General features: G+C 65.2%; 47 protein-coding genes (2 of these 47 only partly in view). 23 read left to right on the forward strand and 24 right to left on the reverse strand.

Features of this window, described 5'->3' with window-relative positions:
• The 5 genes from C6W88_RS16245 to sucD all read left to right on the forward strand — a co-directional run.
• Positions 1 to 827 carry the 3' end of a 2-oxoglutarate dehydrogenase E1 component gene (locus C6W88_RS16245; protein ID WP_108133235.1) on the forward strand. The gene continues 2,011 nt to the left of window position 1, outside the view, so 827 of the gene's 2,838 nt are visible here — the last part of the coding sequence; its start codon lies beyond the left edge, outside the window; it ends in the stop codon at positions 825 to 827.
• Positions 828 to 866: 39 nt separating this feature from the next.
• Complete coding sequence (odhB, locus tag C6W88_RS16250; RefSeq protein WP_108133236.1) at positions 867 to 2,453, forward strand: 2-oxoglutarate dehydrogenase complex dihydrolipoyllysine-residue succinyltransferase; 1,587 nt, start codon at positions 867 to 869, stop codon at positions 2,451 to 2,453.
• 66 nt (positions 2,454 to 2,519) lie between these two features.
• The gene (gene lpdA, locus C6W88_RS16255) at positions 2,520 to 3,956 is read left to right on the forward strand and encodes a dihydrolipoyl dehydrogenase (RefSeq protein ID WP_045992946.1); all 1,437 of its coding nucleotides are present in this window, start codon (positions 2,520 to 2,522) and stop codon (positions 3,954 to 3,956) included.
• A 185-nt stretch (positions 3,957 to 4,141) separates the two neighbouring features.
• Positions 4,142 to 5,308, forward strand: a complete 1,167-nt coding sequence (sucC, locus tag C6W88_RS16260) for an ADP-forming succinate--CoA ligase subunit beta (protein WP_045992945.1) — start codon at positions 4,142 to 4,144, stop codon at positions 5,306 to 5,308.
• Entirely contained in the window at positions 5,308 to 6,180 is an 873-nt protein-coding gene (gene sucD, locus C6W88_RS16265) for a succinate--CoA ligase subunit alpha (protein WP_045992944.1), read from the forward strand. Before sucC ends, sucD begins: the two co-directional genes overlap by 1 nt.
• Before the next feature lie 121 nt (positions 6,181 to 6,301).
• Here the strand turns inward: sucD and C6W88_RS16270 are convergent, their stop codons facing one another.
• The 3 genes from C6W88_RS16270 to C6W88_RS16280 all read right to left on the reverse strand — a co-directional run bounded on the left by C6W88_RS16270 (position 6,302) and on the right by C6W88_RS16280 (position 10,601).
• Complete coding sequence (locus tag C6W88_RS16270) at positions 6,302 to 7,363, reverse strand: glucosaminyl phosphatidylglycerol flippase (protein WP_231498677.1); 1,062 nt, start codon at positions 7,361 to 7,363, stop codon at positions 6,302 to 6,304.
• On the reverse strand, positions 7,356 to 8,471 hold the full coding sequence (locus C6W88_RS16275) for an N-acetylglucosaminyl phosphatidylglycerol synthase (protein ID WP_108133238.1): 1,116 nt from the start codon (positions 8,469 to 8,471) through the stop codon (positions 7,356 to 7,358). Before C6W88_RS16275 ends, C6W88_RS16270 begins: the two co-directional genes overlap by 8 nt.
• Positions 8,472 to 8,660: 189 nt before the next feature.
• Complete coding sequence (locus C6W88_RS16280) at positions 8,661 to 10,601, reverse strand: exoribonuclease II (protein WP_108133239.1); 1,941 nt, start codon at positions 10,599 to 10,601, stop codon at positions 8,661 to 8,663.
• A 318-nt stretch (positions 10,602 to 10,919) separates the two neighbouring features.
• On the opposite strand from C6W88_RS16280, the gene C6W88_RS22000 reads away from it, so the two are divergent.
• The 7 genes from C6W88_RS22000 (at position 10,920) to C6W88_RS16315 (ending at position 20,542) form a co-directional block, all read left to right on the forward strand.
• Positions 10,920 to 11,654 carry a GntR family transcriptional regulator gene (locus tag C6W88_RS22000; RefSeq protein ID WP_108133240.1) on the forward strand — a complete coding sequence of 245 codons (735 nt, stop codon included), beginning with the start codon at positions 10,920 to 10,922 and terminating at the stop codon, positions 11,652 to 11,654.
• A 9-nt stretch (positions 11,655 to 11,663) separates the two neighbouring features.
• Positions 11,664 to 12,800, forward strand: coding sequence for an N-acetylglucosamine-6-phosphate deacetylase (gene nagA, locus C6W88_RS16290; protein ID WP_045992940.1), 1,137 nt, complete (start codon positions 11,664 to 11,666; stop codon positions 12,798 to 12,800).
• Positions 12,784 to 13,803: an SIS domain-containing protein gene (locus C6W88_RS16295; protein WP_108133241.1), complete on the forward strand. Its 1,020-nt coding sequence runs from the start codon at positions 12,784 to 12,786 to the stop codon at positions 13,801 to 13,803. Before nagA ends, C6W88_RS16295 begins: the two co-directional genes overlap by 17 nt.
• Before the next feature lie 28 nt (positions 13,804 to 13,831).
• On the forward strand, positions 13,832 to 16,405 hold the full coding sequence (ptsP, locus tag C6W88_RS16300) for a phosphoenolpyruvate--protein phosphotransferase (RefSeq protein ID WP_108133242.1): 2,574 nt from the start codon (positions 13,832 to 13,834) through the stop codon (positions 16,403 to 16,405).
• Positions 16,402 to 18,114 (forward strand): N-acetylglucosamine-specific PTS transporter subunit IIBC, encoded by a 1,713-nt coding sequence (nagE, locus tag C6W88_RS16305; protein WP_108133243.1) that lies wholly within the window; start codon positions 16,402 to 16,404, stop codon positions 18,112 to 18,114. The genes ptsP and nagE overlap by 4 nt, the downstream gene beginning before the upstream one ends.
• A gap of 166 nt (positions 18,115 to 18,280) precedes the next feature.
• Positions 18,281 to 19,084: a Cof-type HAD-IIB family hydrolase gene (locus C6W88_RS16310; RefSeq protein WP_108133244.1), complete on the forward strand. Its 804-nt coding sequence runs from the start codon at positions 18,281 to 18,283 to the stop codon at positions 19,082 to 19,084.
• A 276-nt stretch (positions 19,085 to 19,360) separates the two neighbouring features.
• Complete coding sequence (locus C6W88_RS16315) at positions 19,361 to 20,542, forward strand: AGE family epimerase/isomerase (RefSeq protein WP_108133245.1); 1,182 nt, start codon at positions 19,361 to 19,363, stop codon at positions 20,540 to 20,542.
• 63 nt (positions 20,543 to 20,605) lie between these two features.
• Here the strand turns inward: C6W88_RS16315 and C6W88_RS16320 are convergent, their stop codons facing one another.
• The 6 genes from C6W88_RS16320 to C6W88_RS16345 form a co-directional block, all read right to left on the reverse strand.
• Positions 20,606 to 21,676: a YcjF family protein gene (locus C6W88_RS16320; protein WP_052704360.1), complete on the reverse strand. Its 1,071-nt coding sequence runs from the start codon at positions 21,674 to 21,676 to the stop codon at positions 20,606 to 20,608.
• Positions 21,673 to 23,064: a YcjX family GTP-binding protein gene (locus C6W88_RS16325; RefSeq protein ID WP_108133246.1), complete on the reverse strand. Its 1,392-nt coding sequence runs from the start codon at positions 23,062 to 23,064 to the stop codon at positions 21,673 to 21,675. Before C6W88_RS16325 ends, C6W88_RS16320 begins: the two co-directional genes overlap by 4 nt.
• Before the next feature lie 20 nt (positions 23,065 to 23,084).
• The gene (locus tag C6W88_RS16330) at positions 23,085 to 24,287 is read right to left on the reverse strand and encodes an MFS transporter (RefSeq protein ID WP_108133247.1); all 1,203 of its coding nucleotides are present in this window, start codon (positions 24,285 to 24,287) and stop codon (positions 23,085 to 23,087) included.
• Between the two features lie 52 nt (positions 24,288 to 24,339).
• Positions 24,340 to 25,359: a GlxA family transcriptional regulator gene (locus C6W88_RS16335; protein WP_231498678.1), complete on the reverse strand. Its 1,020-nt coding sequence runs from the start codon at positions 25,357 to 25,359 to the stop codon at positions 24,340 to 24,342.
• Between the two features lie 218 nt (positions 25,360 to 25,577).
• On the reverse strand, positions 25,578 to 27,173 hold the full coding sequence (locus C6W88_RS16340; RefSeq protein ID WP_108133248.1) for a solute:sodium symporter family transporter: 1,596 nt from the start codon (positions 27,171 to 27,173) through the stop codon (positions 25,578 to 25,580).
• Between the two features lie 379 nt (positions 27,174 to 27,552).
• Positions 27,553 to 27,771, reverse strand: coding sequence for a hypothetical protein (locus tag C6W88_RS16345; RefSeq protein WP_045992932.1), 219 nt, complete (start codon positions 27,769 to 27,771; stop codon positions 27,553 to 27,555).
• 102 nt (positions 27,772 to 27,873) lie between these two features.
• Between C6W88_RS16345 and C6W88_RS16350 the strand changes: the two genes are divergently transcribed.
• Complete coding sequence (locus C6W88_RS16350; protein WP_108133249.1) at positions 27,874 to 28,428, forward strand: DUF924 family protein; 555 nt, start codon at positions 27,874 to 27,876, stop codon at positions 28,426 to 28,428.
• A 244-nt stretch (positions 28,429 to 28,672) separates the two neighbouring features.
• Positions 28,673 to 28,912 carry a GlsB/YeaQ/YmgE family stress response membrane protein gene (locus C6W88_RS16355; protein WP_045992930.1) on the forward strand — a complete coding sequence of 80 codons (240 nt, stop codon included), beginning with the start codon at positions 28,673 to 28,675 and terminating at the stop codon, positions 28,910 to 28,912.
• A gap of 112 nt (positions 28,913 to 29,024) precedes the next feature.
• Here the strand turns inward: C6W88_RS16355 and C6W88_RS16360 are convergent, their stop codons facing one another.
• The 3 genes from C6W88_RS16360 to C6W88_RS16370 form a co-directional block, all read right to left on the reverse strand.
• Positions 29,025 to 30,443 carry an amidase gene (locus tag C6W88_RS16360; RefSeq protein WP_108133250.1) on the reverse strand — a complete coding sequence of 473 codons (1,419 nt, stop codon included), beginning with the start codon at positions 30,441 to 30,443 and terminating at the stop codon, positions 29,025 to 29,027.
• Positions 30,444 to 30,583: 140 nt separating this feature from the next.
• Complete coding sequence (gene gabT, locus C6W88_RS16365; protein WP_108133251.1) at positions 30,584 to 31,876, reverse strand: 4-aminobutyrate--2-oxoglutarate transaminase; 1,293 nt, start codon at positions 31,874 to 31,876, stop codon at positions 30,584 to 30,586.
• A gap of 89 nt (positions 31,877 to 31,965) precedes the next feature.
• A complete protein-coding gene (locus tag C6W88_RS16370) occupies positions 31,966 to 33,405 on the reverse strand; it encodes an NAD-dependent succinate-semialdehyde dehydrogenase (RefSeq protein WP_045992927.1) in 1,440 nt (479 codons plus the stop codon).
• Between the two features lie 310 nt (positions 33,406 to 33,715).
• Here C6W88_RS16370 and C6W88_RS16375 point away from each other — a divergent pair, with 310 nt between their 5' ends.
• Positions 33,716 to 36,172 carry a DUF1266 domain-containing protein gene (locus C6W88_RS16375; protein WP_108133252.1) on the forward strand — a complete coding sequence of 819 codons (2,457 nt, stop codon included), beginning with the start codon at positions 33,716 to 33,718 and terminating at the stop codon, positions 36,170 to 36,172.
• A 240-nt stretch (positions 36,173 to 36,412) separates the two neighbouring features.
• Positions 36,413 to 37,039, forward strand: coding sequence for a C40 family peptidase (locus C6W88_RS16380; RefSeq protein ID WP_231498679.1), 627 nt, complete (start codon positions 36,413 to 36,415; stop codon positions 37,037 to 37,039).
• A 105-nt stretch (positions 37,040 to 37,144) separates the two neighbouring features.
• On the opposite strand, the gene C6W88_RS16385 is transcribed toward C6W88_RS16380, so the two are convergent.
• On the reverse strand, positions 37,145 to 38,032 hold the full coding sequence (locus C6W88_RS16385) for a LysR family transcriptional regulator (protein ID WP_108133253.1): 888 nt from the start codon (positions 38,030 to 38,032) through the stop codon (positions 37,145 to 37,147).
• An 88-nt stretch (positions 38,033 to 38,120) separates the two neighbouring features.
• Between C6W88_RS16385 and C6W88_RS16390 the strand changes: the two genes are divergently transcribed.
• Entirely contained in the window at positions 38,121 to 39,341 is a 1,221-nt protein-coding gene (locus C6W88_RS16390) for an MFS transporter (protein WP_108133321.1), read from the forward strand.
• Positions 39,342 to 39,457: 116 nt separating this feature from the next.
• Here C6W88_RS16390 and msrA read toward each other — a convergent pair whose 3' ends face one another.
• Positions 39,458 to 40,099 (reverse strand): peptide-methionine (S)-S-oxide reductase MsrA, encoded by a 642-nt coding sequence (msrA, locus tag C6W88_RS16395; protein WP_108133254.1) that lies wholly within the window; start codon positions 40,097 to 40,099, stop codon positions 39,458 to 39,460.
• Positions 40,100 to 40,429: 330 nt separating this feature from the next.
• Between msrA and C6W88_RS16400 the strand changes: the two genes are divergently transcribed.
• Entirely contained in the window at positions 40,430 to 42,688 is a 2,259-nt protein-coding gene (locus C6W88_RS16400; RefSeq protein ID WP_108133255.1) for a dihydrolipoyl dehydrogenase family protein, read from the forward strand.
• Positions 42,689 to 42,798: 110 nt separating this feature from the next.
• Positions 42,799 to 43,443 carry a CDP-alcohol phosphatidyltransferase family protein gene (locus tag C6W88_RS16405; RefSeq protein WP_108133256.1) on the forward strand — a complete coding sequence of 215 codons (645 nt, stop codon included), beginning with the start codon at positions 42,799 to 42,801 and terminating at the stop codon, positions 43,441 to 43,443.
• Positions 43,444 to 43,638: 195 nt separating this feature from the next.
• Here the strand turns inward: C6W88_RS16405 and C6W88_RS16410 are convergent, their stop codons facing one another.
• On the reverse strand, positions 43,639 to 44,121 hold the full coding sequence (locus C6W88_RS16410) for an FKBP-type peptidyl-prolyl cis-trans isomerase (protein WP_045992921.1): 483 nt from the start codon (positions 44,119 to 44,121) through the stop codon (positions 43,639 to 43,641).
• Positions 44,122 to 44,341: 220 nt separating this feature from the next.
• On the opposite strand from C6W88_RS16410, the gene C6W88_RS16415 reads away from it, so the two are divergent.
• Positions 44,342 to 44,617 carry a hypothetical protein gene (locus C6W88_RS16415; protein ID WP_045992920.1) on the forward strand — a complete coding sequence of 92 codons (276 nt, stop codon included), beginning with the start codon at positions 44,342 to 44,344 and terminating at the stop codon, positions 44,615 to 44,617.
• 186 nt (positions 44,618 to 44,803) lie between these two features.
• Here C6W88_RS16415 and C6W88_RS16420 read toward each other — a convergent pair whose 3' ends face one another.
• From C6W88_RS16420 to C6W88_RS16460, 9 genes are all read right to left on the reverse strand, one after another.
• Entirely contained in the window at positions 44,804 to 45,274 is a 471-nt protein-coding gene (locus C6W88_RS16420; RefSeq protein WP_045992919.1) for an outer membrane lipoprotein, read from the reverse strand.
• A gap of 512 nt (positions 45,275 to 45,786) precedes the next feature.
• Positions 45,787 to 47,382, reverse strand: a complete 1,596-nt coding sequence (locus tag C6W88_RS16425) for an isocitrate lyase (protein WP_108133257.1) — start codon at positions 47,380 to 47,382, stop codon at positions 45,787 to 45,789.
• Positions 47,383 to 47,842: 460 nt separating this feature from the next.
• Positions 47,843 to 48,271 (reverse strand): GNAT family N-acetyltransferase, encoded by a 429-nt coding sequence (locus C6W88_RS16430; protein ID WP_108133258.1) that lies wholly within the window; start codon positions 48,269 to 48,271, stop codon positions 47,843 to 47,845.
• Positions 48,264 to 49,451, reverse strand: coding sequence for a cupin domain-containing protein (locus tag C6W88_RS16435; protein WP_108133259.1), 1,188 nt, complete (start codon positions 49,449 to 49,451; stop codon positions 48,264 to 48,266). The genes C6W88_RS16430 and C6W88_RS16435 overlap by 8 nt, the downstream gene beginning before the upstream one ends.
• A 126-nt stretch (positions 49,452 to 49,577) precedes the next feature.
• Complete coding sequence (gene purB / locus C6W88_RS16440; RefSeq protein ID WP_108133260.1) at positions 49,578 to 50,951, reverse strand: adenylosuccinate lyase; 1,374 nt, start codon at positions 50,949 to 50,951, stop codon at positions 49,578 to 49,580.
• Positions 50,952 to 50,991: 40 nt separating this feature from the next.
• Positions 50,992 to 51,630 carry a high frequency lysogenization protein HflD gene (hflD, locus tag C6W88_RS16445; protein WP_045992914.1) on the reverse strand — a complete coding sequence of 213 codons (639 nt, stop codon included), beginning with the start codon at positions 51,628 to 51,630 and terminating at the stop codon, positions 50,992 to 50,994.
• Positions 51,627 to 52,739 carry a tRNA 2-thiouridine(34) synthase MnmA gene (mnmA, locus tag C6W88_RS16450; protein WP_108133261.1) on the reverse strand — a complete coding sequence of 371 codons (1,113 nt, stop codon included), beginning with the start codon at positions 52,737 to 52,739 and terminating at the stop codon, positions 51,627 to 51,629. Before mnmA ends, hflD begins: the two co-directional genes overlap by 4 nt.
• 68 nt (positions 52,740 to 52,807) lie before the next feature.
• Complete coding sequence (locus C6W88_RS16455) at positions 52,808 to 53,257, reverse strand: NUDIX domain-containing protein (protein WP_045992993.1); 450 nt, start codon at positions 53,255 to 53,257, stop codon at positions 52,808 to 52,810.
• Positions 53,254 to 53,844 (reverse strand): pseudouridine synthase, encoded by a 591-nt coding sequence (locus C6W88_RS16460; protein ID WP_108133262.1) that lies wholly within the window; start codon positions 53,842 to 53,844, stop codon positions 53,254 to 53,256. Before C6W88_RS16460 ends, C6W88_RS16455 begins: the two co-directional genes overlap by 4 nt.
• Positions 53,845 to 53,989: 145 nt before the next feature.
• Between C6W88_RS16460 and icd the strand changes: the two genes are divergently transcribed.
• From icd to clpA, 3 genes are all read left to right on the forward strand, one after another.
• Entirely contained in the window at positions 53,990 to 55,246 is a 1,257-nt protein-coding gene (gene icd, locus C6W88_RS16465; RefSeq protein ID WP_045992911.1) for an NADP-dependent isocitrate dehydrogenase, read from the forward strand.
• Positions 55,247 to 55,495: 249 nt separating this feature from the next.
• Positions 55,496 to 55,882, forward strand: coding sequence for an ATP-dependent Clp protease adapter ClpS (clpS, locus tag C6W88_RS16470; RefSeq protein ID WP_083970414.1), 387 nt, complete (start codon positions 55,496 to 55,498; stop codon positions 55,880 to 55,882).
• 204 nt (positions 55,883 to 56,086) lie between these two features.
• Positions 56,087 to 57,328 carry the 5' portion of an ATP-dependent Clp protease ATP-binding subunit ClpA gene (gene clpA, locus C6W88_RS16475; protein ID WP_045992909.1) on the forward strand. 1,035 nt of this gene lie beyond the right edge of the window, so only the first 1,242 of its 2,277 coding nucleotides appear in the window; its start codon is at positions 56,087 to 56,089; its stop codon lies beyond the right edge, outside the window.

The raw sequence follows: 57,328 nt of genomic DNA on the forward strand, positions 1-57,328 counted from the left end.
CGGTGCTGGCGTTCGAGTACGGCTACTCGACCACCATGCCCAACGCGCTGGTGATCTGGGAAGCGCAGTTCGGTGACTTCTTCAACGGCGCCCAGGTGGTGGTGGACCAGTTCATCTCCTCCGGCGAGACCAAGTGGGGTCGTCTGTGTGGCCTGACCATGCTGCTGCCCCACGGTTTCGAAGGGCAGGGCCCCGAGCACTCCTCGGCGCGTCTCGAGCGCTTCCTGCAGCTGTGCGCCGAGCACAACATGCAGGTGTGCGTGCCGACCACCCCGGCGCAGATCTATCACCTGCTGCGCCGTCAGGTGATTCGCCCGCTGCGCAAGCCGCTGGTGGTGATGTCGCCGAAGAGCCTGCTGCGCCACAAGGAAGCCACCTCGAGCCTCGAGGACCTCGCCAACGGCAGCTTCAACATGGTGCTGCCCGACCAGGGACAGCGTGATGCGTCCAAGGTCGAGCGGATCATCATGTGCTCGGGCAAGGTCTACTACGATCTGGCCAACTGGCGCGAGGAGAACCTGCGTGACGATGTAGCGATCGTGCGCGTCGAACAGCTCTATCCGTTCCCCAAGGAAGAGCTGATCGAGACGCTCAAGGACTACAGCGGCGTCACCGACATCGTCTGGTGTCAGGAAGAGCCCCTGAACCAGGGCGCCTGGTATTCCATGCAGCACAATCTGCGCATCGTCGCCGATTCGCTCAAGGACGGCCTGGGCGGTCAGCTGAAGTTTGCCGGACGTCCGGCATCGGCGGCTCCCGCGGCGGGCTACATGTCCGTACACACCGAACAGCAGCGCCAACTGGTGGAAGACGCCTTCAATCTCTAAGGCGACCATCGGGAAGAGAGAGAACACTAAGGATACGACATGGCTACCGAGATCAAGGCACCATCCTTTCCGGAATCCGTTGCCGAAGGCACCGTAGGTACCTGGCACAAGAAGCCGGGTGACAGCGTCGAGCGTGACGAACTGATCGTCGAGATCGAGACCGACAAGGTCGTGCTCGAGGTGGTGGCGGTGGAAGCCGGCACCCTGTCAGAGGTGCTGGTGGAAGAAGGCGACACCGTGGAGTCCGAGCAGGTCCTGGGCCGCATCGGTGAAGGCGGCGGCGAGTCCAAGGAAGCGTCCGAGGAGTCGTCCGAGAAAGACGAGGACGACGCCAAGGAAGACGCCTCCGAAGCGTCCGACGACAAGGCCGAGAAGAAGCCGGCTGAAGCGCCCAAGGGCGGCGGCGAGAAGCGCGACGTCAAGGCGCCGAGCTTCCCCGAGTCGGTGCAGGAAGGGACCGTCGCCAGCTGGACCAAGAAGGTCGGCGAAGCGGTCAAGCGTGACGAAGTGCTGGCCGAGATCGAGACCGACAAGGTCGTGCTCGAGGTGGTCGCACCGGAAGATGGCGCCCTGGCCGAGATCAAGATCGAGGAAGGCGACACCGTGGAGTCCGAGGCCGTGCTGGCGGTGTTCGAGGTGGGTGCAGGCGGTGGCTCTGCCGATACCGCCGACCAGGAAGCGCCCAAGGCCAGCGCCGACGATGGCGACAGCGACGAGCAGGTCGGTGACAAGATCGTGGCGCCTGCCGCGCGCAAGCTGATCGCCGAGCACGACCTCGACGTCAGTGCCATCAAGGGCACCGGCAAGGATGGTCGCGTGCTCAAGGAAGACGTGCTCAAGGCGGTCAAGGACGGCGGCGCCAAGAAGTCCGCGCCGGCCAAGAAGGCCAGCTCCGGCGCCACCGCAGCCCCGGCCGTGGAAGGCGAGCGTCCCGAGAAGCGCGTGCCGATGACCCGTCTGCGCAAGACCATCGCCAAGCGTCTGGTCCAGGCGCAGCAGACCGCCGCCATGCTGACCACCTACAATGAGGTGGACATGGGTGCGGTGATGGAGCTGCGCTCCCAGTACAAGGACACCTTCCTGAAGGCCCACGACGTCAAGCTCGGCTTCATGGGCTTCTTCGTCAAGGCGGCCTCCGAGGCACTCAAGCGCTTCCCTGACGTCAACGCCTCCATCGACGGTGACGACATCGTCTACCACGGTTATCAGGACATCGGCGTGGCCGTATCCACCGACCGTGGCCTGGTGGTGCCGGTGCTGCGCGATACCGACAGCATGAAGATCGCCGACGTCGAGAAGGGCATCGTCGACTTCGGCAAGCGCGGACGCGAAGGCAAGCTGGGCATCGAGGACATGCAGGGTGGTACCTTCACCATCACCAACGGCGGCATCTTCGGCTCGCTGATGTCGACCCCGATCCTGAATCCGCCGCAGACCGCGATCCTCGGCATGCACAAGATCCAGGAGCGTCCGATGGCGGTCAACGGCAAGGTCGAGATTCGCCCGATGATGTATCTGGCAGTGTCCTATGACCACCGCATGATCGATGGCAAGGATGCGGTACAGTTCCTGGTCACCATCAAGGAGCTGCTCGAGGATCCGGCGCGTCTGCTGCTGGAAATCTGAGCCAGACCGTGGCAGCGACAGGGATTTACTGCAGAGCCTCTGCACACAGAACGAACAGGAGCCAACATGGCCGACAAGTATGATGTGATCGTCATTGGCGCGGGCCCGGGTGGCTACGTGGCCGCCATCCGTGCTGCTCAGCTGGGTCTGAAGACCGCCTGCGTCGAGAAGTGGATCGGCAAGGAAGGCAAGGTGGTGCACGGCGGTACCTGCCTGAACGTGGGCTGTATCCCGTCCAAGGCACTGCTCGAGGCCTCCCACAAGTTCGTCGAGGCCCAGCACGACTTCGACGACATGGGCATCCAGGCCGGCGACGTCAGCATGGACGTGTCCAAGATGATGGCGCGCAAGGACAAGATCGTTAAGCAGCTGACCGGCGGCATCTCCGGGCTGTTCAAGGCCAATGGCGTCACCGCCATCGAAGGTACCGGCAAGGTCGTGGCCAAGAACAAGGTCGAGGTCACCGACAAGGACGGCGAGTCCAGCACCGTCGAGGCGGACAACATCGTCATCGCCGCCGGCTCGGTGCCGGTGGAGATCCCGCCGACCCCGCTGACCGAGGGTCTGATCGTCGATTCCACCGGCGCCCTCGAGTTCCAGGAGACGCCCAAGCGTCTGGGCGTCATCGGCGCCGGCGTCATCGGCCTTGAGCTCGGCAGCGTGTGGAGCCGCCTCGGCAGCGAAGTGACCGTGCTCGAGGCGATGGACAGCTTCCTGCCGATGGTCGACTCGGCCATCGCCAAGGAGACCCAGAAGCTGCTCAAGAAGCAGGGTCTGGACATCAAGCTCAACGCCCGCGTGACCGGTTCCGAGGTCAAGGGTGAGGAAGTCGTCGTCAAGTACGAGGACAACGAGGGTGAGAAGGAACTGACCTTCGACAAGCTGATCGTCTGTGTCGGCCGTCGTCCCTACACCAAGGGCGTGGTAGCCGACGGCCTGGGCGTCGAACTGGATCAGCGCGGCTTCATCCACGTCGATGACCAGTGCCGCACCAGCGTGCCGGGCGTCTACGCCATCGGCGACTGCGTGCGTGGCCCGATGCTGGCCCACAAGGCCTCCGAAGAGGGCGTGATGGTGGCCGACATCATCGCAGGCCACAAGGCGCAGATGAACTACGACGCCATTCCCAGCGTGATCTACACCCACCCCGAGGTGGCCTGGGTCGGCATGAACGAGCAGGACGCCAAGTCCGCCGGTATCAAGGTCAAGACCGGTAGTTTCCCGTTCGCCGCCAGTGGCCGTGCCATGGCCAACAACGCCACCGAAGGCCAGGCCAAGATCATCGCCGACGCCGAGACCGATCGCATCCTGGGGATGCACATCGTCGGTCAGCACGCCGGTGAGCTGATCGCCCAGGGCGTTATCGCCATGGAATTCGGCTCCAGCGCCGAAGATCTGGCGCTGACCTGCTACGCGCACCCGAGCCTGTCCGAGGCGGTGCACGAGGCAGCGCTGGCGGTGGAAGGGCACGCCATCCACGTGGCCAACCGCAAGAAGCGCTAGCAAGACAACAAGCGCCCGGTAATCCTAGGCAAGCCTGTGCAGTTTTGGCAGGCTTGCCGGTGTTTTCCGCGAGCGCATCGCCGCCGACCATGTATCGGTGGCGGTCGGTGGCGACCCGATGACTTTCGTCCCTCGGGGCAGGGTGGGTCGCCGTTCGAGTCACATGCAACCAATGGCATGAATCGATGAACCTTCACGAGTATCAAGGCAAGCAGCTGTTTGCCGACTATGGTCTGCCCGTTTCCAAGGGCTTCGCCTGCGACACCCCCGAAGAAGCCTACGAGGCTTGCAAGAAGATCGGCGGCGACATGTGGGTCGTCAAGGCCCAGGTCCACGCCGGTGGCCGCGGCAAAGCCGGTGGTGTCAAGCTGATCAAGAGCCCGGACGAAGCCAAGGCCTTCGCCGAGCAGTGGCTGGGCAAGAACCTGGTGACCTTCCAGACCGACGAGAACGGTCAGCCGGTCGCCAAGATCCTGGTCGAGAACTGCACCGACATCGCCAATGAGCTGTACCTTGGCGCGGTGGTCGACCGTGGCACCCAGCGTGTGGTCTTCATGGCTTCCACCGAAGGTGGTGTCGAGATCGAGAAGGTCGCCGAAGAGACGCCCGAGAAGATCCTCAAGGCCGAGATCGACCCGCTGGTCGGCGCACAGCCCTACCAGGCGCGTGAGCTGGCCTTCGCCCTCGGCCTGGAAGGCGCGCAGGTGAAGCAGTTCACCAAGATCTTCCTGGGTCTGTCCAAGATGTTCCACGACAAGGATCTGGCGCTTTTGGAGATCAACCCGCTGGTGATCACCGACGAAGGCAATCTCCACTGCCTCGACGCCAAGATCAACCTGGACGGCAACGCCCTGTACCGTCACCCGGATCTGCAGGAAATGCGTGACCCGTCCCAGGAAGACGAGCGTGAAGCCAACGCTGCCCAGTGGGACCTGAACTACGTCGCCCTGGAAGGCAACATCGGCTGCATGGTCAACGGCGCTGGCCTGGCCATGGGCACCATGGACATCATCAAGCTCCACGGTGGCCAGCCGGCCAACTTCCTTGACGTCGGCGGCGGCGCCACCAAGGAGCGCGTGGCTGAGGCGTTCAAGATCATCCTGTCCGACGACAGCGTGCAGGCCGTGCTGGTCAACATCTTCGGCGGTATCGTGCGCTGCGACATGATCGCTGAAGGCATCATCGGTGCCGTCGAGCAGGTCGGCGTCAATGTGCCGGTCGTGGTGCGTCTGGAAGGTAACAACGCCGAGCTGGGTGCCGAGAAACTGGCCTCCAGCGGTCTGAACATCATCGCTGCCAAGAGCCTCACCGATGCGGCTCAGCAGGTCGTCAAGGCAGCGGAGGGCAAGTAATGAGCATCCTGATCGACAAGAACACCAAGGTCATCTGCCAGGGCTTCACTGGCGGACAGGGGACCTTCCACTCCGAACAGGCCATCGAGTACGGCACCCAGATGGTCGGCGGCGTGACCCCGGGCAAGGGCGGCCAGGAGCACCTGGGCCTGCCGGTGTTCAACACCGTCAAGGAAGCCGTCGAGCAGACCGGCGCCGAGGCCAGCGTGATCTACGTGCCTGCCCCGTTCTGCAAGGATTCCATCCTGGAAGCCGCCAACGCCGGCATCAAGCTGATCGTGTGCATCACTGAAGGCATCCCGACCCTCGACATGCTGGACGTCAAGGTCAAGTGCGATGAGCTGGGCGTGCGTCTGATCGGTCCGAACTGCCCCGGTGTCATCACCCCGGGCGAGACCAAGATCGGCATCATGCCGGGTCACATCCACAAGCCGGGCAAGGTCGGTATCGTGTCGCGTTCCGGCACCCTGACCTACGAAGCGGTCAAGCAGACCACCGACCACGGCTTCGGCCAGTCCACCTGTGTGGGCATCGGCGGTGACCCGATCCCGGGCTCCAACTTCATCGACATCCTCGAGATGTTCGAGAAGGACCCGGCGACCGAGGCCATCGTCATGATCGGTGAGATCGGCGGTACCGCCGAGGAAGAGGCTGCTGCCTACATCAAGGAGCACGTCTCCAAGCCGGTGGTGTCCTACATCGCCGGTGTCACCGCTCCTCCCGGCAAGCGCATGGGCCACGCCGGCGCCATCATCGCCGGTGGCAAGGGCACCGCGGACGAGAAGTTCGCCGCCCTGGAAGCCGCGGGCGTCAAGACCGTGCGCTCCCTGGCCGAGATCGGCGACGCCCTGAAGGAAGCGACCGGCTGGTAAGCGGTCCTACCGTCAGAATAAGCGTCAGAATAAAGGCCACCTCCGGGTGGCCTTTTTTGTGGCTGGAACTCCACCAGATGCGACGAAGGGGCGGGTCGAAGGGGGAAGTACGCGGAAGGCGTTAGGGACGAGGCGACGATTGATTGGCCCGCGTGCGCCACCAGCCGACCACCTGTGCCACGAACACCGGCGCGCCCGCCACCAGATAGAGGTGGTAGCTGACCAGGCGCCAGACGATCACCGCCGCCGCGGCCTGCTCTCGGGCCATCAGCGGCAGCAGCAGGGCGCCTACGCTGACCTCCGCGGCGCCGGCGCCGCCCGGCAGCACGCTCAACTGGCTGGCGGCCATGGCCAGCATCTGCACTAGAAAGGTCCAGGCCCAGTCGGCGCCGCCGCCCACCCCCAGCACCGCCAGATACAGGAGGCTATAGCGCGCAAGCCAGTGCAGGCAGCACAGCGCGAAGATCGCCATCAGCACGCCCTTGGGCAGCGCAAGCGTACTCGCCAGGGTCCGGCGACAGCGCAGCAGGCGTCGGGTCATCCAGCGCCTGGGCCCCGAGCCGACAAAGGGAGGGGGAGAGACATGGCGCAGCAGCCAGGGTAGCCACACGATCACCACCGCAAACACCACAAGCGCCAGCAGCAGCGCCGCCAGGGAGGCCTCGACCAGGGTCTGGTGAGGCCAGCTGGCCAGTCCGCTCATCGACAGCGACACCAGTACGCCCAGCATCAGGCTGAAGAACAGCATGTCGGCGAGCTGATCGACCAGAAAGATGGCCGAGGCCTGGGCCGGCGGATAGCCCCGGCGTGCCAGCAGCCACAGCAGGGTGGCGACGCCTCCGCCCCCGGCCGGGGTGGCACATAGCGCGAACTTCGACGACATCTCGATCGCCAGGGCACCGCCCTGACCGAGGCGGCCGGCTCGTCCGTCGAGCATCAGCCGCAGGCGCGCCGCGTTGAGGTTCCAGCAGATCACCGCCAGGGCTACCATCAGCGCCAGCAGGGGCAGCGGGAAGGCGATAACCGCAGTGAAGGTGCCGGCGCCCCCCAGCCACCACGGCAGCAGCAGGGTGATGGCCAGGGTCAGGATCAGCAGGGCGGCCTTCCACCACAGGCGTGATTGCATCCCGGCAGGGGCACGCAGGCGCCTGTCCAGCGATGGTGTTGGCCCAAACCTAGCCATGGCGCCGATCGCGCGGGCAGACCGGATCGATGACGGCTTCGTAATGGTTGAGCAGCGAAATCATCACCTTGTCCCAGTCGAACTGGCGCTCGACGAAGCGCCGAGCGTGGCGCCCGGCCGATTGCGGATCATTGGCGAACAGCGCCTCGGTGGCCTCGGCCATGGCGGCTGCCGAATGTGGCTGACATAGCACGCCGCCGCCCAATGGCACGTTCTCGATCAGCGCACCGGCCCTGGCGCCGATCACCGGGATGCCGCTGGCCATGGCTTCCTGGGCGATCAGCCCGAAGGTCTCGCGGGTGCCCGCGTGCAGCAGGGCATCACTGGAGGCGAGCGCACGGGCGACCTCATGCACGCCGACGCAGCGATTGATGACGCTGACGTTGGCGGGCACCTCGGTGGGCATGCCGGGGCCCATCAACAGCAGGTGGTAGGGAGGCCCAAGGCGCCTGGCGGTGTCCAGCAACACCTCGATGTTCTTCTCTCGTGAGTAGCGCCCGACGAACACCAATAGACGGCTGTCGTTGCCGAGCCCCAGCTTGCGCCTGAGCTCGGGATCGCGCCTGTCCGGGTGAAAGGTCGCCAGATCGACGCCAAGGGGCTGCACCCGCACCCGTTTGACGCCCCAGGACGTCAGACGGTCGGCCATCGCCTGGCAGGGCGCCAGTACGCTGTCGAAGCGGCGGTAAAGGTCGACCACGTAGCGCTCCAGCCGTCGCTGCACCATCGGCCCGAAGCGATCCCCCATCAACCGAGGAAGGTCCGAGTGGTAGAAGCCCACCACCGGCACGCCGAGACGCTGGCCGGCGTCCAGTGCCGCCCAGGCGGTGACGTAGGGGTCGCCGGCTTCGATCAGATCCGGCGATAGCTCCACCAGGGCGTCGCGCCAGGGCCGGCGGCGCAGCGGAAAGCGGTAGCTCTGGCCCAGCGGGATGCGCAGTGCAGGCAACTGGTGATGGTCGCCGAGGCTGTCTCGCTCGGCCCCCGGCACCAGCAGACTGGTGCGCAACTGCGGGAAGCGCGAAAACACCCGGTGTTTGGCTTGAAGGTAGGTGCGTACGCCGCCGCTGGCGGGGGCGTGAAACATGGTGACGTCGGCGAGATGCAAAAGGGGCCTCCATGGCGAGCGCGTCATTGCCATGAGCCTACGAGGGAAATAAGTCAGTTCAGCGACAGGGAAAGGTGCCTGGAAGAATCGCCCGGGCGGAGAACGAAAAACGGCGACCCGAAGGTCGCCGTTTTCTGTACTTCCAGGTCGATAGCGGTGTTACCGCCGCGACCGAGCAGGAAGGATCGCTCAGGCGGCGGGCTGGGCCACCAGTGAGCGGGTCTCTTCCTTGGCTTCGGTCAGGGCGACGCGTACCGCGTCGCCGAGCTTGAAGCGCTCCTCGCCCTCGATCTGGATGCGGCCTTCCTTGTCGTCGACCACCACCTTGTCGCGATCTGCGTGCATCAGCGGTGCCGGCACGAAGGCGGTGGCGCCGTTGGCGGTCAGGCGCACCCGCATGCCGCCGCGGTTGATGGCGATGATCTCGGCATCGAACACGTCCTGCTGCTTGGCCGCCGGGGTCAGGTAGCGCACGTAGAGCCAGTCCTTGACGTCGCGCTCGGCCAGGCGGTTGAGGCGACGACGCTCGGTGAGCTGCTCTGTCAACTCGACGCTGGCCTCCTTCGGCGCCTGCTCGCCCTTGAGCACACGCTTGATCAGGCGGTGGTTGACCATGTCGCCGTACTTGCGGATCGGCGAGGTCCAGGTGGCGTAGGCGGCCAGTCCCAGGCCAAAGTGCGGGCCCGGCTGGGCGGACATGGCGGTAAAGCCCTGGAACTTGCGCAGGCGGGCGTCGAGCCAGGCATCGTCGCGGCTTTCCAGCGCACGCTTGAGCTCCTTGTAGCGCGACAGGTCGGTCAGCGCCTCACGCTCGACGGCGATGTCCTGGGTCGCCAGGAAGCTCTGGGCGGCCTCGGCCTTGTCGTCCTCGAAGGCACGATGGACGTTGAAGATGCCGTGACCGACCTTGTCGGCCAGCAGCGCCGCACAGCAGGCATTGGCGGCGATCATCGACTCTTCGATCATGCGGTTGGCGATGCGCCGCTCTTCGGTGCGGATCGCCAGCACGTTGCCGGCCTCGTCCAGGTCGAAGACATAGTCGGGACGGTCCTTGAACACCAGGGCGTGCTCCTGACGCCAGGCGGTGCGTGCCTCGGTCAGATCGCGGAGAGCCTTGAGCTGTTCACCGATGGTGTCGTCGGGTACCCAGTCGCCCTGGCCCTCGAGCCAGTCAGAGACGTTGTCGTAGACCAGGCGAGCCTGTGAACGCGCGGTGGCAGCGAAGAACTGATAGTCACCGAGGCTGCCATCGGCGTTGACGTCCAGGCGACAGGCCAGCACCGGGCGCTCCTGGCCCTCGTGCAGCGAGCACAGATCGTCGGCCAGCTGCTCGGGCAGCATGGTGACGTTCTGGCCCGGCAGGTAGACGGTGAAGGCGCGGGTGCGGGCCTCGAGGTCGGCGGCGTGGCCTTCCTCGACGTAGGCGGTAGGGTCGGCGATGGCCACCGACAGGCGCCAGCCGCCGTCCTCGCGGACCTCGACGCGCAAGGCGTCGTCCATGTCCCGGGTCTTCTCGCCATCGATGGTGAAGAAGGGCTCGGCGGTCAGGTCCTCTCGCTCCAGGCCCTCGTCGCGCAGCGGCCAGTCGTTGCCGGCGTCGGGGCATTCCTGCTCGAGGGCGTGGCGGGCCAGGGTGACGCGCCAGGGTACTGCGGGATCATCGGTCTTGGCCACCAGCTCGTCGATCTGGGTAAAGAAGGCGCGATCGTCGGGCTTGAGCGGGTGGCGCACCAGACGTGCCACTACCCAGTCGCCGTCACCGATGGCGTCTTCCTCGAGGCTGCGCTTGATGCGTGCCTTCATGGCGGTCTTGATCGACGGGTGATCAGGCACCACCGCCAGGCGTCCATCACGCTTCTGCACCCGGGCAACGAAGCGCTGCATGTTGCTCTCGATCAGGGTGTCGGGTTCCACCGACTTGCGCTCGCCTTCCTCGTGCAGCACTGCCTCGACGCGGTCGCCGTGCAGCACCTTCTTCATGGCGGGGGGCGGCACGAAATAGGACGCACCGTCCTCGCACTCGAGGAAGCCGAAGCCCTTTTCGGTGGCTTTGATGACACCCGTGACGCGGGGGGTGTTATCGCGGATCTGTTGCTTGAGCTGAGCCAGCAAGGCGTTGTTCTGCAGCATGGTCACGATCGAGTGGCGGGAATAAGGGGGCCACTATACGGATTGTTGCAGCCCCGGCCAAACCCCGTGGAGCCCGAGGCCACAAATCAAGGGGTTGGAAACGGTATCCGGCAAAATTTCACCGCTTCCTGCGCGGCATCCTTGCTACGCCTCCTTTCGCTCCCGTGGGAATACCTCGGTAGAGGAGTTGAGGGGGGCGTGTGGGTCGCCGTGAAATGCACAGTCAGGGTTCGACCAATGTGGTATTAGATTGGTATTCAATTGGTCTCTATGTGGAGCTATAGTGGTTATCACCAAGCTCCCAGGGACCACGCCGCCATGGATTCACGATTCGAGCACCTGCACCTCGACGCCTCGCTTGCCACGCCGCTGTACCGCCAGCTGGCCAACGGCCTGGAGGCGGCCATCCGCAGTGGCAGCTGGCGCGCCGGAGAGGCGCTGCCGTCGGAACGCAACCTGGCCGAGGCGTTGGCGGTGTCACGCATCACGGCGCGCAAGGCCCTCGACCAGCTGGAGGAAAGCGGCCTGATCCGACGCGACCGCGGCTCCGGCACCTTTATTCGCCCCAGCATGGATCAGCCGCTGACCCGGCTGGCGAGTTTCAGCGACATGCTGATCCAGCGGGGGTTTTCGCCGCGCTCCGAGTGGCTGAGACGCGAGCGCTGCCAGCCGAGCTCCGAGGAGAATCTGCGCCTGGGATTGTCGAGCAATGCCCAGGTGTCGCGACTCAAGCGTCTGCGTCTGGCCGATGACGTGGTGATGGCGGTGGAGGAGAGCTGCCTGCCGGTCACGGTGCTGCCGGACCCCATGGCGGTCGACGTCTCGCTGTATCAATGGCTCGAGCAGGCTGGTCGCCCCATCGTGCGTGCCCGTCAGCAGGTCACCGCGGTCAATGCCGACGCCGAACTCGCCGGGCTTGCCCAGGTGGCCGAAGGCCAGGCTCTGCTCAAGGTGACGCGGCTGGGCTACCTGGCCGACGACACCCCGGCGGAGCTGACCATCACCTACTGCCGTACCGACTACTACGACTTCACCGTCGAACTCGCCCGCTAGGAGACCGCCATGAGTACCGCTCCCACCCGCCTTGCCGGTAACGTGCTGACCCCCGAGGGCTGGCGCCTGGGTGAGATTCGGCTGGAACAGGGCCGGATCGCCGCCATCGAGGGCTCCCCCGTGGACCCCTCTACCAATGATGCCCCTCGGCTGATACCCGGCTTCGTCGACCTGCACGTGCATGGTGGTGGCGGAGCCGACGCCATGGAGGGGCGCGAGGCCGTCTCGACCCTCGCCCGCACTCACCTGCGGTTTGGCACCACCAGCCTGCTGGCGACCACCATGACCGCGCGCCCGGAAGAGGTGCGTGCGGTGCTGGGCGAGATCTCAGGCTATATGGAAGCCCCGGACCCCGCGGCTTCCCGGGTGCTCGGCGTACACCTCGAAGGGCCCTTCATCAATCCTGGCAAGCTCGGCGCCCAGCCGGCCCACGCCCAGGTCGCCAGCGTCGCCGAAATGGATGAACTGATGGCGTTGGCGCCCATCCTGCTGATCACCCTGGCACCGGAAATCAGCGGGCATGGCGAGGTGATCCGTCACCTCACCGACAAGGGCGTGCGCGTCCAGCTGGGCCATACCCTGGGCAGCTACGAAGAAGGTGTCGAGGCGCTGTCCCACGGCGCCTGCGGCTTTACCCACCTGTTCAACGCCATGACCGCGCTGCACCACCGCAAGCCGGGCATGGTCGGGGCGGCGCTGGCCCACGCCGAGTACGCCGAGATCATTCCCGATCTGCTGCATGTACATCCCGGCGCCATTCGCACCGCGCTGCGCTGCATTCCGCGGCTCTATGCGGTGACCGATTCCACCGCGGCGGCTGGCATGCCCGACGGCGACTACCGCCTGGGCGAGCAGAAGGTGACCAAGTGCCTGGGCGGCGTGCGTCTGGCCGACGGCACCCTGGCCGGCAGCACCCTGACCATGGATCAGGCGCTGCGCAACTTCGTCAGTGTCGGGCTCAGCCTGGCCGAGGCCTCGGATCGGCTGTCGCGCTTTCCCGCGGACTTCCTCGGGCGCCGTGACATCGGTCGCCTGGAGGCCGGGGCCCGCGCCGACATCGTGACCCTCGACCCCGAACTCACCCTTACCTCTGTCCATCTGGACGGTCGTCTTGTCTCTGGAGAACCCCATGTCACTCATGCTTGAAGAGGCGCTGAACGCGCCGGAACGCCTGCGCGGTCAGTTGACGCGTAACCAGACAGTGCTGCGGGAACTGGGTGATCGCCTGCGTGCCGAGCCGCCGACAGGCGCCGTCACCGTGGCCAGGGGCAGCTCTGATCACGCCGCCAGCTATCTCGCCTACCTGTGCATGCAGACTCGCGGCATTCCGGTGGCCTCGCTGCCGCCGTCACTGTCGACCCTGTCGCGTACGCCCTGGCGATTGGCCGGCCAGCTGTCCATCGCCATCTCCCAGTCGGGCCAGAGTCCCGACCTGGTGGCGAGCCAGGAGGCGCTGAAGCAGGGTGGCGCCACCACCATCGCACTGGTCAATACGCCGGAGTCACCACTGGGCCGGGCGAGCGATCTGGAAGTGCCGCTGTTTGCCGGTGAAGAGAAGAGTGTGGCGGCCACCAAGAGCTTCCTGGCGACCCTGTCCGCCGGTGCCCAGCTGATGGCCCACTGGAACGAGAGCGCCATGCTGCTGGGGGCGCTCAATGAGCTGCCCGACCGCCTCACCGACGCCGCCGCCCAGGACTGGAGCCCGGCGGTAGAGGCGCTCAAGGACGCCGATCGGCTGATGGTCATCGGCCGGGGTACCGGGCTTGGCATCGCCCAGGAGGCGGCGCTCAAGTTCAAGGAAACCTGCGCCATTCAGGCAGAGCCCTTCAGTGGCGCCGAGGTCAAGCACGGCCCCATGGCGCTGATCGAGCCAGGCTACCCGGTACTGGTGTTCGCCCCCCCCGGCGCTGAACAGCAGGGCTTGCTGGAGCTGGCCGAGTGGCTCGAGAGCGTGGGTGCCAAGGTGCTGCTGGCCGCCGACGACCGTGTGGCCAAGCGCCATCTGACATTGACCTCGGCGGGTCACGAGGCGCTGGAGCCGCTGTCGGTGATCCAGAGCTTCTATCCGATGGTGGCCCGCCTGGCCGAGGCTCGCGGTATCGATCCAGATCAACCGAGGCACCTGCGCAAGGTGACCTGCACGCTCTAATCACTACGACAATCATACGGAGCCGATCATGACTTCCAGCAATGTCACTCTGGTGGCGCCGGTCAAGGGGGTGGTAGTCCCCCTGGCCGACGTGCCGGACCCGGTCTTTGCCGAGGGTACCCTCGGCCAGGGCATCGCCCTGGATCCCCTGGGCGGTTGCCTGCACGCGCCCTGCGCCGGCGAGGTGATTCAGTGTGCCCGTACCCATCACGCCTTCACCATCAAGAGCGACGAGGGCGTCGAGGTACTGGTTCATCTTGGCCTCGACACCGTCGCCCTCGAAGGCAAGGGCATCGAGCCCTGCGTCAGCCTGGGCCAGCGCATCGAGGTGGGCGAGCCGCTGTGCTACTTCGATGTGGATCAACTGGTATGCGAGGCGGTATCGCTGGTGACGCCACTGGTGGTGCTGGATGCCGGAGGTCGTGAGTGGGTGTCGCTGGACCTGCGTGCCGGCGATATCGTCCAGCGCGGTGATCCGCTGGTGGTGTTGGGCCCCGAAAGGCTTGACGATGATGTCACCGATGAAGAAGGCAGCGATGGCCAGGCGCTGGAGCGCTCTCTGGTACTGGCGATCGAGTCAGGGTTGCACGCCCGGCCGGCGGCACGCCTGCGTGCCATCGCACGTGATCACCAGGTAAGCCTGAGCCTGCTGCGCGACGCTCGCACGGCCAGTTCGGATAGTGTCAGCGCCCTGATGAACCTGGGCCTCGAGTGCGGCGACGACGTGGTCATCAGAGTAAAGGGGCGTCAGGCCGAAGCGGCCCTGGCGGCAGCGATGGCGCTGTTGACCACGCCGGAAGGGCATGGCCCAGGGCAGGCTGAGGCCGCCACATCATCGCCAGCGCCCAGCGTCGATCTGCCCGCCGGACAGCTCGCAGGTCTTGTCGCCAGCGCCGGGATCGCGACCGGTCCGCTGGCGACACTGTCGGTCAAGTTACCCGAGGTGCCGCTGGAAGGGCTGGGGCGCAAGCTGGAAAGCCCGCGTCTGAAAGAGGCGCTCGAGCGCGTCGGGCGTCAACTGGAGGCTGCCCGAGAGCGCGCCGAGCGCAGCGGCCAGACCGCTGAGGCGGAGGTGTTCGAGGCGCACCAGGCGTGGCTTGAAGACCCTGACCTGGTGGCCTCGTCGATCAGCCGCCTGGAAGAGGGACTAAGCCCTGGCCAGGCCTGGCGCGAGGCGCTGGACGCCGAGGCCGATCGGCTGCGGGCCACTGGTAACCCCATCTTGATCGGGCGGATCGCCGACCTGCGTGATCTGCAACGCCAGGTGATGCTGGAATTCAGCGAAGGCGAGGGCAGTGGGTTCGGTGATATCACCCCCGGCGCCATCGTCGTCGCAGAAGATCTGACACCGTCCACCTTTGTCGATCTCTGTGCGCTCAAGCCGGCAGGGATATGCCTGGCCGCTGGTGGCACCACCTCCCACGTGGCCATCATGGCCAGGGCCAGGGGATTGCCGTGCCTGGTCGCCATGGGCGGCGGCCTGATGGAAGCGACCGAGTCGTGTCTGGATCGGGCGGTGGTGCTGGATGCCGACAACGGCCGGCTGGAACTCGAGCCCGACCAGGCGCGTCGCGATCAGGTGGTGGCGGACATCGCCGCCCGCCAGGCGCGTGCCGAGGAAGAACGTGCCGAGGCTCACCTGGAGGTGGTCACCCGGGACAACCGCATGATCGAGGTGGCGGCCAATATTGGCAGCGCCGAGGAAGCCCGCCAGGCCAGCGACTGTGGTGCCGATGGTGTCGGCCTGATGCGCTCGGAATTTCTGTTTCTGGGGCGTGACGCCGCGCCCGAAGAAGACGACCAGCGCCAGGAGTACCAGGCCAGCGTCGATGCGCTGGGGTCCAGGCCAGTGATCATCCGAACCCTGGATATCGGCGCCGACAAGCAGCTGCCGTATCTCACCCTGCCCGCCGTCCCCAATCCGGCGCTGGGCGTGCGCGGCATGCGCCTGTGGCAGACCCAACCGGCTCTGCTGGACACCCAGTTGAGGGCCTTGCTCGGAGTCAAGCCCTTGCGGCATCTGCGCATCATGGTGCCGATGGTCAGCGACGCCAGCGAACTCGAGTGGGTACGCGAACGCATGGAGGCGCTGGCCGCCGAGATGCGGCTGACCGAACTGCCGCTGCTCGGCGCCATGATCGAGGTGCCCAGCGCAGCGCTGTGCTCCGCCGCCATGGCCAAGGTCGCGGACTTCCTGTCGATCGGCACCAATGACCTGACCCAGTATGGCCTGGCCATGGACCGTGAAGATCCTCAGCTGGCGGCCCAGGCCGACGTGCTGCATCCCGGAGTGCTGCGGCTGATTCAGGCCACCCTGTCGGGCACCGCCAACCGCTGTCCGGTGGGGGTGTGTGGCGCCGCAGCGGGGGACGACCTGGCCGGCCCGCTGCTGGTGGCCATGGGCGTGTCGGAATTGTCGGTGGAGCCGTCGCGTATCGCTTCGGTCAAGGCCCGCCTGCGCAGGCTTGATGCCGCCGTGATCGCGCGTGAAATCGACACCCTGCTGGCGATGCCCGATGCGGCCTCGGTGCGCAAGGCTCTGGCACCGCTGGTGGACGCCGCCCTCGACGTCGAACCCACACCCGAGAGGATCCTGACATGACCACCTCCTTTGGTTCACGCCTGATGGCGGCGCTTCAGCTGCTCGGGCGCTCCTTGATGCTGCCGATCGCGGTGCTGCCGGTGGCCGGCCTGCTGCTGCGCCTGGGCCAGCCGGACCTGCTGGACATCGCCTTCGTCGCCAGCGCCGGTCAGGCGATCTTCGCCAACCTGGCGTTGATCTTCGCCATCGGCCTCGCCGTCGGCTTTGCCGACGACAGCAACGGCGCGGCGGGGCTCGCCGGGGTGATCGGCTATCTGGTGCTGGACGCGGTGCTGCAAAGCCTCAACCCCGAGATCGACATGGGGGTGCTGGCCGGCATCATCATGGGTACCGTGGCCGGGCTTCTGTACAACCGCTTCAAGGCGATAAAACTGCCCGACTATCTGGCCTTCTTCGGCGGACGGCGCTTCGTGCCCATCGCCACCGGCCTTGCCGGGGTGGTGCTGGGGATCGCCTTCGGCTGGGGCTGGCCGCCGATCCAGCACGCCATCGACACCCTGGGACACTGGCTGATCGACGCCGGCGCCTTTGGCAAGTTCGTCTATGGTGCGCTCAATCGACTGCTGATCGTCACCGGCCTGCACCACGTGCTCAACAGCTTTGTGTGGTTCGTGTTCGGCAGCTTCGGTGACGCCACCGGTGACCTCAATCGCTTCTTCGCCGGTGACCCGGCGGCGGGTGGTTTCATGGCCGGCTTCTTCCCGGTGATGATGTTCGGTCTGCCGGCGGCGGCACTGGCCATGTACCACACCGCAGACAAGGGCCGTCGCGCCCAGGTCGGCGGGCTCTTGATGTCACTGGCGCTGACCGCCTTCCTGACCGGGGTGACCGAACCGATCGAGTTCACCTTCATGTTCCTGGCGCCGCTGTTGTACGCCTTCCACGCGCTGATGACCGGGCTGAGCATGGCGATCATGCAGTGGCTCGACGTCAAGCTTGGCTTCACCTTCTCGGCCGGGGCCTTCGACTACGCCCTGTCCTACGGTCTGTCCACCAACGGCTGGCTGATGCTGCCGGTGGGGCTGGCGATCGGTAGCGTCTACTACGTGCTGTTCCGGTGGGCGATCGTGCGCTTCGATCTGCCGACGCCAGGGCGTGAGCCGATGGACGAGGGCGCCAAGGTACAGGCCGAGGACCTGGGCGAGCGGGGGCCGGCCTTCGTCACGGCGCTCGGCGGTGCCGCCAACCTCGAGGCCGTCGGTGCCTGCACCACACGCCTGCGGCTGGTGCTCAAGGAGCCGGAGCAGATCGACGAGCCGGCACTCAAGGCGCTGGGCTCGCGTGGCATCATGCGCTTAGGCGGAGGTGGCATCCAGGTCATCCTGGGCCCCATCGCCGACAGCGTGTCCGATGAGATCCGCGCCGCCATGGCCGCCGAGGGCCAGACTCCGCCGGTGGGCGCCGACCCCGCGCCTATCGCCACCGGCGTCCCCAAGGTGGTGAGCGCCAAGAGTCTCAATGACGAGCAGATAGACGCCTGGACCCGAGCGCTGGGTGGCTCGAACAACGTTCGCGCGCTGGAAGCCCGGGCGGCGACCCGTCTGCGCCTGGAGGTCGGCAGCGACGGTGCGCTGGACGAGCAGGCGCTGGCGCAGCTGGGTTGTCACGGCGTGATGCGAGTAGCCGATGGCGTCTGGCACCTGGTGGTGGGCAAGGACGCCGAGGCCCTGGCCGGTGGTCTGCACCAGGCAGGGCTGGCAGCCCGCTGAGTGGCAGCCCGCTGGGTGGCAGGTGGCGAGTGTGATGCGCCCGCCACCTGCGGTCATCTCGCCTTACCGCCAGCGGCGGCACACTTCAGGGTGTGCCGCCGCTGGCGTTCTACGCCTGGCCATCTGGTGTAGACTTCCCCGTTCCCCCTGAAGACCCGGAGTCGCCATGCTGCCTCACCTGATCGTGTCCGACCTCGACGGTACCCTGCTGGGTGCCAACCATGACCTGGCCGAGCTGACCGTCGAGACCCTGCGTCGACTGGCCACCGATGGCCACAGCATCGCCCTGGCCTCGGGCCGTCATCATCGCGACATGATCGGCTTTCGCGATCGCCTGGGGGTGGGCGCCCATATCATCTCCAGCAACGGCGCCTGGACACTGGACCCGAACGACCGCTGCGTGCGGTCGGCGCACCTCGCCCCGGAGCTGGTCGAGGCCCTGATCCAGTTGCCGCGTCATCCCGACGTACGCCTCAACATGTACCGCGACGAGGCCTGGGTGATCGATGATCACGCCCCGGGCCTGCTGTCGCTGCACGAGGCCACTGGCTTTGGCTACCGGGTGGAAGGACCGGGAGAGATGGACGTCCAGGGGGTCGGCAAGGTGCTCTATATCGGTGACCCCAGTCTGCTCGCCGACATCGAAGCCGGCGCCCGGGAGGCGGCAGGCGAGGCGCTTCACATCACCTACTCGATGAGTCATTCGCTGGAGATCATGGCCGCCGGGGTCAACAAGGGCACCGCCGTCTCGGCACTGCTTGACGACCTCGGCATCCCCGCCACCCGTTGCCTGGCCTTCGGCGACAACCTCAATGATCTGGAGATGCTGGCGCTGGCCGGCGAGGCCCAGGTGATGGCCAACGCCCATCCCAGGCTGGCCGAGGACCTGCCCGAGGCCCGCGTGATCGGTCACCACGCCGAGGCAGCGGTGGCCCAGCACCTGCGGCAGCGGTTCGGGCTGGACGGCTGACGGGGCGGCCGAAGCAAAGGCAGCGCGCTACACTGAGGCCACACTTGGGGCAGTGGTGGGGCGGCGGGCTAGGGCTTGTCTGAAAAGTGCCTGCGCTCGGTAATACGGCGTTAAAAATCGGCTGGTGCGCCAGCCCGGTCAAAATGCTCATTTACACCCCGTAAACTGCGCTTTCTCACCGATTTTTGCCTTGTCTAACCTTCGCTCGTCGACTTTTCGGACAGCGCCTAGCGCCGTCATACCGAGGTCTTGCATCCCCTGCAACAGGAGGCAGTGATGAACGGATTTGACCCGATGTTTCTCGATCGCCATGTGCGCGACACCATGGCGTTCTATCATCCGCGGGCGATCGATCCGCACGGCGGTTTCTTCCAGTATTTTCGTGACGATGGCCACATCGTCGACGCCGGACATCGGCACCTGGTCTCGAGTACGCGTTTCGTGGTGACCTATGCTCGCTTTGCTCGCCAGACCGGCAATCCCGAGTATCTGCACTGGGCCCGCCATGGTCTGGCCTATCTCGAAAAGGCCCACTTCCAGACGCGCCACCAGGGCTACGCCTGGACCCTGCGCGATGGAAAGGTCGAAGACCCCACCCATCACTGTTACGGCCTGGCCTTCGTGTTGCTGGCCTACGCCGAGGCCTATCGCGCCGGCATCGATGAAGCCTACGAGGGTATCGGTCGGGTACACGCCATGCTCGACAAGCGCTTCTGGGAACCCCAGTGGCAGCGCTTCGCCGATGAGGCAGATGAGCACTGGAATCTCAGCGACTATCGCGGCCAGAACGCCAACATGCATGGTTGTGAGGCGCTGATCGCCGCCTTCGAGGCCACCGGCGAGACCCCCTATCTGGACCAGGCCATGGCCATCGCCCGCGCGATCACCAAGGCCAGCGATGACCATCCTCATGGCTGGATCTGGGAGCACTACAACCGCCAATGGCAGCGCGACTTCGACTACAACCGCGACGATCCCAAGCACCTGTTCCGTCCCTGGGGCTATCAGGTGGGCCACCAGACCGAATGGGCCAAGCTGCTGGTGCTGCTGGCACGCTATCGCGATGATGCCTGGTTGATCCCCACCGCCGAGCGGTTGTTCTCGAGCGCCTGCGAAGCGGGCTGGGACAGGACCCATGGCGGCCTGGTCTATGGCCTGGATCTCGACGGGCATGTATGTGACGGCGACAAGTACTTCTGGGTCCAGGCGGAGAGCTTCGCCGCGGCCGCCGTGCTCTGGGAGGTCACTGGCAAGGCCAGCTATCGCCGCTGGTACCAGCGGCTGTGGGACTACAGTTGGCAGCACATGATCGACCACCACCATGGCGCCTGGGTGCGTATCCTGACGCCGGACAATCGTCGTTACGACAACCTGAAGAGCCCTGCCGGCAAGGTTGACTACCACACCATGGGCGCCTGTCAGGAAGTCATGGAAGTGCTCGAGCGGCTGGATCGCTAGGCATCTGTCATCGGCGCCGGCCTATGCCATGTCACGGCCGGCGCTCCACACCGTCCTGGGCCGTCAGGCGTCCTTCTTCGGTGCCTCCATGCGCCTGAGCTGGCGCCACAGATCGCGGCGCAGGTCCGCCACTCGGGGGCGCTCGTCAGGGTCGAAGGCCAGCGGGCGCACCAGACGCTGGGTGCGCAGTCCCAGACGTGCCCCCAGCAGCCCCACGCCGAGGCCCTGGGCGGCGCGGGTGGACAGCCGCCCGGCAAGGTCCAGCGACAGCATCTGCATGCTGGCGTCGGCGGCAAGCTCGGTGGCGCCGGCGAAGGCCATCTGATAGAGCACGCTGCGCAGCAGGCGTACCCGGGCGGCGTAGCCCAGCTCCAATCCGTAGAGTCGGCACAGGCGATCGATCATCGCCAGGTGGCGCCAGGCCACCAGCGCCATGTCGACCAGGGTTAGCGGGCTGACCGCCACCATCACGGCGGTTTCTCCGCTCATGCGCGAGATCAGCCGGCGCGCCTCTCGGTCACGGGGGGCGAGCAGATGGTGGGCCACCAGCGCCTGCAGGTCACGGCCGTCATGGTGGTCTTCACGGGCCGCCTCGAAGGCCAGCCAATGGGGATCGTCGTCGCCGAGGGCCAGCTGATGCTTGAGCCGTCTGACCATGGACAGTGCGTCCCTGGGGGAGCGCGACGGCAATTCGGCCAGGGATTCACGCAACTGGTCGTGGCGCTTGAGGCGCCTGAGGCGAAACAGCTCCCGGCTCAGGGCGAGCCCGCCAAGGCCGATGGTGGCAAGTCCCAGCAGTTGCCAGCCGGTGGCGATCAGGTCACCGCCGGCCAGGGTAGCGGGGACCCCGGTCACCAGTTCGGCGCCGCCCAGTCCCACCGCCGCTCCCAGCACTGCGATCAGGCCCCAGCGGCGCTTGCGTGGGCGTCCCAGAGAGCCCTCGAGATCTACCTTGGTATCGGTTTCCGGCGCCTCGGCTGGGGTCAGCGCTCGGCTATCCAGGTGATCGTCGAAGCGCAGGCCCGGACGCGGGTCACTGAAGGTGGTGTTGTCGACGCCGGCAGCGGAGGGCGCATCGTCGTCATCGGCGAAGCGTACCGCAGGGCGCGGGTCGTCACGGCTATCTCGAGTCATGCGAGCTTGTCTCCAATCAGCCAGTCCAGCGCCAGGTCCATGCGAATATGGGGCAGCGCACCGGTGGTCGAGGGCTGAGGGCGGAAGGCGGTGAAATCGAACCCCTGGCGATCCCAGAAGGCTGGGTCAGGCAGGCGGCTGGGCACCTCGCCGGGGAAGGCCAGCAAGGGCTCGCCTTCCAGGGTGACGCCCTTGAGCGCAGGGGATTTCCTGCCCTGGTGGGTGACCTCGCGGGCCTCGGTGGCGCGAATGGCCGCCAGCGACATGGCCTTGACCGGAATATTGGCGTACTTGAGGTTCTTCAGTGGTTCGGCCAGCAGCGCCTCGAGCAGCCCGACCAGGCGGGCATGCTGTTCCGGGGTCACGTGGTCGGCCTTGGTGGCGGCGATGGCGAGGCGGTCGATGCGTGGCGTGAACAGCCGCGAGAACAGGCTGCGCTGGCCGTAGTTGAAGCTCTGCATCAGACGATGGAGCGCCTTGGACAGATCCTCGAAGCGTTCCGGCCCGGCATTCAGTGCCCCCAGCACGTCCACCAGCACGATCTGGCGATCGAAGCGCCGGAAGTGCTCGCGGTAGAACGGCTTGACGATATGTTGCTGGTAGTAGCTGAAACGCCGGGCCAGGGTACGGTAGACGCTGGTCTCGGGCAGCCGTTCGAGCTCGTCGGGCGATGCCTGCTCCAGCCCCGGCAGGGGGAAGAACTGCAGCACCGGGGCGCCGGACAGCTCCCCCGGCAGCAGAAAACGGCCGGGCTGAAGGTCGGAGAAGCCGGCCTCCCTGGCGGCGCGCAGGCCTTCGGCGTAGCGCTCGCTGATCTCCGCCAGGCGGGCCTCGTCGGCCTCGTCGTCGAGCCGAAGTTCACGCACCGCGCTTTCCCAGTCGGCCAGCATGGCGCGCCTTGCTGGCCCCGCCGCGTCCCACTGGGCGAGGCTCCAGCTCAGGAAGTCGTGGTCCAGCAGCGGCAGGTCGAGCAGCCACTCGCCAGGATAATCGAACAGGTCCAGGGTCAACTCGGCGGTATCGGGTCGCAACCACTGCTGGCGACCAGGGCGATAGCGAATCTTCAGGCGTAACTCGCTGATGCCACGGGTGGGCTGGGGCCACTCGGGAGGCGTGCTCTCGAGGCTGGCGCGGGCTCGGTCGAAGGGAAACCTGGGGACCGCGAGATCCTGCTGGGAAACCCGCTGGGCGCCCAGCAGGCGCCCCTCGCGGCTGGCCGAGAGCAGGTCGAGCCGCGCCTCGAGCCCGGCGTGACGCAACTGGTCCACCAGGGAGGTCAAGAATGCCGTCTTGCCGGCCCGAGATAGCCCGGTCACCGCCAGACGCAACTGGCGGTCTCGGCCGCGCTCGATCAGGTCCATCAGATCACGGGTCAGGTCCGTTGGCATTGCCACTCCGTCGGTGAAAGTTATTCCTTAATCTGGGGGCGACCGGCGTCAAAGGCAAGACGCTGCGCCGCGATCAGTATCAGCGGCAGGGCAGCCATCGGCAACAGCCACAGATTGAGCGTCTGCCAGCCAAGCCACTGGATCAGCGGGCCGGCCGCCAGGGCGGTGATCGCCGCAGTGGAAAACACCAGGAACTCATTGGCGGCCTGAACACGGGCCTTTTCTGCGGGCAGGTGACACTCGGTCAGAAGGCCAGTGGCCGGCAGAAAGGTAAAGTTCCAGCCCAGTCCCAGCAGGATCAAGGTGACATTGAAGCCCGCCAGGCTGGAGGGTGCCAGGGCGCTGAGGGCACTGGCGCAAAGCAGCACACAACCCAGCGCGATCATGCGTGTCGTGCCGAACCGCTGGGTCAGTTGGCCGGTGAAGAACGAGGGCGCGAACATCGCCAGCACATGCCACTGAATCGTCATCGAGACGTGGTGAAAGGCGTGGCCATCGGAGGCCATGGCCAGGGGGGTAGCGGTCATGGCCAGGTTCATCACGCCGTAGCCGATCATGGCGGCGAGTACCGCAAGCCAAAGCTTGGGCTGTGCCAGCAGCTCCCCGAGCGGACGTCTCTTGCCATGACGGGTGCTCGGGTCCAGCGGGGGCAAAGGTACCACCAGCAACAGGGCCAGAGCGATGAGGTAGAGCGCTCCCAGGCCGACAAAGCTTCCGAGAAAGGGCGTCGTGACAGCATCCTGACTGATACGTGCAAGCCAGGGGCCAAAGAAGGCGGCCAGCACACCACCGCCCATGACCAGACCGATAGCCCTGTCCCTGGCGCCGCTCGGGGCCAGCTCGATCGCCGCGAAGCGATAGAGCTGACCGAAGCCGATGCCCACGCCGATTGCCATGGTCGCCACGGTGAAGGCGGCGAAGTGATTGGCCAGCAACGCCAGGTAGGCGGCTACCGTGCCGGCGAAGCCGATCAGGTTGCCGATCACGAAGCCTCGCTTGCGCCCCAATCGGCCCATGATCAAGGAGGCCGGCAGGGTGGCGAGCATCAACCCCAGCCACTGAGTCGCCACCGGCAGGGTGGACAGCCAGGGCGAGGGCGCCAGGCTCTGGCCGATCAGCGGCGAGACGGCGATCAACAGAATGTTGCCGCTCACCAGCAGCGCCTGACACAGCGACAGCAGAAGCACACCGCCGGGGAGGCGGGATGAAGTCACAGGGGGCATGGCGGAGTCTCCGGTAACGAAGGTCGTGGATAAAAAAGACTGAGGCGGTGACTCAGCGATGGTTCGCTGAATCGGCGCCGAAGCGCGCGCGGTAGATCGACGGCGAAACGCCATAGTGGCGATGGAACTGGCGTCTCAATTGTTCGCTGGTGCCCAGGCGCCAGCGTGAAGCGAGGCGTTCCAGCGAGGTTTCGCCACGCACCAGCTCGCGCCGAGCCGCCTCCAGGCGCAGTCCGGTGAGATACTCGCCGGGACTGGTGTCCAGGTGGTGGCGAAACAGCCGGGTCAGGTGGCGTGGGGTGATCTTCAGGCTGTCGGCCATGCTCTCCAGGTCGAAGGCGCCGCCGGGGTCGGCGTGCAGTCGATCGATCAAGGGGCGCAGGCGGGGGCCGCAACGATGCTGGCGAGACAGCAGTTCGCTGAACTGGGACTGGCCGCCGGGGCGATGGAGGAACATCACCAGTTCGCGGGCCACCGCTGCGGCGGCTTCTGCGCCCAGATCACTCTCGACCAGCGACAGTGCCAGGTCGATGCCGGCGGTGACCCCGGCGCTGGTGTAGCGCCCGCCGTCATGGACGTAGAGCGCATCGGCCTGGACCCTTACCTGCGGAAAGTCGTCGGCAAGCTGTCGACAGTGGCGCCAGTGGGTGGTGGCGCTGCGTCCGTCGAGCAGGCCCGCATCGGCCAGCAGGAAGGCGCCGGTGCAGACGGCGCCCAGGCGCCCGAGGTGCGGCGCCACCCGCGTCAGTCGTTCGCGCCAGCGCTGTTGCTGGCACTGGACGAAGACGCCGTGGCCTCCGGCGATGAGCAGGGTGGTCAGGTCGCGGCCGTTGCCGCCAGCATCGGGGGGCTTGTCGAGTTCGCTCTCCCACCCTTCCCAGTCAAGATCCGGCAGGAGTCGCAGACCGCCGTTGGTGACCAGTTCGCTCGCACTTCGGCCGATCAGACGTAGCCGGTAGGCAGGCTTGCCCAGCACGTCGTTGGCGCTGGCGAAGACCTGCCAGGGGCCGCTGACGTCGAGCATCTGACAGTCGGGGTAGGCCAGCAGGGCGACGTCTCGAGTCGTGGTCACGATGGGGGCTCCAGAGAAGGGGGGGCGCACCTGACAACGGCGCGACAGCGAATCTCTGGAGTCTGGGGGAGGTCAGGAATGTCGGCAAGGACCAATACCCCACCGATATGGACATACGGTGTCCACAACGACGACGCCCCGCCTTGACAGGGCGGGGCGTCGCGGTCAGAGCAGACCGTGGTGACGGTCAGGTTCTGGTCCGTCGGAGATCGGGAGCATCAGCCGGCAAAGGCCAGGTAGATGGCGATGACCAGGATCACCAGCACGATGCCCGCCGGCACGGCGCCCTTCCAGGGCGTCAGGTCGACGGCGCCCACGTCCTCCTGCTTCCAGGCCTCAGCGCGCGGGCGCAGCTTGCCGATCACCAGCATCAATGCCACCAGCAGCACGAACACCAGGGCGACGAAGTGGAACTCGTGCATGATCACCGGCAGCTTGTTGAAGGGCGGGATGAAGTAGCCACAGAAGATGGCCAGACAGCCACCCACCAGGGCGATCTTGGCCGCCATGGGGGGCACCCGCCGGGTCAGCAGGCCGACCACCACCACCGCCAGGATGGGGATGAAGTAGATGGCGTTCATCTTCTGCAGATAACCGAACAGGCTTTCCTGGCCGGCCAGCAGTGGCGCGATGATCATCGCGGAGATGGCCATGATCCAGCCGAACACCTGGCTCGACTTGACCACCTGAGCCTCGGTGGCGTCCTTCTTCAGGACCGCCTTGTAGAGGCCCAGACTGAACAGGGTGGTGGTGGAGTTCAGCGCCGAGTTGAAGGAAGACAGGATGGCGCCGACCATCACCGCGGCGAAGAAGCCGGTGAGTGGCGCCGGCAGCACGTTGAACACCAGGTGGCCGTAGGCCGCGTCAGCCTTGACGCCCTGATCGGCGTACAGGTGGTAGGCGATGATGCCCGGCAGGACCAGGTACAGGGGCCCCAGCAGCTTGAAGAAGCCGGTCAGCAGCACGCCCTTCTGGCCCTCGGCCAGGTTCTTGGCGGCGAAGGTCCGCTGGATGATCTGCTGGTTGGTGGTCCAGTAGAAGACGTTGATCAGGAAGACGCCGGTGAACAGGGTGAAGAAGGGGACGCTCTGCTCGCTGCCACCGATGGAGTTCATCTTGTCGGGGTTGGATTCCTTGAGGATCTCCCAGCCGGCGAGCACACCGCCATTGTCGCTGACCGCCTGAAGGCCGAAGTAGACGATCACGAAGCCACCGATCAACAGGCCGACGCCATTGAGGGTATCCGACACGGCAACGGTGCGCAGGCCCCCGAACAGGGCATAGATGGAGCCGATGATGCCGACGATCCACACCGTCAGCCACAGCAGGGTGGTGCTGGATTCGATGCCGGTGAGCCCGGACAGGTCGAGCATGCCCTGCAGGCCGATGGCGCCGGAGTAGAGGATGATCGGCAGCAGTACCACCGCGTAGGCGATCAGGAAGATCACGTTGGTGATCAGTTGGGTGCCCTTGTCGAAGCGAATCTCGAGCAGCTGGGGCAGGGTGGCGATGCCGCTTTTCAGAAAGCGCGGCAGGAAGAACAGCGCCAGCGCCACCAGCGCCATGACCGCCACCACCTCCCAGGCCATCACGCTGAGGCCATCGGTGAAGGCGGAGCCGTTGAGGCCGACCATCTGCTCGGTGGACAGGTTGGTCATCAACAGCGAGCCGGCGATCAGCGGGAAGGTCAGGCTGCGTCCCGCCAGGAAGAAGCCGCTGGTGCTTGAATGGTCGTCACGGCGGGTGATGCGCCAGGTGATGAAGGCGACCAGTCCTGTAAAGAACAGGAAGGACGCGAAGGTGAGTAGGGGCATGGTGTCATCCTTGCGGTCGTTGTCCGGTGCGGCGTGGTCGTGAGCCACCTCCCAAAGGGGGCATGGCGATTACCGCACTTGGGTCGATGTCCGTGCCGAGCGCCAGCTGGCAGGCCAGTGGCGCCGACACCCAGGAAGTATCTTTGCAGCGCTTGCGTCATCCTGCCCGCTGCAGTGCATCTTTTGGCGCTGAAGCAGCGCGGGTTCGCGCAGTGTCGCATTGACGTCAAGTCGGTGGAAATTCCGAAAGTCTTCGTCTTTTTCCAGAAAGACGTCGAACTTAAAGGATTAAGTTAACCGACGGTTGCGTATTCCAACTACGTGATCGCAAGTCTAATCGGCTCGCCGTGGCGAGCCATACGTCTTTTGTCGCAGCGGGTCAGTTTGGCGGAGCTGCTGAAATCGGCACAGGCTCGATGATGCCGAACAGTTGCAGCAGTGTCGGCGTTGCCGCGATGATAAAGCCGCACAGGGCCAGTGCACGACCGGGCCATCGGCGCTGCGGGTGGCGTGCCAGGTGAAGGCCGAGCAGGCAGACCAGCAAGCCCGTGAGATGAAACACCACGGCGAGCGATCGAAGCAGTTCAAACGAGGTCATGGGCTGTCCCTGGGCATCCTGTGGCAGAGGGGCGACGTGGCGGAATCCGCGAGCGAAAGGGCGCGGCCGCCTGGGTCACAAGCGAGCGAAGGGGAGTCTGCCATGACCGACAGGGTGGTGCGAGCCGACGAAGTGATCGAGTTCTGGTTTCAGACGCTGACACCAAAACAGTGGTTTGCCAAGGATGATGCGCTGGATGGCCGTATCCGCCATGACTTCGGTGCGACCCTGGCGGCGGCGGCCGCCGGCGAGACCTGGCAGTGGCGTACCTCGGCCCGCGGGCGGCTGGCGGAAATCCTGGTGCTCGATCAGTTCTCTCGCAACATCTACCGCGGCGAGCCGCGAGCCTTCGCCTGTGACGGTCAGGCCCTGGTACTGGCCCAGGAGGCGGTGTCCCAGCGCGCAGATCGGGTGCTCGATCCTCCCTGGCGAGCCTTCCTGTACATGCCCTATATGCACAGCGAGTCGTTGCGTGTGCACGACGAGGCGCTGCGTCTGTTCGACCAACCGGGACTCGAGCACAACCTGCACCACGAACATCGCCACCGCGAGGTACTGGTGCGTTTTGGTCGTTATCCTCAGCGCAATGAGGCGCTGGGACGAGCGTCCACCGCCGAGGAGCTGGCCTTTCTTGCCCAGCCCGGCAACCGATTCTAGTCGCGACGAAGGGGCTGTCATCGGCGCTGACCCAGCGTCACCGGACGGCATTCGTGCTGTCGCGTCTCACATTACGTGACATATCCCTACTTTCGTATGCATTGATGTAATGGTATAGCTGTGAGCGGTGAAGATCGTCCGCGGGCGATCGACGCGGCACCTCGCGCCCTGGTCAAGGGATTTGGTCGAAGGAGCGAGGGTGAATGATTCGCAAGTTTCCATTCAGTGACGAAAGGAGAACGCAATGAGCTTTATCGCGTGGTTGATCATCGGTGGTCTGGCGGGCTGGATCGCGGGCAACATCATGCGTGGCGGCGGCTTCGGCCTGCTCGGCAACATCGGCGTCGGCGTGGTAGGTGCCCTGATTGGCGGCCTGCTGTTCAGCCTGGTGGGGCTGTCCAGCGGCGGCTTTATCGGTTCACTGGTCACAGCGGTGGTGGGTGCCGTGGTGCTGCTGTGGGGTGTGGGCAAGCTACGCGGTTAGCGCGCTCTGATCAGCGACCGAATGGCGGCGACTCGCCGTCATCGCAAGGGGCCCGGTGCACTGCACCGGGCCCTTGTCGTAGGTGGCCCCTGCCAGGGGCCTGATGCACCGCTCAGCCGGCGCGCTGGGCCGGGTCCGGCAGGGTCGGGAAGCGCGGCGGATGTGCCTCGAGAAAGGCGTGGCAGGCGCGCAGTACCCGGGCGTCGTCGAACTTGCCGCCGGCCAGCTGGAAACCCACCGGCAGGCCACGGTCGGTGAAACCGCAGGGTACCGAGGCGGCCGGCTGCTGGCTCAGGTTGAAGGGGTAGGAGAATGGCGCCCACTCCTCCCAGTCGCGCATCTGGCTACCCGGCGGCACCTGGTGGTTGATCTCGAAGGGGCTGATCGGCACCGAGGGCGTCATCAGCAGGTGGTAGTCCTGGTTGAACTGCTCAAGACGCATGGTCAGCTCGGCTCGGGCCGCCTGGGCGCGAAACAGCTCCACGGCCTTCCACTCTTCTGCACGCAGGGCGTTCTCGTAGAGGCCGGGGTCCAGCTTGGCGCGTTCGCTGTCGCTGAGCTGCGAGACCATCTCCAGCGAGGCGGTGAACCACAGCCGCTGAAAGATCCATAGCGGCGAGGGCAGCTCTGGATCCACCTCGCAGATCTCCGCGCCCAGATCGCGCATGCGATCCGCCGCTTCTCTGACCCGTGTGGCGACCTGAGGGTCCACCTCGGCGAAGCCCAGATCGGTGGAAAAGGCGATGCGCAGTCCCTCGAGCCCCTTGCCGATATCCTGGCCCCAGTCCTCCGGCTGGCCCCGGGTGGCGTAGGGATCGACATAGTCGTAGCGGCCAATGACATTGAGCATCGCCACGGCGTCGTCGACGCTGCGGGCGATGGGTCCGATATGGGACAGCGTCGGTTCTTCCGCCGGCGGCCACTGGGGCGTCCAGCCGAAGGTCGGCTTGAAGCCGAACACCCCGCAGAAGGCGGCGGGAATGCGGATCGAGCCGCCGGAGTCGCCGCCCTGGTGCAACACCCCCATGTTGAGGGCCGCTGCGGCGGCAGCACCGCCGGACGAACCTCCTGCGGTCAGGCGGGTATCCCAGGGGTTGCAGGTGGCGCCGAACACCCGATTGTCGGTGACCGCCTTCCAGCCGTCTTCCGGCGTGTTGGTCTTGCCCAGCAGGATGGCGCCGGCCTCTCTCAGGCGTTTCGCCGGTGGCGCGTCGGCATCGCAGGGCTCGCTTGAACCCAGCAGCGAGCCGTTGGACGTCGGCATGCCGGCCACGTTGGTCAGATCCTTGAGCGAGACCGGAACACCGTCGATCGGACTCAGCGGCTTGCCCCGGCCCCAGCGACGTGCCGACGCCTTGGCCGCCTTTTCGGCACCCTCGGCGTCGACGTAGGTGTAGGCATTGACGGCGTCGTTGAAGCGCTCGATGCGCGCAAGCGCCGCCCGTGTAGCTTCCAGGGGGGAGGCGTCGCCGCTGCGATAGTGCTCCGTCAGCGCGGCAACGCCCAGAATGCCCAGTTCGTCCTCTTGCATGGTCGGGTCCCTCGCGTCCATGGATGGACCCTTACCCTAGCTTGATTCGGCATAGTGTTGCCAACCCCCACAAACGATGACGCCACCGGCGGGACCGGTGGCGTCATCGGCTGACGGCTCAGGCCGTCAAGGCTTCACGATCAGGCGGTGGCGGCGGCTTCGCTGCCGACCAGGGCCTTGAGGTTCTGCTCGACGATGTCCAGGCCTTCCTCGAGTACCTTGTCCTCGATGGTGACCGGCATCAAGAAGCGGATGGTGTTGCCGAACATGCCGCAGGACAGCAGGATCAGGCCCTGCTCCCGGGCACGCTTGCACAGGGCGGCGGCGAGATCCGGAGCCGGCTGACCGTCCTTGCCGTTGAGTTCGAAGGCGGCCATGGAACCCAGGTTGCGCGGGTGGACCACGGCGTCGAAGTCGCTCGCCCACTGGGCAAAACGCTTGGCCAGCTTGTCGCCCAGCGCCTGGCTCTTGGCCAGGATGTCCTCTTCCTCGAACACCTCCATCACCGCCAGGGTCGCGGCGCAGGACACCGGGCTGCCGGAGTAGGTGCCGCCCAGCGAGTTGCCGCCGGAGGCGTCCATGTGCTCGGCGGTGCCGACCACGGCGGAGATCGGCATGCCTGCGGCCATGCTCTTGGCCATGGTCATCAGGTCCGGCTTCACGCCGCTGTGTTCGATGGCGAACATCTTGCCGGTACGACCGAAGCCGCTCTGGACCTCGTCGACGATCATCAGGATGCCGTGTTCGTCACAGATCTCGCGGATCTTCTCGAGGAAGCTCTGCGGCGCGGGGTAGAAGCCGCCTTCACCCAGTACCGGCTCGAGCACGATGGCGGCGGTATCCTTGGGGTTGGCGTCGGTCTTCAGCACCATCTTGAGGCGACGCACCGCCTCTTCCTCGCTGATGCCGTGCTCGGCCACCGGGTAGCCGGCGCGGAACACACAACCCGGCATGGTGCCGAAGTCGCTGGCGTAGGGGGCAACCTTGCCGTTCATCGCCATGGTCATGAAGGTACGGCCGTGGTAGCCGCCGTCGAAGCAGATGACGTTGTTGCGACCGGTGGCGGCGCGGGCGATCTTGACCGCGTTTTCCAGCGCCTCGGCGCCGGAGTTGGCCAGCATCACCTTGGCCTCACCGCGCACCGGGGTGATCGCAGCAAGCTTTTCGGCGACCTTCACGTAGCCCTCGTAGGGCATCACGGTCTGGCAGGTGTGCATCACCTTGTCGAGCTGGTCCTTGACCGCCTGCACCACCTTGGGGTGGCAGTGACCGATGTTGAGCACGCCGATACCGCCGGCGAAGTCGATGAAGCGGTTGCCATCGGCATCCCACAGTTCAGCGTTCTTGGCGCGATCGGCGAAGGCGGTGGCGGGGCTGGCCGCGCCCTTGGCGACGTACTTGTCTTTGAGTTCGTTCAGCTGAGCGTTATTCATGTCGTGACTCCTTTGAGGGCACTGAATGTATAGGGTAGACGCTAGGTCCGGGACACGCAGGGCGTGCCCCGGGGAGACGGGGCTGGCCCTTAGAGGCCGCCGACACAGGCGTACTTCAGCTCTGTGTACTCATCGAGGCCATGGCGTGAACCTTCGCGACCGAGACCCGATTCCTTGACGCCGCCGAAGGGGGCGAGCTCGGTAGAGAGGATGCCCTCATTGATGGCGACCATGCCGTACTCGAGTTGTTCCATGGTGCGCCAGATACGGCGATAGTCGGTGGCATAGAAGTAGGCGGCCAGACCGAATTCGGTGTCGTTGGCCATGGCGATGGCTTCGTCGTCGCTGGAGAAGCGGAACACCGGGGCCAGCGGCCCGAAGGTCTCTTCCCGGGCGACACGCATGTCGGTGGTCACGTCGGCCAGTACCGTGGGCTGGAAGAAGGTGCCCTCCAGGGCCTCACCGCCGGCGACCAGGCGGGCACCGTTGTCGAGGGCGTCAGCGATGTGCGACTGCACCTTGTCCACCGCTGCCGAGTTGATCAGGGGACCCTGAACCACACCGTCCTCGAGGCCGTTGCCGACCTTCAGCTCGCCCACGCGCTTGGCCAGCTTCTCGACAAAGGCATCGTAGACGCCGTCCTGAACCAGGAAGCGGTTGGTGCATACGCAGGTCTGGCCGGAGTTGCGGTACTTGGAGGCGATGGCACCCTCGACGGCGGCGTCCAGGTCGGCGTCATCGAAGACGATAAAGGGCGCGTTGCCGCCAAGCTCCATGGAGGCCTTCTTCACGGTGTCGGCGCACTGGGCCAGCAGGATCTTGCCCACCGGGGTGGAGCCGGTGAAGGACACCTTGCGTACTCGGGCATCGCCGGTCAGTACCGGGCCGACTTCGCGCGGGGAGCTCGAGGTCACCACGTTGAGCACGCCGGCGGGGATGCCCACGTCTTCAGCGAGCTTGGCCAGCGCCAGGGCGGTCAGCGGGGTGGCCTCGGCCGGCTTGACCACCACGGTGCAGCCGGCGGCCATGGCCGGGGCGCACTTGCGGGTGATCATCGCCAGCGGGAAGTTCCAGGGGGTGATGGCGGCGACCACACCGACCGGCTCGCGGAACACCAGGATACGCTTGTCGGGTCCGTGGCCCGGCAGGGTCTCGCCAGCCACACGCTTGGCTTCCTCGGCGTAGAACTCGACGAAGGCAGCGCCGTAGGCGACCTCGCCACGGGACTCGGCCAGCGGCTTGCCCTGTTCACGGGTCATCAGTTCGGCCAGGGCTTCCTGGTGGTCCATGATGCTGTTGAACCAGGCGCGCAGCAGGGCCGAGCGCTCCTTGGCGGTCTTGCGCTTCCAGCCGGCCCAGGCCGCATCGGCGGCACCGATGGCTTCGCGGACTTCCTCGGCGTTCAAGTCCGGCACCTCGGCCAGGGTCTCGCCGGTGGCGGGATTGGTGACGCTGAAGTGGCGATCGGCGTCACGCCACTGGCCGCCGATGTACGCCTTGTCGATGATCAGGTCCTGAACGTGGGACATGCGGGAGCTCCGGAAAGGGTCAGAGAAGAGGGGTGTTATGTCATGATTGACGAGTGTGCATTATTTGAAACATCTCGCCAAGGGCTGTGATCGGAATTTTTTACGCCCGTTCGAAGAATGCATCGATGAGGCTTGCCGGGCCCTCGAGGCCCAGGTCTGGAAGATCTATCGGCAACAATCGCCATCGGCGTGGCGAACAGTTTCCGGTACACTGTGTCGCCGACTTCTAGCTGCCCGAAGCGATGGTCCTTGGCGCCTTGTGTCAGGCCGGACCGGGCTGGCCTGACTCCGTGTTTCTGCGAGGTGAGACTTGGTTGATCCGCTCAATGCCTGGTGGGCTCAGCAACTGGTGCTGTGCGACTGGGCCTTTATGCCTGACCCCTTGATGCTGCCTGAAGAGGCGGCACGTGAGCGATTGGCCGCCCTCGAGATCCCCGACCGGGGCGAACTGGGGTGGCGCCTGCTCGAGCTCAATGCTGCGAACACGGTGCCTGCCTCCCACCTGCTGGGAGCGCTTGAGCTGGTGGCCCTGGCAGGGGCGTCGGGATGGATGTCGGCCGAGGTAAGTCGTGGCTGGGCAGCACGCCTGTGCAGCGACATCCACCATCGTCACGCAAGCCTGGATGAATGGCTGGAGGCACTCTGCGCCTCCCGCAGCGGCGAAGGCTGGCTTCGCGGCGATGAGGGCTTGCTCGATACCTGCCGGGCGCTGTCGAAGCTGGAAGGCGAGGGCGCCGGCATCACCTGGCCGTTGCTCGGCACTGCGCTGAGTCGCGAGCCTGCCGCCGCCCTCTGGCCCGACAGCCCGGAAGATCGTGTCTGGCGATTGCGGGCGGCCTTCTCGCCGGTACTGATGACGCCGGCCAGCATCGATGACTGGGACGGGGTCGAGGCCTGGCTGGGGGAAGTCTGGCAGATTCACGGCGCCGAGGATCTCAAGCGCGCCTTGCTGTGGCTGACCAGTCAGGGGGATCGCCAGGGCTGGGATATCGACGCCGCGCGGTTGATGGCGGTCAGTGCCGGCGAACGCCAGGCCTGGTGTGAGGGGCTGGCGCCTCAGGAGCGCCCATACGGCCGCCTTCTGTGCCGCTACGTGGATCAGGGGGAGCCGCTGGAGTGGGCCGCCTGGGACTGGCTGAGGGCGGTGGATCTGGCCTGGGCCGGCAGCTGCATCGGCTGGCTGACACCCCAGGAAGCGTCGCTGCTGGCGCATCACGCAGGCGATCTGGTCCAGCGTCGCTACAGTGACTGGAGCGCCCTGGCGCGCTCCTATCAGCGCGGCCGTGGTCTGTTCGAAGGTCAGGACCGGCTGCCGACCCTGGCAGCCGACTGGCAGTTGCTGATGGGCTCGCCGGTGAGCCCTTGGCATGGCTCGTTGCAGGAGTTGCTCGACCAGGAGCAGGTCGAGGCATCACGCCAGGCGGCCAGGCAGTGGCGCGCCTCACCTCGCCACTGGGTGCTGGCGCTGGCCTCGGTGCGTGAACCCGAGCTGGCGGCACGTCAGGGGCCGATTCCGCCGCTGCCCCAGGCACGTCGTGACGAGGCGCGCAAGTACCTGGCGGAGACCCTCGATCTGCACCCCGACGAGGGCGCCCGCTCACTGGTGCGCTACTGGCTGCCGGCCCAGGCCCATCATCTCAATCAGCTGGCGGCTGACGCGGCGCATCGAGCGCTGCCATCGGCCAGAACCCCCTTTGGCGATGCGCCCCAGGCGGATCTGGCAGGTCGTGATGGCCTGGCCAGGGCGACCCGCCATTCGGCGACCATCCATATGGCCGAGAAGTACGCCTTCTACTTGCTGATGAGCATGGACAGTGAGCAGTTCGACGAGGACAGCCTGACCGATATGGCGGCGTCCCTGCGCGATGTGCTGTGTCGGTTCTACAGCACCCCCAAGCGCCTGCTCGAGGCCTGGGCGACCTGGGATGCGCTGTTGCCGGAACCGGATCAGCCTTCCTTGACCTACGAGATTCGCTGGCACCTGGACGATCCGGGTAGCCTGTTCCACTGGCTCGAGTGGCGCAGCGGCGATTGGCGCGAGCCTGGCGAGCGTCCGAGCCTGATGCACTTTACCGCGCTGTCGCTGGTGGGACCCTTGAACACCGCCGCCTGGAGCCTGCCGCAGCCGGAAAGCGACCGGGAAGGGGCTTCGATCCTGGAGTGGATCGATGGACACTACGGCCTGCACTCCGCCACCGAGCTGATCGATTTCGTGCGCTTTCTGTTGGACGCCGGTGATCGCCAGGAATATCAGATCAACTACGCGCCCTACACCCTCAACAGCGCGCGCCTGAATTCCGAGATTGCGACCCTGGAGTCCGGTGAGTGCAACGAGGAAGAGCGCAACCACCTGGAGCGCCTGCTGCGGGTACGTGACAACGCCGACCAGTGCAATGACGTCGACATGTGTGCCTGGGACCTGGCCCAGGCGGTCGACCTGGCGATCGCCGGTCGCCAGCTGGGCTGGCTGGCTCAGCAGGACTTCCTGGCACTGCTGGAGCGTGCGCACCAGTTGGCGTCGGAGCACTACGCCGGTTGGCAGGAGTATGCCCGGGGTCTCTATGCAGGATTTTCGTTCTTCATGGGGGAAACCCCTGAGCGCGAAGCGTTTCTGGCCAGCTTCCGCCAGGCGCTGGTGGCCTGGCTGTCGGGCGCTCCGCCCCTCGCCGGCACCTGGGCCAGCCTGGATTTCCCGGGTGCGCGTCCCCGCCATTGGGCACCGCTTCACATCGATACCTTGCCGGGAGATGGACGAACCCTGCACTGATCGTCGCGAAACAGCAGAAAAAAACGCCAAAAAATTGTCCTGATCTATCGTCAGATCGGATAATTTTGGCTAGTATCGTATTGATCTTTCGTCAGGCCTCCCATCAAGAAGGAGGCCGAATTGTCAAACTTGCAGCTGAGGGGCGTTATGGTAGTGACACGAGTGCGTCACTTCCACAGCGGCTCTTGGGCGCCGGCAGGCCGTCAGCCAGGCCGGTTCAGGGAATGAGGTGTGTGTCGCATGAGCGTCGCCCAGACAAGCCGCGTGACAGCGGCGATGGTGTTGCTTGGCCTGCTGTCAGGCTGTGCGGCATCGAACTACCAGAATACCGCCGATAACGACTACTTTTCCCGTGATATGCCGAGCCTGGCCGAACGCGCCGCCTCGCGCATGTCCCCGCTGGAGGACCCAGCGGCAGGGGGAAGCTTCCTTGAAGATCCCGCCGCTGCCATCCGCGAGGCGCTGATGGCGGAGCACGATCGCTGGGCGGGTACGCCCTATCGTTTCGGCGGCACCGGCATGAGCGGCATCGACTGCTCGGCGCTGGTGCAGAACATCTTCAGCGACGCCTTCCAGGTGCAACTGCCGCGCACCACCGGCAGCCAGGTGCATACCGGCGAACCGATCACGCGTGATCAGCTGTCTCCCGGCGATCTGGTGTTCTTTCGTCCTCCGGGCAACCGCCACGTCGGCATCTACGTCGGCCAGGGGCGCTTTCTGCACGCCTCATCGTCGCGCGGTGTGATGATCTCCAAGCTGGATAACAGCTACTGGCGCCGCTACTACTGGCAGGCGCGTCGACCGCTGGAACCCACCCGGTTGAGCATGCGCCAGTTCGCCTACAGCCCGGCGGGCATGGGCGGCTGAAGCGTCCTCGGCGCCATCGACGTCGCCACCACAACGGGGCGAGCCTTGTACTGGGCTCGCCCCGTTTGCGTTCGCAGGCCCTGGCTAGCCCTCGACGACTCCTGGTTACAGGGAGTCGCGTTGCGACAGGGCGTAGTCGATAAAGGCGCGCTCGGCGCGTGACAGGTAGCCCTGTGGCTGCCAGGCCAGCGACAGGGTCAGCCAGGCGGCGGGGTCAAAGGACACCGCCGACAGGTCATCTTCCTCGATCACCCGACGCAGAAAGGTGGTGATGCCAAAGCCCTGGCGGACGATGGCCTTGGTCAGCGGGATCAGATTCGACTGGAACGTCAGGCGGGGCTGGATATCCAGCCGTCGGGCCATGGCGTCGACAAACTCGCGGTGAAAATAGCCGTCCTGAAACAGCACCAGGGGCTCGCTCAGAAAGGCTTCCGGGGTCACGCTGTGGCGTGCCGTGAAGGGATGGTCCCGGGGCGTGCAGACCACCATCTCGGCACGCAGCAGGGCCTCGGTTTCCAGTTCGCAGGTACTGCCATCCTCGACCACGATTCCCAGGTCCAGCTCGCGAGCCTTGATCATTGCCTGCAGTCGGCGGGCGCCCGCCTCGATCACCGTCATGCGGATGCCAGGGTGGCGTGCGGCAAAGCCCATCAGCAGCGGCGGCAGATAGTAGGAGCCCAGCATCGAGGGGATGCCGATGCGCACTTCGCCCTTTACCAGGCCGTTGAGTTCCTTCAGCGCCAGTTCGGTGGCACTGGCGTCGGCGAGTAGCCGTCGGGCATGTTCCAGCAGCACCTCACCTTCTGGTGTCAGTCGAACACGCCGATCGTGGCGTTCGAACAGACGAGTGTCGAGGCGTCGCTCCAGGCCCGCGATGGTCTGGCTGACGGCGGACTGGGCGATGTGACGGACGCGGGCGGCGGCGCTGAAGCCGCCGTGCTCCACCACCGCGACAAACAGCGACAGCGAGCGCAGGTCAAAGGGTAGCGACATAAGCGAATGTGATGGATAGCATCATTTTCTTCTGTTGGTGTGATGGTAGTGAAGCATGGAAGATGGGCGAGGCCAACCGGAGACCACCATGATTCACGCCAATACCCCTGCCTGGCGCAGGGCGACCCTCGCCCTGTGTCTGGGCTCGATGCTGGTGTTCATCAACCTCTACGCCCCCCAGCCATTGCTGCCGCTGCTGCGCGATATCCATGAGGCTTCAACCCTGAAGGTGGGCCTGGTGATGTCGCTTGCCACCCTGACCCTGGCGCTCTCGTTGCTGGTCTACGGGCCCTTGTCCGACGCCATCGGGCGGGGCGGTATCATGCGTGCGAGCCTGTCGGTGGCAGCTCTCGCGACACTGTTGGCGGCATTTGCGCCTGGGCTCGACTGGCTGCTGGTCGCGCGCGTGCTGCAGGGGGTCGCCCTGGGAGGGCTGCCGGCGGTGGCGATCGCCTGGATGGGCGACGAGTTCTCGCCGGAGGCGATGAGTCGAGCCGTGGGGCTCTATATCGCGGCCAATACCCTGGGCGGTATCGGTGGTCGCGTGCTGGGAGGCGTCATCGGTGAATGGTATGGCGTCCAGGCGAGCTTCGTGGCGGTTGGCGGTTTGACCCTGGTAGGCGTGGCGGTGTTCTGGTGGCTGCTACCGGCGGCCAGCGCCTTTGCCCCTCAACCCTTTCGAGTGGGGCACGCCTGCCGCCAGATGCGTGGCCACCTGGCCAACCCATGGCTGCTGTCGGCCTATCTGATCGGTGGTCTCAACTTCCTGGTGTTCATCAACCAGTACAGCTACATGACCTTTCGTCTGGCCGAGGCACCCTTTGCTCTCGGACCCCGCTGGCTGGGCCTGCTGTTTCTGACCTACCTGGGCGGCACTCTGGGCTCGACGTTATCTGCCAGGGTCGTCGCCAGAGCGGGAGCGCCCGCCACCATGGGGTTGGGCGTTGTCATCATGATGCTGGCGCTGGGTCTGTCCCTGATACCGATGCTCGCCGTCATCATTGCCGCCTTGACCCTCAGCGCCTTCGGCTTCTTTCTGTGCCACGCCACCGCTTCGGGCTGGGTCGGTCGCCAGGCCCGCGAAGGACGAGGCGGCGCATCGGCGCTCTATCTGGTCTTCTACTACCTGGGGGCGAGTCTCGGGCCGCTGTGGCTCGAGCCGTTCTGGCTGTGGCGGGGCTGGCCTGGGGTGGTGGCAGCCAGCTGGCTGGTGCTGGCGACCACGGGCTGGCTGTCCTGGCGGCTAGGAAAGCGGCTGCAGCGTGTACAACACCAGCGCGTCGTCGAGCGTCGACTCGAACACGTATGAGTTCGCTACAGCGACGCGGTTGCTGATAGGTTGCAGATGCGTTGCAGAGACCGATCGACCTTGGCTCGCACCAGGGTCGATCGGTGTGTCATGACGTTGCTGTCAGCGCCGCGCCCTCAGGATGCTGCGGACGAGGCAGGCACGTCGTGGGGCATGGCTTCGTCTCCCCAGATTTCCTCGAGTCGATCAGGACGGCCGCAGGCGTTCTTGTAGAAGGTGTAGCGCACCTTGTTCTTCTGGTAGTAGTTCTGGTGATAGTCTTCGGCCGGATAGAAGGTGCCGGGATCTTCGATGGTGGTCTCGATCGGCTGGTCGAAGCGCTCGGCGATGTCCGCCTTGCTGGCCTCGGCCAGTTCGCGCTGTTCATCGTTGAGTGGCAGCAGGGCGGAGCGATAGGAATCGCCTTCATCGCAGAACTGACGGTTGGCGACGAAGGGATCGATATTGCGCCAGAAGACGTAGAGCAGATCCTGGTAGCTCACCGTGTCGCTGTCGAAGGTGACTTCCACCACTTCGGCGTGTCCGGTGCCCCCCGCGCTGACGGTTTCGTAGGTGGGATTGTCGGTGTTGCCCGCCGCATAGCCAGAGACGGTAGCCTCGACGCCATCGATCTTGTCGAAGGCGTCCTCGACACACCAGAAGCAGCCTCCAGCGAAGATGGCCTTTTTTTCGGCGGCGAGGGCGGGGGTCGTGGAAAGCACGGCACCAGTCAGCAGGCCGGCCAGCAGGAAGGTACGCTGATTGAAGGGATATCGCATTCGTAGGCTCCGTCAGGATGGCGTCATTGTAAGGTTCGAGTAGGGCAGTTCCCGGTTGGTTCAGTCATTGTGGCAGGCGCATCCTTACATGCGCTGTCGATAAGGGGATGATTTTTTGCATTTTCGGTCGTAAGGCTCGGTCGCCTGTGCGCGACTCAGGCAGACTGCTACTCTCGATTGCATCCCGATAGCCGGCCGCACAGCTCCTGGTAAGGTCATCGTCTCGTCGCAGGACGGGCGCAGGACAACGGGCGCCGCTGCTGCTGGCCACGGCTACCCATCGATCATCGACCCGATCATCGACACCAGTTGACCTAGAAGGAGACGCGGGTGACCCGTAACAAATGGATCTTGCTGGCACTGATTGCCGTCGCCGTGGTGGCGTTCTTTGTCACCGGCGCCAACGAGGCCTTTACGCTGGACGCGATCAAGGCCCAGCAGGCGCAATTTCAACAATGGTTCCACGAGGACCCCTGGACCGTGGCCGGTGGCTTCTTCGCGGTCTATATCCTGATGGCGGCGCTGTCGCTGCCTGGGGCGGGGTTGCTGACGCTGCTGGCGGGGGCCTTGTTCGGCTTCTGGATCGGTCTGGTGCTGGTGTCCTTTGCCAGTTCGCTGGGCGCGACCCTGGCCGCGGTGATCGCCCGAACCCTGCTGCGCGAGACGCTGGAGACGCGCTTCTCGCGCCAGCTGGCGCGAATCAACGGCGGCATCGAGCGCGAAGGCGCCTTCTACCTGTTCACGCTGCGGCTGATTCCGATCTTCCCCTTCTTCGTGATCAACCTGGTGGTCGGCCTGACCCGCATGCGTCTGTCCACCTTCTATTGGGTCAGCCAGCTCGGCATGCTGCCGGGTACCATGGTGTTCGTGAATGCTGGTCGGGAACTGGGTGAACTCGAGTCGCTGGCGGGCATCCTGTCGCCAGGGCTGATCCTGTCCTTTGTGTTGATCGGCTTGTTTCCCTGGATCGCCAAGGCCGTGGTGGCGGTGCTCAAGCGTCGCCGGCTCGCCGACGAATACCAGCGCCCGTCGCGTTTTGACCGGGATATCGTGGTGATCGGTGCAGGCTCGGCGGGCCTGGTGGCAAGCTATATCGCCGCGGCGGTGAAGGCCAAGGTGACCCTGGTGGAGCGCCACCGCATGGGCGGCGACTGCCTCAATACCGGCTGTGTGCCGTCCAAGGCATTGATTCGCGCCGCTCGCGCCGCCGAGGACATTCGTCGGGCGCCGTCCTATGGTGTCAGCGCCGGTGAGCCAAGCGTCGACTTCGCCGCTGTGATGGGCCACGTCCACGGCGCCATCGCCGAGGTCGAGCCTCATGATAGTCCGGAACGTTATCGGGGCCTGGGCGTCGATGTGGTCGAAGGAGAAGCCAGGCTGCTCGATCCCTGGCGGGTGCAGGTTGGCGAACAGGTGCTGACCACCCGTCACGTGATCATCGCCAGCGGTGCCCGCCCCAGAGTCCCGCCGTTGCCGGGGATCGAGGATATCGAGGTGCTGACCTCCGACAACCTGTGGGAGCTAAAGGCATTGCCGAAGCGCCTGGTGGTGCTTGGTGGTGGTCCGATCGGCAGTGAGCTGGGCCAGAGCTTCGCCCGGTTGGGTAGCCAGGTCACCCTGGTGGAGATGGGCCCGCAACTCTTGCCACGCGAAGACGAGGACGTCGCCAGGGAGGCGGCTCAGGGGCTCGAGGCCAGCGGCGTGACGCTGTGCCTGTCGACCCGGGCGCTCAAGGTGGTGGCCGGTGACGGCGATCTCCATCGACTCGAGATCGAGGTCAACGAGGCAGGCGAGACGCGTATCGAGCAACTGGAGTTCGATCAGTTGCTGGTGGCGGTGGGTCGACAGGCCAACGTCGAGGGGCTCGGGCTTGAAGAACTGGGCGTGGGCACTCGCGACAACGGCACCCTGGACGTGGATGGCGGGCTGCAGTCTGTGCTGCCCAATGTCTGGGCCTGTGGCGATGTGGTCGGGCCCTTCCAGCTGACCCATGCCAGCGCCCACCAGGCCTGGCACGCCACCGTCAATGCCTTGTTTGGCGAGTTCAAGCGCTTCAATGTGAGCTATCGGGCGCTGCCGGCGGTCACCTTCTGTGACCCGGAGGTGGCGCGAGTGGGGCTCAACGAGCGCGAAGCCAAGGAGCAAAAGGTGCCCTTCGAGGTCACCCGCTATTCCTTGTCCGAGCTCGATCGGGCCATCGCCGAGGGCGATACCACCGGATTCGTCAAGGTGCTGACCGTGCCGGGCAAGGATCGCATTCTCGGTGCCACCATTGTCGGTGCTGGCGCTGGCGAGATGCTGGCGGAGTTCACCCTGGCAATGACCCGCGGTATCGGACTGAACAAGCTGTTGGGGACCATCCACCCGTACCCGACCCATTCGGAAGCCGTAAAGGCCGCCGCCGGGGTGTGGAAGAACGCGAACAAGCCCGAGCGGGTCCTGGGGTATCTGGAGCGTTACTTCAATTGGCGGCGAGGCGGGGGAGACGACGCCGATTCCTCAAGCCAGCCGGTGACGGGAGACCGAGCCGGTGCGAGCCCCGAGCGACACGAAGCATCGTCGCTGTCCTCTGCCCAGTCCAACGACTGAGCGAACCGCCCAGGTAGTAGCCTGGACCTGAAGACACAAGCGGTGGGCCCTGGCCCGCCGCTTGTGCTTTCCTTCTACCGAACCGACGTTTTACTGCTGACGAGACTTTTATGCTGGATCGCTGGACCATGCCCAGAACCCAGGCGCCCCTGGCGCCTCTGGTCAAGATGCTGGAGCGCTGCAAGGTGACGCCTGATCAGGTGACTCTGGCGGGATTTCTTATCGGCTTGCTGGCACTGCCGCTGCTGGCCGTTCAGGCCTATGGATGGGCACTGGCGGCGATCCTCCTCAATCGACTCGCCGATGGCCTGGACGGGGCGCTGGCGCGCCGTCGGGGTACGCCCAGCGATGCCGGGGGATTTCTCGATATCGGGCTGGACTTCGTCTTCTACGCCGCGGTGGTGCTCGGCTTTGCCCTGGCCGACAGCGAGCGCAACGCCTTGCCGGCAGCGCTGCTGCTGTTTGCCTTTATCGGCACCGGGACGTCCTTTCTGGCCTTCGCCATCATGGCGGCGCGCCATGATCTCGAGCGCCCACGCTTCCAGCGCAAGGCCTTCTACTATCTGCACGGCCTGACCGAGGGTACCGAGACCGTGCTGGCGCTGGTGGCCTTTTGTCTGTGGCCGGCGCACTTTCCTGTGCTGGCAGGGCTGTTCGCCGCGGCCTGTCTGCTGACCACCGCCACTCGGCTATGGGGCGGCTATCATACCCTCAGGGCAATCGAGCGAGGCGCTGGCGTCGAGGACAGAAGCTGATCCCCGGTCGTGGCTCGCGAGGCGAGGGGCCTTTCATCAGACGTGATACTCAGACACGCGAAAGGGCAGCCTGGGCTGCCCTTTCTCTTGACCATGCCGGCTCTTGACCCTGCTGGCGCTTGATCCTGCTGGCACCTGATCATGCCGGCACTTGATCATGCATGCTCGTGGTGCTTCCAACGAGCGTAGCGCTGATCAGTGCTCGTGGCCGCCTTCGCCGTGCACGTGGCCGTGCTCGATTTCTTCCTGGCTGGCTTCACGGACTTCGGCGATCTCGACGTCGAAGTTCAGGTTCTGGCCGGCCAGCGGGTGGTTGCCGTCGACGGTGACGGTGTCGCCTTCGACCTGGGTCACGGTGACCATCAGCGGACCGCCCTGGGTCTGCGCCTGGAACTGCATGCCCGGCTCGATGCTCTCGACACCCTGGAAGGCGTCACGCGGCACTTCCTGGACCAGCTGCTCCTGTACTTCGCCGTAACCTTCGGCGGGGGCAACCTTGGCGTTGACCTTGTCGCCGGCGGCCTTGCCTTCGAGTTCCTTTTCCAGACCCGGAATGATGTTGCCGGCGCCGTGGAGGTAGGTCAGCGGCTCGCGGCCTTCCGAGCTGTCCAGCACTTCACCTGCATCATTGGTCAGGGTGTAGTGGAACGCGACAACGGAATTTTGCGCAATTTGCATTGATGAACCTTTGGTGAGTGCGTGTGAGGACGCATGGTAACGCGTGGGTGCTGGGGCTGTCAGGGGCGTGGGACATTTTTCACCTTGTGTGGTCATATCCTGAACGGTATTCACGCGCGCCCTCTGCCACCTTCGGGTTGTTGCGCAGTATCGGTGGTGGGGATACCCTCTTGTGAGATTTTTCGATTCTGCCTTTCACGCTTTTCTTGCGGAGCTGAACATGACGCTATTTGTGATCTGGGTGCTGGCCTTTGCGGTACTGCTGGCGGTGATGATCAAGGCCTGGGACAAGGGCCTGAGCTGTGCCCTGGGCAGCCTGCTGCCGGCGGTGCTGCGCAGTGACGATGACCAGTGGATCTGGTGCCCCGCCCTTGCCGTGCTGGGGGCCACCTTCATCGTCTTCCCCATCGATATGCTGATGACACTGCTGGTGATCGGCATCATCGCCCTGGTGGGCTGCAAGCTGGGCTGCTGGGTGATGGGCAAGGTCCACTAGTTCGGTGACGACGTGAATCACCTGGCCTTCTCCAGGTGATCACCGAAAGGGCCCTGAGGCGGATACGCCTCAGGGCCCTTTGTATATAACGCAGAGAGTATGTAACGCAGAGATGTTTGCGGCGGAGCGAAGTGCTGTTGTCGCTTACAAGGACAAGCCCCTTTCGCGAGCGCCTTCGTCAAGCCCTCAGTAGGGGGCAACACTCTGACGTGAACCGCTGCCGATCAGGCGAACACGCTGCCCCACCTGGAAGGCCTGGTCTGCCTTCTGCACGACGACCACGGTCTGGCCGCTGTCCTTGCGAATCTCCATCTCCCAGGCGTCGGTGCGGTTGACGCCTTTCTCGATCTGGTTGCCGGCCACGGCGCCACCGATGGCACCTGCGGCGGTGGCGATGGTGCGACCGGAACCGCCGCCGACCTGGTTGCCGAGCAGGCCACCGATCACCGCGCCACCACCGGTGCCGAGGATGCCGCCGGCGGAGCTTTCACCCTGGATCTGGACGCGACGCAGGGCGGTGATGGTGCCGAACTGCACGTTCTGGGCGGTCTGTGCCTGGTTGCCAGAATAGACGTTACCTGAGTACTGGTTGGTGGCGGTGCAGCCGCCAAGCACCACGACGCTCAGCGCCAGGACAGGAAGGATGGAAGTTTTCATGGCGATTCTCCTTGAATGTCTTCTGCGCCGCATTCTGAACGCATCGGTTCGGGTCACATTCGCTTGTAGTGGTACCGCACCAAAGTTCGCAAACGCTGTTCGAAAATAGTGTAACGCCTGTTTGGAGGCTTTGACAGGGCGATGGTTCCCCGGATCCAACGATGATCGGGTCTCGTCCGTCCCATGTTGGACGTCCGCCTGCCGCCTGTCGCCCTTGTCGCCCCGCGACTGCCACTGAGTCGCGCCGACAGCGCTTTCCTGACATTCATCATATGCCGAACCGGACCTGCCAGGCCAATGGGCATCGGAGGGAGTCGCATGGCTGCAGTTGTCGGACTCGCTGGAGCCAGACGTGTTAGTTCGAGAGTAGGCCCTTGCCAGGGAAGAAGGAAAGGCTGGCTTGGCAGGGCAAGGTCACGGACAGCAAAAAGGGAGGCCGACGGCCTCCCTTTCTCACAGTCACAGGGCTCAGTGTCTGGGCTCAGTGACTGGGTGCCGCTGGCCCGCGATCCTTAGCCGAACTGGTTCATGGTGTTGTCCTTGCCGCCGGCCTTGAGCGCCGCATCGCCGTGGAAGAACTCCTTGTGGTCGTCACCGATATTGGAGCCGGCCATGTCCTGGTGGCGAACGGTGGCAATACCCTCGCGGATCTCGCGGCGCTGCACACCCGCCACGTAGGCCAGCATACCCTCGTCGCCGAAGTAGCCCTTGGCCAGGTTGTCGGTAGACAGGGCGGCCGTGTGGTAGGTCGGCAGGGTGATCAGGTGGTGGAAGATACCTGCCTCGCGGGCGGCGTCACGCTGGAAATTGCGCGTCCACTCGTCGGCCAGTTGGCCAAGCTCAGTGTCGTCGTAGCGTGCGTTCATCAGGTCGGCACGCTCGTAGGCGGAGACGTCCTTGCCTTCGGCTTCCCAGGCGTCGAACACCTGCTGGCGGAAGTTCAGCGTCCAGTTGAACGACGGCGAGTTGTTGTAGACCAGCTTGGCGCTGGGCACCGCCTCGCGGATGCGGTTGACCATGCCGGCGATCTGGCCGACGTGGGGCTTTTCGGTCTCGATCCACAACAGATCGGCACCGTTCTGCAGGCTGGTGATGCAGTCCAGCACCACCCGGTCTTCGCCGGTGCCAGGCTTGAACTGATAGAGGCCGGAGGCGAGACGCTTGACCTTGACCAGCTTGCCGTTCTGTTTGATCACCACGTCGCCGTTGTCGATATCGGAGGCCGAGGAAATCTCTTCACCGTCGAGGAAGCTGTTGTACTGATCGCCCAGGTCGCCTGGCTCGTTGGTGACCGCGATCTTCTGGGTCAGGCCGGCACCCAGGGAGTCGGTACGGGCCACGATCACCCCATCATCCACGCCCAGTTCGAGGAAGGCGTAACGTACGGCGTTGATCTTGGCGATGAAGTCCTCGTGGGGCACGGTGACCTTGCCGTCCTGGTGGCCGCACTGCTTCTCGTCGGACACCTGGTTCTCGAGCTGGATACAGCAGGCACCGGCCTCGATCATCTTCTTGGCCAGCAGGTAGGTGGCCTCGGCGTTGCCGAAACCGGCGTCGATGTCGGCGATGATCGGCACGATGTGCGTTTCGTGGTTGTCGATCTGGTTGGTCAGATCGTCGACCTTGGCGCTGTCACCGGCTTCCTTGGCTTCTTCTCGGGCACGGAACAGGTGGTTGAGCTCCCAGGTATCGGCCTGGCGCAGGAAGGTGTAGAGCTCTTCGATCAGCGATGCCACGCTGGTCTTCTCGTGCATGGACTGGTCGGGCAGCGGACCGAACTCGCTGCGCAGGGCGGCGACCATCCAGCCGGACAGGTAGAGGTAGCGGCGCTTGGTGTTGCCAAAGTGCTTCTTGATGGAAATCAGCTTCTGCTGACCGATGAAGCCGTGCCAGCAGCCCAGTGACTGGGTGTAGTTGGCGGTGTCGGCGTCGTAGGCGGCCATGTCCTCGCGCATGATGGCGGCGGTGTAGCGAGCGATGTCGAGACCAGTGCGGAAACGGTTCTGCACGCGCATGCGGGCGGCGCTTTCCGGATCGATGTTGTCCCACTTGCCGCGCTGGGCTTCACGAAGCTGGGTCAGGGTCTTCAGTTCTTCACGAAAGGTCATGATCGGGCCGTCCTGATGTTGAATCGACTGTTTGGTTCGACGTTCTGATACGACTTGCCTGGCATCCATGGTCAGGGGCGGTGTCGGGGCGGTCGCTTTCGACCGGCCTTTGGCTCCAGTGGCTTGCAGGCTCTTGCGGTTGGCGTCATTGCAAGAGGATCGACTGCTCGCCATGCCATGCTGCACCTGCGAAGTGTAGTCAGGTTCCTGCACCTTGGCCGAGAAGTCTTTACGGCCTTGGTCGAATCTTGGCGGAACGGTAGAGGTCGACTACAAAGTGAGCGATCTGACTCGCCATCGAGGTCTGTCCGCTGCGCCATGGTTGTGACTATGGCCCACAGCGGCGGGGGTTCGCCATTGGTACTTGGGGGGACAAGGCGTTGTAGTCCGACTACAGGAAAGCGCCGTAGAGGCACATTCCTGTAGTCGAGTTTCCTGAACGGAGGAGTTGACGGAGAGGTCAGTCGTTCAGGGAGAGGGTCATATTGCGATGCGGAATGCCGGCGTCGAGGAAGATATCTCCCTCGGCGCGGAAGCCCAGGGCTTCGTAGAAACCGAGCGCATGGGTCTGGGCGGCGAGCTCGACGCTCGAGTGACCACGCTGTCGCGCAGCCTCGATGGTGGCGCGCATCAGCGCCACGCCGACGCCGAGTCCCCGGGCTTCGGCAAGCACCGCCACGCGACCGATATGGCCATCGGGCAGCAGTCTCGCCGTACCCAGTACACGCTCGTCCTGGCTTGCCAGGAAATGCAGGCAGTCAGGATCGAGGCCGTCCCACTCTTCCTCGATCGGCACCTGTTGTTCGATGACGAAGACGCGATAGCGAATGTCACCGGCCGCTTCGCCAAGTTGTTCCCAGCTTCCCTGTTCGATCACCACCTCAGGCATCGTCGTCCTCCATGTCGTCGACCGGCCAGCCAAGGCTGCCGGCGTCGAACAGCCGTGTCAGCACCTCGGCGGCGCCGGGGTAGTCGAGCAGCGAGGCGTCGAACTCGCCGCGGTTGGCGATCTCGCGGGCCAGCGCCAGATCGCAGTCGATGCCGTCGCCGTCGGCAAACAGGGTGGCCCGGTCGTCCGCCAGGGCGTGCCAGGCGAAGCGAGAGCCCGGCGCGGCCACCAGCACCTCGCCTTCCTGTAGTGCAGCGACAAGCTCGTCTGGCGCCGTCGGTGTCTCGCTGGGCTCGAGCTGGTCCACGTACTTGGGCTGGGTCATCACCCGGCCGAACCACTGGGCCATCTGGGCTGGATCGTCCAGGGTCTCGAGGATCAACTGGCGCATGCGTGACAGCGCCGCCTGATCGAGTTCGCCCGGGTCCTCGGCCGGGGTCATGCCGGCATCGCCGTAGCGGCGAGAGGGGGGTTGCTGCTCCCCCAGGTAGTCGGCGAAGGAGGTGATCGCCTCGTCCGCCGAGGGGGCGCGAAAGCCCACCGAGTAGGTCATGCAGTCATCGCTCTGGCTGACCCCGTGGTGCGCCCAGCCGGGGGGCAGGTAGAGCATGTCGCCGGGCTCCAGCACCCAGTCCTGATCGGCGTTGACCTCGAAGGTCTCGAGGATGCGCAGGTCGATGCCGCGCAGGATCGGGGCGTCATCGGCCACCTTGCCGCCAAGCTGCCAGCGGCGCTGACCACTGCCCTGGAGCAGGAAGACATCGTACTGGTCCAGGTGCGGGCCGACGCTGCCGCCTGGCGGCGCGTAGCTGACCATGATGTCATCCAGGCGCCAGCGCGGCAGAAAGGTGAAGTCCTCCAGCAGGGCGGCGACCTCCGGCACATAGTGATCCACCGCCTGTACCAGCAGGGTCCAGTCGCGCTCCGGCAGGCGGGCGAAGGTGGCCTCGTCGAAGGGGCCGTGGCTGACCTGCCAGGGTCCGTCGGGGCCCTGTTCCTCGACCAGGCGTGCCTCGATATTGTCCTCGCAGGCGAGCCCGGCCAGTTCGTCTGGCGTCAGCGGGTTGTCGAAGTCGGGAAAGGCGCCACGGATCAGCAGAGGTTGCTGCTGCCAGACATCGCGCAGGAACTCTGCCGATGTCAGGCCGCCCAGCAGGGTGAGGGGGGTATCAGTTGACATGAGGAATCCTGATGGTGATTGGGAGTAGCGGGCTCGGTATCGGCCCCGGCCCCGAAGAGAGGGCTCCAGAAACGCCTCACCCCACCGATTGGCGGGGTGAAGCGGGGTTCTGTCAGCGGCTCCGGCTCAGTGCTGCGGCAGGGCGCGAGCCTGCTCGACGGCATTGCCGATGTAGTTGCCGGGGGTCAGCTGCTTGAGCTCTGCCTTGACCTCGTCGGGCAGTTCCAGGCCATCGATGAAGGCGGCGAAACCGGCCTGGTCGATGCGCTTGCCGCGGGTCAGCTCCTTCAACTTTTCGTAGGGCTTCTCGATGCCGTAGCGACGCATCACCGTCTGGATTGGCTCGGCCAGTACTTCCCAGCTGGCGTCCAGGTCCTCGGCCAGACGCTGGGGGTTGGCTTCGAGCTTGCCGATACCCTTCAGCGAGGCCTGGTAGGCGATCAGGCCGTAGGCCAGGCCGACGCCCAGGTTGCGCAGCACGGTGGAGTCGGTCAGGTCACGCTGCCAGCGGGAGATCGGCAGCTTCTGGGCCAGGTGGGCGAGGATGGCATTGGCCAGGCCCAGATTACCCTCGGAGTTCTCGAAGTCGATCGGGTTGACCTTGTGCGGCATGGTCGAGGAGCCGATCTCGCCGGCCACGGTGCGCTGCTTGAAGTATCCCAGCGAGATGTAGCCCCAGACGTCACGATCGAAGTCGATCAGGATGGTGTTGAAGCGACACACAGCATCGAACAGCTCTGCGATATAGTCGTGGGGTTCGATCTGGGTGGTATAGGGATTGAAGGTCAGGCCCAGGCCTTCGACGAAGGTGCGAGCGTTGGCCTCCCAGTCGATGTCCGGGTAGGTGGCCAGGTGGGCGTTGTAGTTGCCCACGGCGCCGTTGATCTTGCCCAGTACCTCGGCGCTTTCGATCTGCTTGAGCTGGCGGCGCAGACGGTAGGCCACGTTGGCCATTTCCTTGCCCAGGGTGGTGGGGCTGGCGGTCTGGCCATGGGTGCGCGACAGCATTGGCACGGCAGCGTGTTCTTCGGCCAGACGGGCGATCTCGTCGGCCACCTGGCGCATGGTCGGCAGCAGGCTGTCGAGGCCATCGCGCAGCATCACGCCGTAGGACAGGTTGTTGATGTCCTCGCTGGTGCAGGCGAAGTGCACGAACTCGGTGACGGCATGCAGCTCTGCATTCTCGGCAATGGCTTCCTTGATCCAGTACTCGACCGCCTTGACGTCGTGGTTGGTGGTGCGCTCGATGTCCTTGATGCGCGCCGCGTCGGCTTCGCTGAAGTTCTTGACCAGGCCATCCAGGAAGGCTGTGGCGGTGGCCGACAGCTCCGGCACCTCGGTGATCTGCGGGTGCGCGGCCAGGCGCTCCAGCCAGCGGATCTCGACGATGACGCGGGCGCGGATCAGCCCAAATTCGCTGAAGTGTTCGCGCAGTGATTCGGCCTTGCTGCCGTAGCGACCGTCGACGGGAGAGAGGGCGGTGAGAGCGGAGAGTTGCATGGCGGTTTTCCGGTACGGGTAGGAAAGGAAGATCGAGCGATCAGAGGGTGTCCAGGGCGCGCTTGAGGCTGCCCCGCTGGAAGATCAGCTTCCAGCGACGTCCGCCCTGCTGGTGCCACAGCAGGCCGAAGCGAATGCCGGAGAGCAGGCAGGCGCGGACCCGCTCCGGCATCATCCGGCTTTGCAGCAGCGAAGGGTCGCCCTGGACCACGATTCGGTTCTTGAAGGTGGAAAGCGTCTGCTGGTAGGCCTCGCCGAGGCTCGCCACGACGTTCTCGTGGGTCGGTCCGAAGTGTTCGGCCTGGCCCTGGATGCGGGTCAGGTGGGTGCCGAGCGCGTCCATCATGTCGGGCTGGGTGCGCAGCTTGTTCATCAGCAGCATCAGGCTGAAGCCGTAGCGCATCACCACCGGGTTGGCCTGGCGTCGGCCGAGCACTGCCTCCAGGGTCTCGAGCCCCAGGCGCAGATTGTTGGGATGCCCGCCATAGATGGATTCGAAGGTTGGCGGGTTGGTTTCCAGGGTGGCGGTGATCTGGGTGTCCCAGGCGCGGCTGTCGACCTGGCCGGTGCGCGCCAGCTCGTCGACCAGATGGGCGGCCTGAAATACGCCGGCCAGGGCGATCGCCTGGCGAGCCGCCGGGGACTCGGGGGCGCGGTGGATAGGTACCGAATCGGTCATGCCGCTCGCTCCTCGGCGTTCCAGGTGGACCGGATGACGCCGCCGCCGAGGCAGACGTCACCGTCGTAGATGACCAGCGATTGGCCCGGTGTCACGGCCCGCTGTGGGTCGTCGAAGTGTACCGCGACGCCGCCATCGGCCCGGGTCGTCAGCGTGCATGGCACGTCGTCCTGACGATAGCGGGTCTTGGCGCTGAAGCGCCCCTCGGCGCAAGGCGGCTCACCGGCGACCCAATCCATCGCCTCGGTGGCCAGGCTGTCGGTGTACAACAGAGGGTGATGCTTGCCTTGAACCGCGATCAGCACGTTGCGCTCGAGGTCCTTGCCGGCCACGTACCAGGGGTCTTCCGAATAGTTGGCGAGACCGCCGATGCCGAGGCCCTGGCGCTGGCCCAGGGTGTAGTACATCAGGCCCATGTGATCGCCGATAACGTCGCCGTCCGGTGTCTCGATGGTCCCCGGCTGGGCCGGCAGGTACTGCTTGAGAAAGTCGCTGAAGCGGCGCTCGCCGATGAAGCAGATACCGGTGGAGTCCTTCTTCTTTGCGGTAACCAGATCGTGCTGTTCGGCGATGGCGCGAACCTCGGGCTTTTCGATCTCGCCCACCGGGAACAGGGTGCGCGCGATGGCGGCTTCCGGCACGGCGTGCAGGAAGTAGCTCTGGTCCTTGTTGCCGTCGAGTCCCTTGAGCAGTCGCGGGCGGCCGTCGCGCTCGCCGCGGCGAACATAGTGACCGGTGGCGATCATCTCGGCGCCGAGCATCTCGGCGTAGTCGAGGAACACCTTGAACTTGATTTCGCGGTTGCAAAGGATATCGGGATTCGGTGTGCGTCCGGCCTTGTACTCGGCGAGGAAGTGCTCGAACACGTTGTCCCAGTACTCGGCGGCAAAGTTGGCCGTGTGCAGGGGAATGCCGAGCTTCTTGCACACCGCTTCGGCGTCCGCCAGGTCTTCCATGGCGGTGCAGTATTCGGTGCCGTCGTCCTCATCCCAGTTCTTCATGAACAGCCCTTCCACCTGATAGCCCTGTTGGATCAGGCGGAGGGCGGAAACGGAGGAATCGACGCCGCCGGACATGCCGACGATGACTTTGCCGGTGGACGCTGACATAACGACTCTCGGAGTGGTGGGGCAAATGGGCGGTGATTATACACGAATTGCACCCGTCAACCGAAGCCTCAGCGTTCGTGCAGCACCTCCATCGGGAAGGTCTTGCCGGCCAGGGCGTCGCGGATGCGCTTGATCACCAGTGGGCTGCGCAGGCGGCCCTCGCGCTCCAGCGCCTCGACGTCCTCCAGGGTCAGCCAATGGATGGCCATGATATCCCGGTCCAGTTCGGTGCCCAGGTGGGCCAGCGCCATGCCGAAGAAGGCGTGGCTGTGGAAGGTCTTGCCGTCCGGGGCCTCGTACACGTACATGCCCAGGTAGTCGGTGATGCCGACCCGCCAGGCAGTCTCTTCGGCGACCTCGCGCAGGGCGCCGTCGCGGATGCGCTCACCGGGTTCCAGGTGGCCGGCGGGCTGGTTGAACAGGGTATGGGGGCCGCCACGGTCTTCTTCCACCAGCAGGAAACGACCGGCTCGTTCGACCACCGTGGCCACGGTCACGTAGGGGGTCCAGCGCATTATCGGCGTCTCCTTGTTGTAGGGGCTGAGCCCCGGGGGCGCTTTGGCGCGTGCAGCGTCTGGCGCTGCCATTGTCCCGGGGCCAGGCCGTCGAGCCGCCAGGGGCCGATGGCGACGCGTACCAGCCTCAGCGTCGGGTGGCCCACATGGGCGGTCATCCTGCGCACCTGGCGATTGCGCCCCTCGCTGATGGTCAGCTCCAGCCAGCAGGTAACGGGATGGCGCTTCGGGTCCAGGGGCGGCGTGCGCTCGGGCAGCCCGCTGGTCGTCAGTCGCCGGACCTTGGCCGGCCGGGTGGGTCCATCCTTGAGAGTGACCCCTTCGGCGAGCGCCTTCAAGGCCCGATCGTCCGGCTGTCCCTCGACGAGCACTCGATACGTCTTCGGCTGCTTGTGGCGCGGGTGGCTGATACGATGAATCAACTCGCCATCGTCACTGAGCAACAACAGGCCTTCGGAATCGTAGTCGAGGCGGCCGGCCGGATAGATGTCCGGCACGTCGATCAGCGAGGCCAGGGTATTGCGTCCCTGGTCATCGGTGAACTGGGACAGCACCCGATAGGGCTTGTGCAGCAGATAAAGTTGACTCATGGGCGGGCTCGATGATCTGGCTCGGAAGGCGTGGCGGCGGGCCGTTTAGGCCTTTTCCAAAGATTGTCGACAAAGCCTACTCCGGGCGCGGGGGGTAATGCTATACTCCGCGCTCCACTGAATAGACCTGACAGGGGAGTTCTCAATGGGTTTCCAGAAAATTGTCGTCCCTGAGGGCGGCGAAAAGATCACCGCCAACGCCGACAACAGCCTGAACGTACCGAATAATCCGATCATTCCCTTCATCGAGGGTGACGGTATCGGTGTCGACGTGACCCCGGCGATGAAGATCGCCATCGACGCCGCTGTGCAGAAGGCTTACAACGGCGAGCGCAAGATCCACTGGATGGAAGTCTACGCCGGCGAGAAGGCCACCCACGTCTATGACGCGGACACCTGGCTGCCGGAAGAGACCCTGGAAGCGGTCAAGGACTACATCGTTTCCATCAAGGGCCCGCTGACCACGCCGGTCGGTGGCGGCATCCGTTCACTGAACGTGGCGCTGCGCCAGAAGCTGGACCTGTACGTCTGTCAGCGCCCGGTGCGCTGGTTCGAAGGCGTGCCGAGCCCGGTCAAGAAGCCTGCCGACGTCGACATGGTCATCTTCCGCGAGAACTCCGAAGATATCTACGCCGGCATCGAATGGAAGGCCGGTACCGCGGAAGCCGACAAGGTCATCAAGTTCCTGCGTGAAGAGATGGGTGTCACCAACATCCGCTTCCCCGAGAACTGTGGCATCGGCGTCAAGCCGGTCTCCATCGAAGGCACCAAGCGTCTGGTCCGTCAGGCCCTGCAGTACACCATCGACAACGACCGCGAGTCGCTGACCCTGGTGCACAAGGGCAACATCATGAAGTTCACCGAAGGCTCCTTCAAGGATTGGGGCTACGAGCTGGCCAAGGAAGAGTTCGGCGCCGAACTCCTCGATGGCGGCCCCTGGATGACCTTCAAGAACCCGAAGACCGGCAAGGACATCGTGGTCAAGGACGTCATCGCCGACGCCATGCTGCAGCAGATCCTGCTGCGTCCGGCCGAATACGACGTCATCGCCACCCTGAACCTGAACGGTGACTACCTGTCCGACGCACTGGCGGCGGAAGTGGGCGGCATCGGCATCGCGCCGGGCGCCAACATCTCCGACACCACCGCCATGTTCGAGGCGACCCACGGCACCGCGCCGAAGTACGCCGGCCAGGACAAGGTCAACCCGGGCTCGCTGATCCTCTCCGCCGAGATGATGCTGCGCCACATGGGTTGGGTCGAGGCCGCCGATCTGGTGCTCAAGGGCGTGGAGAAGGCCATCAGCAAGGGCGAGGTCACCTACGACTTCCATCGCCTGATGGAAAACGCCACGCTGTTCAAGTGCTCCGAGTTCGGTCAGGCCGTCGCCGACAACATGTAAGCGACGTACCGATCGTCCGATGACAGCGTCTGGTGCAGGTGATCGCTATCGCCCGTACCGGCTGTTCATCGCGGCGCTCTGAAAAGGCCCTCGCCCGCTCGGGCGGGGGCTTTTTGCTTTGTACGTTTTTTGCGTGAAAGCGTCCGTCGGATTTCCGATAATGGGAGACGGAACGGAACCCTGCCGCGCCGCCGACGTCCAATGCTCGACGCGGGTGGGCGCAGGCACCCGATTGACAGTGTGAGGCCTATGTTCAACGCAAGAGAGGAGGATCCTGTCTGGATCCGTGCCCCCTTCGCCGGAATGACCCGTCCGCCCAGTGAGCCGGGCGAGCAGGATGACGGTGACCTGGCGACCCAGGAGGCTGACCCCGAGGTGGCCAGGCCACCCATGTATAAGGTTGTCTTGCATAACGACGACTTCACCCCCATGGAGTTTGTGGTGGAGGTGCTGCAGACCTTCTTCCATCTGGACAGCGAGACCGCCGTGCAGATCATGCTGACGGTCCACAGCCACGGAAAGGCAACCTGCGGTGTCTTTACCCATGACATCGCCGAGACCAAGAGCCATCAGGTCAACGAGTATGCGAGAGAGTGCCAGCATCCGCTGTTGAGCGATATCGAGGCAGCGGACTGAGACGGGTCGATATCGGATCGCCCTGACAGTGCTGCCGCTGGCGGCGACGAGTGGTCACAGATCCGCACAAGCCGGCCCCGCGTTAACGAGAGACGGTTGCTGCGTTGACGAAGAACTTGCAACGGCGCCATTTGTACCCGATGTTGATGGTGCCGGACCACAAAAGATCCGATGCAAGCCCTATGCGGCGAGAAGGGGACTGCCATGCTGAGCAAAGAACTTGAACTGACCCTGAACACGGCCTTCACCGTGGCGCGTTCCAAGCGCCATGAGTTCATGACCGTGGAGCACTTGTTGCTGGCGCTTCTGGATAATGCTTCAGCATCAGATGTGCTGCGTGCCTGTGGGGCCAATCTCGACAAGCTGCGGTCCGACCTGCAGGATTTCATCAATTCCACCACCCCGCTGATTCCGGAAGACCAGACCGAGCGCGAGACCCAGCCGACGCTGGGCTTCCAGCGAGTGCTTCAGCGGGCCGTGTTCCACGTGCAGTCTTCTGGCAAGAGCGAAGTGACCGGTGCCAACGTACTGGTTGCGATCTTCTCCGAGCAGGAGAGCCAGGCGGTCTACTTCCTCAAGCAGCAGAACGTGGCACGGGTCGATGCGGTCAACTACATCGCCCACGGGATCTCCAAGGTCACCGGCCACGGCCAGAGCCCGTCTTCGGCGGCTCCCGAGGCCGAGGACGCCGAGGAAGCCGGCAGCGAGGCCGGCGGCAATCCGTTGACCGGTTTTGCCACCAACCTCAACGAGCAGGCCCGCATGGGCAAGATCGACCCCCTGATCGGGCGTGATCACGAGCTCGAGCGGGTGGTGCAGATTCTGGCACGGCGGCGCAAGAACAACCCCTTGCTGGTCGGTGAGGCCGGCGTCGGCAAGACCGCCATCGCCGAGGGCCTGGCCAAGCGCATCGTCGAGGAAGACGTGCCCGATGTGATCGGCGACGCCGTGGTGTACTCGCTGGACATGGGCGCGCTGCTGGCGGGTACCAAGTATCGTGGTGACTTCGAGAAGCGCTTGAAGAGCCTGCTGGCGGAACTGCGCAAGCTGCCCAACGCCATCCTGTTCATCGATGAGATCCATACGGTGATCGGCGCCGGTGCGGCGTCCGGTGGAGTGATGGACGCATCGAACCTGCTCAAGCCGCTGCTGTCCTCCGGCGAGCTGCGCTGTATCGGCTCCACCACCTTCCAGGAATTCCGCGGTATCTTCGAGAAGGATCGTGCCCTGGCACGTCGTTTCCAGAAGGTCGATGTGATGGCCCCCTCGGTCGAGGACTCCATCAAGATCCTCAAGGGGCTGCGTTCACGCTTCGAGGAGCACCACCAGCTCAAGTACACCGACGCCGCGCTGGACAGCGCCGCGCGGCTGGCGGATCGCTACATCAACGACCGCTTCCTGCCGGACAAGGCCATCGATGTCATCGATGAGGCCGGTGCCCACCAG

This window comes from Halomonas litopenaei (genome assembly GCF_003045775.1).
In the GTDB taxonomy this organism is placed as follows: Bacteria; Pseudomonadota; Gammaproteobacteria; order Pseudomonadales; family Halomonadaceae; genus Halomonas; species Halomonas litopenaei.

Excerpts from the sequence above, each read along its gene's own strand:
- odhB (WP_108133236.1), top strand. The coding sequence starts at position 867 with ATGGCTACCGAGATCAAGGCACCATCCTTTCCGGAATCCGTTGCCGAA.
- lpdA (WP_045992946.1), top strand. The coding sequence starts at position 2,520 with ATGGCCGACAAGTATGATGTGATCGTCATTGGCGCGGGCCCGGGTGGC.
- sucC (WP_045992945.1), top strand. The coding sequence starts at position 4,142 with ATGAACCTTCACGAGTATCAAGGCAAGCAGCTGTTTGCCGACTATGGT.
- sucD (WP_045992944.1), top strand. The coding sequence starts at position 5,308 with ATGAGCATCCTGATCGACAAGAACACCAAGGTCATCTGCCAGGGCTTC.
- C6W88_RS16270 (WP_231498677.1), bottom strand. The coding sequence starts at position 7,363 with ATGGCTAGGTTTGGGCCAACACCATCGCTGGACAGGCGCCTGCGTGCC.
- C6W88_RS16280 (WP_108133239.1), bottom strand. The coding sequence starts at position 10,601 with ATGCTGCAGAACAACGCCTTGCTGGCTCAGCTCAAGCAACAGATCCGC.
- C6W88_RS22000 (WP_108133240.1), top strand. The coding sequence starts at position 10,920 with ATGGATTCACGATTCGAGCACCTGCACCTCGACGCCTCGCTTGCCACG.
- nagA (WP_045992940.1), top strand. The coding sequence starts at position 11,664 with ATGAGTACCGCTCCCACCCGCCTTGCCGGTAACGTGCTGACCCCCGAG.
- C6W88_RS16295 (WP_108133241.1), top strand. The coding sequence starts at position 12,784 with ATGTCACTCATGCTTGAAGAGGCGCTGAACGCGCCGGAACGCCTGCGC.
- ptsP (WP_108133242.1), top strand. The coding sequence starts at position 13,832 with ATGACTTCCAGCAATGTCACTCTGGTGGCGCCGGTCAAGGGGGTGGTA.
- nagE (WP_108133243.1), top strand. The coding sequence starts at position 16,402 with ATGACCACCTCCTTTGGTTCACGCCTGATGGCGGCGCTTCAGCTGCTC.
- C6W88_RS16310 (WP_108133244.1), top strand. The coding sequence starts at position 18,281 with ATGCTGCCTCACCTGATCGTGTCCGACCTCGACGGTACCCTGCTGGGT.
- C6W88_RS16315 (WP_108133245.1), top strand. The coding sequence starts at position 19,361 with ATGAACGGATTTGACCCGATGTTTCTCGATCGCCATGTGCGCGACACC.
- C6W88_RS16320 (WP_052704360.1), bottom strand. The coding sequence starts at position 21,676 with ATGACTCGAGATAGCCGTGACGACCCGCGCCCTGCGGTACGCTTCGCC.
- C6W88_RS16325 (WP_108133246.1), bottom strand. The coding sequence starts at position 23,064 with ATGCCAACGGACCTGACCCGTGATCTGATGGACCTGATCGAGCGCGGC.
- C6W88_RS16330 (WP_108133247.1), bottom strand. The coding sequence starts at position 24,287 with ATGCCCCCTGTGACTTCATCCCGCCTCCCCGGCGGTGTGCTTCTGCTG.
- C6W88_RS16340 (WP_108133248.1), bottom strand. The coding sequence starts at position 27,173 with ATGCCCCTACTCACCTTCGCGTCCTTCCTGTTCTTTACAGGACTGGTC.
- C6W88_RS16345 (WP_045992932.1), bottom strand. The coding sequence starts at position 27,771 with ATGACCTCGTTTGAACTGCTTCGATCGCTCGCCGTGGTGTTTCATCTC.
- C6W88_RS16350 (WP_108133249.1), top strand. The coding sequence starts at position 27,874 with ATGACCGACAGGGTGGTGCGAGCCGACGAAGTGATCGAGTTCTGGTTT.
- C6W88_RS16355 (WP_045992930.1), top strand. The coding sequence starts at position 28,673 with ATGAGCTTTATCGCGTGGTTGATCATCGGTGGTCTGGCGGGCTGGATC.
- C6W88_RS16360 (WP_108133250.1), bottom strand. The coding sequence starts at position 30,443 with ATGCAAGAGGACGAACTGGGCATTCTGGGCGTTGCCGCGCTGACGGAG.
- gabT (WP_108133251.1), bottom strand. The coding sequence starts at position 31,876 with ATGAATAACGCTCAGCTGAACGAACTCAAAGACAAGTACGTCGCCAAG.
- C6W88_RS16370 (WP_045992927.1), bottom strand. The coding sequence starts at position 33,405 with ATGTCCCACGTTCAGGACCTGATCATCGACAAGGCGTACATCGGCGGC.
- C6W88_RS16380 (WP_231498679.1), top strand. The coding sequence starts at position 36,413 with ATGAGCGTCGCCCAGACAAGCCGCGTGACAGCGGCGATGGTGTTGCTT.
- C6W88_RS16385 (WP_108133253.1), bottom strand. The coding sequence starts at position 38,032 with ATGTCGCTACCCTTTGACCTGCGCTCGCTGTCGCTGTTTGTCGCGGTG.
- C6W88_RS16390 (WP_108133321.1), top strand. The coding sequence starts at position 38,121 with ATGATTCACGCCAATACCCCTGCCTGGCGCAGGGCGACCCTCGCCCTG.
- msrA (WP_108133254.1), bottom strand. The coding sequence starts at position 40,099 with ATGCGATATCCCTTCAATCAGCGTACCTTCCTGCTGGCCGGCCTGCTG.
- C6W88_RS16405 (WP_108133256.1), top strand. The coding sequence starts at position 42,799 with ATGCTGGATCGCTGGACCATGCCCAGAACCCAGGCGCCCCTGGCGCCT.
- C6W88_RS16410 (WP_045992921.1), bottom strand. The coding sequence starts at position 44,121 with ATGCAAATTGCGCAAAATTCCGTTGTCGCGTTCCACTACACCCTGACC.
- C6W88_RS16415 (WP_045992920.1), top strand. The coding sequence starts at position 44,342 with ATGACGCTATTTGTGATCTGGGTGCTGGCCTTTGCGGTACTGCTGGCG.
- C6W88_RS16420 (WP_045992919.1), bottom strand. The coding sequence starts at position 45,274 with ATGAAAACTTCCATCCTTCCTGTCCTGGCGCTGAGCGTCGTGGTGCTT.
- C6W88_RS16425 (WP_108133257.1), bottom strand. The coding sequence starts at position 47,382 with ATGACCTTTCGTGAAGAACTGAAGACCCTGACCCAGCTTCGTGAAGCC.
- C6W88_RS16430 (WP_108133258.1), bottom strand. The coding sequence starts at position 48,271 with ATGCCTGAGGTGGTGATCGAACAGGGAAGCTGGGAACAACTTGGCGAA.
- C6W88_RS16435 (WP_108133259.1), bottom strand. The coding sequence starts at position 49,451 with ATGTCAACTGATACCCCCCTCACCCTGCTGGGCGGCCTGACATCGGCA.
- purB (WP_108133260.1), bottom strand. The coding sequence starts at position 50,951 with ATGCAACTCTCCGCTCTCACCGCCCTCTCTCCCGTCGACGGTCGCTAC.
- hflD (WP_045992914.1), bottom strand. The coding sequence starts at position 51,630 with ATGACCGATTCGGTACCTATCCACCGCGCCCCCGAGTCCCCGGCGGCT.
- mnmA (WP_108133261.1), bottom strand. The coding sequence starts at position 52,739 with ATGTCAGCGTCCACCGGCAAAGTCATCGTCGGCATGTCCGGCGGCGTC.
- C6W88_RS16460 (WP_108133262.1), bottom strand. The coding sequence starts at position 53,844 with ATGAGTCAACTTTATCTGCTGCACAAGCCCTATCGGGTGCTGTCCCAG.
- icd (WP_045992911.1), top strand. The coding sequence starts at position 53,990 with ATGGGTTTCCAGAAAATTGTCGTCCCTGAGGGCGGCGAAAAGATCACC.
- clpS (WP_083970414.1), top strand. The coding sequence starts at position 55,496 with ATGTTCAACGCAAGAGAGGAGGATCCTGTCTGGATCCGTGCCCCCTTC.